We start from the raw sequence: 57,671 nt of genomic DNA, 5'->3' as shown, positions 1-57,671 counted from the left end.
AATGCCTTCCAGACCGACATCGACAATCTGATCAGCTACGAAGGAGTCGACTTCTCACCGATCAATATCGATCGCTCGCGCATCCGTGGCGTCGAGCTGAGCAGTGGCTGGCAAGGCGAGGCCCTGAGCGTGAACCTTGCCATGACCTGGCAGGACCCGGAGGACCGCGATACCGGTGAGCAATTGAAGCGCCGCGCCCAGCGCTTTGCGCGTCTGGACGCCGATTACGCACTCGACGACTGGAGCTTCGGCGCCACACTGCGTGGCAGCGCCAGCCGCAGCGATACTGACGCAGACACCTACACCGACACGCGCACTGCCGGCTATGGCATGGTCGATCTGCGCACCAGCTGGCAGGTGATGCCGAACGTCAAGCTGAGCGCCAAGCTGGATAACGTCTTCGATCGCGAATATCAGCTGGTCAATGGCTACAACACCCAGGGCCGTTATGTGGAGGGCGGCGTCACCTTCTTCTTCTGATCGGCTTTCCCGGGATGCCTCTTTTGAAGAGCCTCGGGCGACAACCAGCCACACATACCACAGCACCGATCACAGCACCGCCCCCGGGACGGTGCTGTGCCTTTGACTACGGAGCATACGCATGACGGATCGCAATACCCGCCACAAGGCCGCGATGGAAAAACTCAAGTCGCATGTCGATGACAAGGTGGCGCAGGCCACTGAGGAGCGCGGCCAGCTGCTGGTGTTCACCGGCAATGGCAAGGGCAAGACGACCGCCGCCTGGGGCACCATCACCCGCGCGCTGGGCTATGGCTACAAGGTTGGTGTCATCCAGTTCATCAAGGGGCTGTGGGAATGCGGCGAGCGCGAACGTCTCGCCGAGGATACCAATCTCGAAGTGCATGCCATGACCACCGGCTTCACCTGGGATACCCAGAATCGTGAGGCCGATACCGCCGCCTGTCAGGCCGTTTGGCAGCAAGCGCAGCGCCTGATGCGCGATGACAGCGTCTATCTGGTGGTGCTCGACGAGCTGACCTACATGGTCAAGTTCGGCTATCTGCCGCTGGAGGAAGTGATGACGGCACTCGAAAATCGCCCTGCGGAGCAGACCGTCGTCATCACCGGGCGCAATGCCAATCGTGAAATCGTTGCCTGTGCCGATACCGTCACCGAGATGACCGAGATTCGCCACGGCTTCAATCATGGCCTCAAGGCGCGGCGTGGCATCGATTTCTGAGCGTGCTGCTCGAAGCCGCCCTGACTCCGCCGCCCTCAGTTCGACGCGCTTACTCTGGCGCCCTCAGTCCGGCGCCTGCACCTTCGCGATGGCAGCGCAGACCTCTGCCATCGCCTCGACACTGCGCGGGCCGGGACGGCTGATCAGGTCAGGAGTCAGCCCCGCCAGTGCCACCTCGGAAAGTGGCCCTTCGTCCGTGCGCCAGGCGGCAATCCACTCCTCGCGCGCCGGCCCCTTCGCGACCGGATGCAGAATCAGGTGCGGTCTGGCCAGCCACAAGGCTTCCCGATTGATCTGCGGCACCACGGCGGGTGAGTCCGTCAGCAGCGGCTCACCGCCGCAGCGCCGAATCAGCTCATTGACCAGGTGATTGCCGCCCAGCGTCGTCATCGGGCTCTCCCCCAGCTGGAAGAAGACCGGCAAGGGGTCACTGTCTCGCGCGCGCTCCAGCTGCTCGATGCGCGCTGCGAGCGCTGCCACATGCGTATCCGCGATATCGCGGGTGCCCAGCAAGGTGCCAAGCCGGGCGATATTGGACAGCACATCATCGAGTGTGGCGGGCTCGCTGACGAAGACCGGCATCCCCAACGCCGTCAGACGCGCATGCATCTCATCGGAAAGCCCACTGCCCCATGCCACGATCAGATCAGGCCGTGCACTGAGCAGCGCCTCCAGGTTGGGGCCGTGATAGCTGGCCAGGCGCGGCAGCTCGCTGACCGCAGGGGGGAAATCACTGCCCTGGCTCACGCCGATCAAGGCAGGCAAGCCTCCCGCCGCCGCCACCAGCTCCGCCGCGTGCGGGGCCAGCGTGACCACCCGCTGCGCTGGCTGTGTCAGCGTCACGACATCGCCTGCATCGTCGATCACCTCACGCCCTGCGGCCAGGGCAGGCGACGCCATCAGCAATGTCATGACGAGCGCCAACACTACCTGTGCAGCGCCACGTATAGAGCGCAGTCTCTCGTGTATCTTCACGCATCGCCCTCATTGCTGATACTTTCAAGCCTATCGCGCCCGCATTCATGCCCCTCACCAAGCGCCAGGCAACAATGTTGCCACTTTACTCAAGGGATTTCCCATGCTGATGAACCACGCCACCAGAGGCCCCGCCCCCCTCGCCCAGCGCCTGCGTCGTACCGCCATGCTATGCGGCCTGGCGCTCTGCACCGCCAGCGCCACACACTTGGCCCGCGCCGACCAGACGCCCGCACCGGCTCTGGTGCATGTCAGCGCCAGCGCCAGCCTGGAGGCCGCGCCCGACAAGGCAACCATCCAGGCGCGCCTGTGGGAGAAGACGCCCGCGCGCAAGGTGGATGACAAGGCTCCGGACAGCAAGGCCGAGGGCCAGGCGGCCCGCAAGGCACGCGAGTCACTGGAATCACGCATGACGACCCTGATTCAGGCACTGGAGAAAGCGGGCATCGACAGCCGTCAGATCAGCGCCGGCAGCCTCAACCTGCGTCCTGAGCAGTACTACGAGCGCAACAATGGTCAGCAGCATCCACAGCAATGGCGCCGTACACACCTCGAACGCCCGATCAGCCTCACTCTCGATGACCTGGACAAGGTACCGGAAGTCATCGACCTGCTGCTGGGCGCTGGCGTCAACCAACTGGCCGGTGTGCAGTATCAGATCAGTGAACGGGATGCCCTGGAAGACCAGGTATTGAAGGAAGCCTTGACCAAGGCACGTCACAAGGCACAGCTGATGGCCGAGACCCTCGGCGCAACCCTGGGCAGCGTGCAGTCGATCAATGAGTCCTCACACAGCCCGCGCCCGCAGATGATGGCAATGCGTGCCGACATGGCAGAGGCCAAGAGCAGCGGCAGCGAATACCGCCCCGGCGAGCTGAGCCTCGAGAGCAGCGTTCAGGTCAGCTGGCATATCAAGTCTGCCGATTGAGGCAGTCGCGCAAAGCGTGAGCGAGTGATCAGCAGCAGTGATCACTGCCATGAAAAATACGCCAGCCGCAGAGTCTGCGACTGGCGTCTTTTTTTGCCCATGAGGCAGACAATCAGCCGATCAGGCGCCCAGCTCCTGCTCGATCAGCGCCAGCGCCGCCAGCGGATCCTCCGCCTGGGTGACAGGACGCCCGATTACCAGATGGGTGCTACCGGCCGCCATGGCTTCACCGGGCGTCATGGTGCGCCGCTGATCACCGGCCTGCGCGAAGCTCGGGCGAATACCCGGCGTCACCTTCAGGAACTCAGGGCCACACAGCGCCTTGAGGCTCGGGGTCTCACGTGCGGAGCACACCACACCGTGCATGCCGCTCTGCTGGGCGAGGGCCGCCAGCCGCTCGACCTGCGCAAGCGGCGTGACATCCAGACCGATACCCGCCAGATCAGCCTGTTCCATGCTGGTCAGCACCGTCACGGCGATCAGCTGGGTATCGAGGCCGCGAGTCGAAAGGGCTTCTGCGGCGGCCTGCATCATGCGCGCCCCACCAGAGGCGTGGACATTGGTCATCCACACGCCGTGCTCCGCTGCCGCCAGCACGGCCTGGGCGGTGGTGTTGGGGATGTCATGGAATTTGAGATCGAGAAAGACCTCGAAGCCGCGTTGATGCAATGCCTTGAGAATCTCGGGACCCACACGCGTGAACAGCTCCTTGCCCACCTTGACGCGACAGCGCGCAGGATCCAGCTGGTCTGCCATGGCAAGCGCAGCACTCATGTCCGGGTAGTCGAGGGCGATGATCAGGGGGGAAGTCGTGGCAGGCATCCGGGCTCCAGGCGATGTGGCAGGCGCAATGACAGGAGGTCATGGGCTCGGGGCAATATTATAGCGCTCGGCTCTGTCGTTGTATGCCCAGGGAAAGACGAATCGAATCAGCAGACTAACGCTCGTAGTGCTTTCTTGCGTTGAGCGCAGAAAGCCGCACAAGGATGAGAAATCGTTTAAACCTAAATGACTACAAATCTAATACCTGAGCCAGAGTATTTCTCGCGCAGGGCCTCGGGTGGTCGCCCCGCGCACTTCCCATCGACCGCCCTGATGTGAGCATAGGAAGCGACCATGAAAACCCTGCTAGGAACACTTCTCGTGACCAGCCTGCTGGTACTGTCACCGACCAGCCAGGCCGCAGACATGAACATCAACACCGCCACTGCCGCACAACTGACCGAGCTCAAGGGCATCGGTGGCAAGAAGGCCCAGGCCATCATCGAGTGGCGCAAGGCGAACGGGCCCTTCACCGACGTGGCACAGTTGACCGAAATCAAGGGAATCGGCCCCAATACGCTCAAGCGCATGAACACGACATTGACGCTGGGCGAGCCGGGCAAGACGACCTCGGCCATCAACACGAAGAGCCCGTCGGTCAAGCAAGACGGGGCTATCCAGAAGAGCCAGACTGTCAAGAAAAGTCAGGCTGTCAAGAAAAGCCAGAGCATCGACAAGACCACCACCGGGAAGGCCGTCGACTCCCACAAGGAAGTCGAGAGCCTCAAGACTGCCAGCAACAATAGTTGAACCGTCACGCCGGGCAGGCAACCTCGTGTCAGTTGCGGGGTTGCCTGTCCAGCGACTCTCTTCCTCTCAGAGAACTGGCAAGAACTGGCAAGAACTGGCAAAAGCTTTCAAGCAGCCCGCAGACAAGCCAGCGTCATGCAAACGCAGTTAGCCATTTCCCCACTGAACCCCACAACCAAAAAAGCCGACCCGAAGGTCGGCTAGCGGGGTTTCCCCCTCCCCTGACGGCGAATCGGCACCTGCAAAAAGCCCGATTCTGACAGCGGCCATCCTGGCCTGCCCCTTCCCCAAGGGGCTCCCTGAATGCCAGCCTCTGTCGGCAGCTGACACCTCTGCTTCTGACATCGATAGCTCTGATATCAATAGCTCCGACATCGATAGCTCTTCCGCCTGTGTCGGCCTGCTGCGGCCTCGACAAGGACACTCTACCCCGCCATGCCCCGCGCGAATCTGATCTGCATCAAGTCCTGAAGGCTTCACGGCTCGATCCTTGCGGCTGGCGCGCAGACGACTGATCCATATCAATTTTCTCCATCGCTACAGACCTCAACAACAGACAGCCCCGCTGCCGAGGATACCGGCAGCGGGGCTGTCTGTTGTTGAAGAGGGGCTGCAACGATGAGCTTGAGCGTCACACCCATCCGCAATGCCTACTTCAGCGACGCACCTTCTTGTCTTCGATCTCGGTATGGCTGACATCGAGACCGAGCGGATGACCGGCCGAGAGTTCGGCACGCGTGGCATCACGTACTTCCAGCACTTCGACTTCCCAGCTCAGCGCCTGACCTGCCAGCGGATGATTGGCGTCGACCTTGACCTGCTGCTCACCGACTTCCAGCACCGTGACCGACCGCTGGCCTTCCGGGGTTCGGGCCTGAAAGCGCATGCCGGCGTTGATCTCGCCCGGGCCGAAGGCATCACGCCCGAAGTACTGCACCAGGCCTTCATCCCGCTCACCGAAGCCTTCGGCTGGCGTCAGATTGACGACCTTGCGGTCGCCGACATCGCAGCCCTCAAGCGCGCTCTCGAGCGCTGCCAGAATATTGTCGTGGCCATGCAGGTAGTCCATCGGCTCACGCTCAAGGGAGCTATCCAGCACAGTGCCATCAGCGGTGCGCAGGGTGTAATGCAGGCTGACGACCTGCTGGGAAGTAATCGCCATGGGAACCACTCCAGAAGAAAGGTGCAATGCGGTCTCGCGGATCAAGTCGGATGAGACAGGTCGGCAGCTCAGCTTTCGCTACGCCGCAGCTGACGACTGGACAGCTCGACACGCTGTTGCTGATTGATCAGATTGAGCAGCACGATGACGCGCTCATCGCCCTTCGCGCTCTCGAAGACGCCACTGAGCGAACTCAAGGGGCCATCGATGATCTCGACCTGCTCGCCGGCCCGGAAATAGACATTCTCCGGCGGTTGCTCCTGGCGTTGCTCGCCGCTGGCGATCAGGGCTTCCACCAGAGGCGTCGGCACCGCCGTCGGCGTATTGCCGAAGCTGACCAGCTTGAGCACGCCACGGGTCGAGCGAATCGGACGCCAGTTGTCATCCATCTGATCAAGGCGTATGAACAGGTAATAGGGGAAGAGCGGCTCTTCGACCCAACGCAGCTTGCCGCCGCGCTTCTTTTCCACCTCCAACAGGGGGTGGAAGACGTGAAATCCCTGATTGGTGAGGTTCTCCGCCGCACGGAAGGATTCCCCGCCCTTGCACTGGATCAGATACCAATGCGCCTTGGCAGCTTCTCGGGCTTCACTCATGATGACCTCTCATTGCCTGCCTGCCCCACTCATGCGTGTCTCGACCTGCATCATGCCTGTCGGCTGACCGGCAGGACAATGCATGGCTCTTGCCCTCAGGCAGTGCGACAATCCGGCCATGAATGACGCAAGCGGCAGATAGCCGCTCACCGTGCGTGTGACACGCGCGGCCACACCCTCTGCATGGACAGGCAAGGCTTTGACTTCAAAGGATTTACGCTTACTCGTTGGCCGTCATGGTATCACGTTCCTGATGGGCTTCGCCTCCGGGCTGCCACTGCTGCTGACCGGTAGCGTGCTGCAGGCCTGGATGACGGATGCCGGTGTCTCACTGGACGCCGTGGGCCTGCTCGCGCTCGTCGGCCTGCCCTACACCCTCAAGTTTCTGTGGGCGCCATTGCTGGACCGCATCATGCCGCCGGTGCTCGGCCGGCGCCGTGGCTGGTTGATGATCGCCCAGCTGGCCCTGACCGCCCTCATCGCGCTGCTAGCCTTGCAGGACCCGCACATGTCGCCGCTGACCATGGGCGCCATCGCGCTGGCGGTCAGCTTCTTCAGCGCCACCCAGGACATCGTGATCGACGCCTATCGGCGCGAGCATCTGCCGGACAACGAGCTGGGGCTGGGCTCCAGCTTCTATGTCTATGGCTACCGCATCGGCATGCTGATGGCCTCGGCCGGTGGCCTGGTGCTGGCCGACATGATCGGCTTCCGCGTGACCTACCTGATCATGGCCGCGACCCTGGGCGCCTGCATGCTGGTGACCCTGCTGGCACCGGAGCCCGAGGCTCAGGCCGCGCCGCGCGCCCATCATCTGCATGAGATCCTGTGGGACCCCATCCGCCACTTCATGAAGCGCGATGGTGCCATCTGGCTGCTGCTGTTCATCCTGCTCTACAAGCTGGGCGATTCCGTGGCGGGCAATCTGACCACGCCCTTCTACAAGGACATCGGCTTCAGCAACTCGCAGATCGGCGCGACCGTGAAGCTGTTCGGCCTGTGGCCATTGCTGGCCGGCACCTTCTTCGGCGGCCTGATGATCATGCGCATCGGCATCTATCGGGCGCTCTGGTGGTTCGGCATCCTGCAGATGGTGTCGACTGCCGGCTTCGTCTGGCTGCATCACGTCGGTGATTCGCTGGCGTGGCTCGCGGCGGTGGTCGCCTTCGAGAACCTGGCGGCCGGCATGGGCAGCGCCGCCTTCATCGCCTTCATGGGCGCGCTGACCGACAAGCGCTTCACCGCCGGCCAGTACGCGATGCTCTCATCGATCATGGGCCTGCCGCGCGTGGTGATTGCCGCGCCCTCCGGCTATCTGGCCGATGCAGCCGGCTGGGACAGCTTCTTCTGGATCTGCACGCTGGCCGCCATACCGGGCCTGTTGCTGTTGCTACGCTTCCGCCACTGGGGCGCGATGCTGGCCACGCCACACAAGTCACCCGCCATGTCGGGCGAGTGACAACGCCGCGCAGGCAACCTGGAGAGCCCGAAAACAGCAGGGGAGCCCGAAAACAGCAGGTAGCACCACGAAACCCATCAAGAAGGAATGAGGCAAGTCAGTCGGCGTCGTTGACACTGTAACAGCAGGTAAACGATGCTTATGCGGCATAGTGCATAAAGATAACAAGCTGCACCGCACGCCCAGCTGGCGCCAGGCGGTGACATCAAGCACAGGGAGCCCGTCATGCCCATCACCACCCGGATTCACGAAGGCATCATGATCACGCCGCCTGCCCAGCTGACAGGCGAGCTCGCGCGCTATTTCCGCCAGGAGATGCTGGCGATGATTCCTGAGCACACCGGCACGCTGGCGGTGGACCTCAGCCATGTCGAGGCCATCGATGCCGATGGGCTCTCGGTGCTGGTCAGTCTGCATGATGCGCTGTCCCCGGCGGCGCTGGTGGTGGTCGAACCCTCGCCGGTCATGCAGACAGAGCTGGAGCGCGTGCGCCTGTTCGAGCTCTTCGATATCTACTATCAGCGCGACCCGCTGCTGGAGTCGAGCGGCGACACGCGGACAGGGCCTTCTCGTGAGGTAGTCTGATGAAACGCGACCTGACTCGGCCCAGCTCCCTTTTCCGCTCTCTTCGACGCCTGCTGGGCGTCGCGATCACGGCCGGCCTGATGGGCGGCTGTACACCGATCATGCTGGACGACACCCCCGCCGAAGATCACTGGCAACAGGCGACCTACTGGCCGCTGGAGCTGCCTGCCCCTCATGCCGATGATCGCTTCATGCAACTGCCCGCGGGGGATGACCAGCGGCTGGCGGCGGGCGATCGTCTGAGCGTCAGGGTCGCCGGCAGCGAACTCTTCGATGGCAGCTACGAGGTGGATCATGACGGACGCCTGCGCCTGCCGTGGCTCTCGCCGGTCGAGGCCTCCAACAAGACCATCGACGCCCTGGCGGATGAGATCACCCGGCGTCTGGTAGAGGAAGAGCTGATTCGCCCGGGTCTGGCGCATGTCAGCATCCGGCTCGAGGAATGGGCGCCGTTGGCCGTTGCGGTGTCCGGCGCGGTGTTCTTCCCGGGCGAGGCGGTCATCAATACCCGCCTGCCGGAAGAGCGCATGGTGCGCCGCGATTTCGCCGGCGGCGATGCCAGTCAACAGCGTCGTCTGTCGGCGGCCTTGACCACGGCTGGAGGCATCCGCCCCGACGCGGACCTGAGCCATATCGAGCTGATTCGCGACGGCCAGACACAGATTCTCGACATGCGCGGCCTGATCGACGGCGAATATGCCGCCAATCCCTGGCTGCGTGTGGGTGACCGCATCCACGTGCCCTCCAGCGGCGCCTTCCAGGCCGCACTGATGCGCCCCTCGCCGCTCACCGCGCCGGGCATCGTCATCTATGCCTCCAACCTGACCACCCCTGCCAACAACAACAACGTCAGCAATTACACGGTGTTGCGCTCGCAGGTGCCCTACGGCGTGCGCATGCTGCAGGGCGTGATCAATGCCAACTGCGTCGGCGGCATCCAGGCGACCTCCGGTTCGCGCCGCGCGGTGCTGATCAGTACCAACCCGATGACGCATCAGCCGGTCGTGGTCGATCGCGGTATCGATGCCCTGCTGGCCAATCCGGCGGATGTGGGCGTCAATCCCTATCTGATGCCCGAAGATGTGGTCGGCTGCTATGACTCCGGTGTCACCAACATCCGTGATATCGCCCGCACGCTGACTGACCTGCTGACGCCGGCCACTCTGCTGTAACCCATCGCCTGTCCGTTGATGGAATGCGACTGATCACTACCACGCGACAAGGATGTGCATGACAGAGTCCCGCTCACCCGACACACCACAAGATGCAGCCAAGCCCTCACTGGGGCGCCGACTCCTGGGAGTCCTGCTGGGCTGGGCGGCGCGTGGCTCCAGCATGCGCCCGCGCACCCGCCGCGCGGCCTACCTGTTGCTGGCGACCGCCATCCTGAGTGTCATCTGGGGGTTGACCATCGCCTTCATCGCCGTGGCACCTGTCACCTACACCACCAGCTGGACGATGATCCTGCCCGGCACCGGCTCCGGCCTGTCGGTGAACTTCGAGAGCATCGGCCAGGCCAGCACCAGCGCCAACTCTTCCTACTCCAGCTCCTCGCTGGACCCCAAGGTCAACTATCGCGCCATCGCCGAGAGTCCCGCCGTGCTTGAACGTGCCGCCAGCACGGTCGACATGCATCCCGACGATTACGGCAAGCCCAAGATCAAGCTGACCGACCAGACCGCGCTGATCGCCTTCCAGACCAGCGCGCCGAGCGCCAAGGCCGCGCTTGCACGTGCCAATGCGCACATCGATGCCTTCAATGAGGTGATCGAACAGCTGCGCAATGATGAGCAGGCGCGCCGCGAGGCCGTCATCCGCCGCTCGCTCGAGACCTACGATCGCACGCTCAAGGAAACCCAGCGCAAGCTGCTCGAGTTCCAGTCCACCTCCGGGCTGGTCTCGATGGAGCAGTTCAAGGAACTGACGCTGAGTGTCGAGGCGCTCAAGGACACACTCGAGACGCGGGATGGCGAGCTGTCGGCCCTCAACGCCCGGCTCGCCACCCTGTCCAGTCGCCTGGGACTGGACGCCGGCCAGGCCGGTGGCGTGATCGCCCTGCAGCGCGACGCCCGCTATCAGGCGCTGCTGACTCAAGCCGCGGAGCAGGCGGCCAGCCTCGATGAAGCGCGTGGCAAATGGGGCGAGCGCAATCCGGAAGTCATCAATCTGGCCGCGGGGCTTGATTCCCTTGAGCGCTCGCTGGCCTCACGCATGCGCCAGTTGCTGCCCCGCCAATCCTCGCGCAACCAGAATGCCCTGCGTGCCGCGTCCGGCCATGCCAATCAGGACATCCTGATCGGCGAGCTGATCACCCTGGATACCCAGCGGCGCGGCGTGATCAGCGAGCTTGCCACCGGGCGGGCCAATCTGGCGGCCCGCCAGCAGCGGCTGGACAACAGCGTCGCCAAGGCCGCCCAGCTGCAGGACCTGCTGCGCGAGCAACAGGTCGCCACGGCGGTCTACACCACGGCGCTGGCCAAGATCGACATCGGGCAGATCGACCCCTTCGCCAGCTACCCGATGCTGCAGATTCTCGATCCGCCGCCATTGCCCGAGAAGGCGGATTCGCTGGGCATCAAGCTGGCCATCGTCGGCGCGCTCGCCGCGAGTGTCTTCAGCATCATCGGCCTGATTCTCCTGTGGATCAGAAAACCCTACCTGCTGCGTCTGCAGCAAAGCGTGTGAGCCGCCGATGTTTTCCCTGAAGGCGGGGCCAGAGGCGGATGTCCGCCCCGAGACCCCGGAAGAACGCATCATCTGGTTCTCGATCACCGCGACCTATCTGTTCTATCTGGTCGGCGGCCTCTACGTGCTGGCACCGGTGCTGGCATGGTCACTGGTGATGCGTGCCGCCTGGCTGCACCTCAAGGGCCGCCAGCGTTTTCCGCGCCTGCCCTGGCCACTGTGGGTGTGGATCATCGGCATGATCGTGATGGAGTTCTCGCTGCTGGCCGGCCACCTGATCGAGAACCTCGGCACCGGCAAGCTGATCAAGTCCTCCATCGGCTGGGCCAAGGGCTGGGCGCTGCTGGCGGTCTTCCCGATCATCGGCTGTCTGGCGATCCGCCCGGCGGTGATCATCCGCGCGGCCATGCATGTCTGCCTGCACACCATGCTGTTGCTGCCGGTATTCGTCGGCGCCTGGCTGGCGGGGCTGCCCCAGGTGCCCTTCGTCTCGCCACTGCAGGCCATCGGTGGGCCGGGGCCGGAATTCTTCGCCGTCTCGCTCTATGAGATCGACCCCGGCAGCGGCATGCCGCGCTGGCGCCTGTTCACGCCTTGGGCACCGGCGGTGGGCTTCGTCGCCAGCATCTATTTCGCCTGCGCCCTGCTCGAGAAACACCCCTTGTGGAAGGCGATCGGCATCGGCGGCAGCGTGTTGATGATCCTGATGTCCGGCTCGCGCATGGCGCTGGTGTCGCTGGTGTTGATCAGCGCCGGGATGTTCCTGCTCAAGCGTCTGCACAAGCCATGGCTGTGGTTCAGCTTTTCCGGCGTCAGCCTGATCGGTGGCTTTCTCGGCGCGCCGATCCTGGAGGCCATCGACAACTTCATCGCCGCCTTCAAGGGCTCGCGGGCGGACTCGACCCGCGTGCGGGCCGCGCTGGGGCGCATCGCGGTGGATCGCTGGCGCAACGAGGCGCCGTGGTTCGGCCACGGCATCGTCGAACGCGGCCCGCACCTGGTGGAGTACATGCCGATCGGCTCGCACCACAGCTGGTATGGACTGCTGTTCGTCAAGGGCATCTTCGGCCTGTTCGCGCTGTTGGTGCCGATGCTGGTCAGCCTGCTGCATCTGCTGTGCTTCGTGGTCGGCCGCCCTGTCGTGCAGCTGGGCTTGATCATGGTCGGCCTGCTGTTCGTCTACTCCTTCGGCGAGAACCTGGAGATTCTGGCCTACCTGATCTGGCCGGGCCTGATCCTGATCGGCAAGGCGCACCAGCTGGCGGGCCTGCCCGCCAGCGAAGGGCATATCCACAACATGGGGCCGGTGGATGTGGAGAAGCCGCTTTCAAGGGCAGCACCCGCCTCCGCCGATGCCGGCAACAGCGACACGGCAACCTAGCCCGTTCACGGGATAGTGGAACAAGGCTGCGCCAGATCACGCCAATTCATCAGTACATTGCGCTAGAGTGGCTACACCAGCCGTTCAAAAGCATGACTGACAAGACCAGATGCCTGGAAAGGCACGACAAGCCAGGGAGCCAGGCGATGGGTGTGATCACGCGACTCAAGACACGTCTGACAGGTGGCGGAGACGGTGGCAATGGCCGTCTGATCCGCAATCTGGCCTGGATGGGCATGTCGCAAGGGGTGCACCGCATCGCTCGTCTGGGCGCGACCCTGGTGGCGGCGCGCATGATCGCGCCGGAGTCCTTCGGTATCGCCGCCATCGTGCTCACCGCGCACGAGATCATGCACGCCATCTCCAATGCCGCCGTGGTACCCGCCCTGGTGCAGGCCGGCCGCGAGGGATATGAACGCCTGTGCCGCGATGCCTACTGGTTCAATTGGGTGGTGTGTCTTGGCCTGATGGTGCTGCAGATGGCACTGGCCCCGCTGCTGGCCTACCTCTATGACGCTCCCGATCTGACCCTGCCGCTGATGGCGCTGGCGCTGATCTTCCCGATGCTGCCCCCCGCCGCCATCAACGCGGCGCGAATTCTGCGCAGCAACCGCCTGCACATCACGGCGCGCATCGAGATGGGCCAGAGCATCGGCGAGGCCGTCGGCGTGATGCTGCTGGCCGCCATGGGTGCCGGGTTCTGGGCCTTGATCCTGCCCAAGCTGATCGTGACGCCCATCTGGACCCTGACCTACCGCTGGTGCGAGTCATGGCGCATCGATGAGCGCCCCTCCACGCTGTGGTCGCGGCCACTGATGAGCTTCGCGCGCCCGATGATGGGCGTCGAGGTGGTCTCGGTGCTGCGTCAGCAGATGGATTACCTGCTGGTCGGCGCCCTGTTCGCCATGGACGTGCTCGGCGTCTACTTCTTTGCCTTCAATGCCGGGCTCGGCATCAGCCTTGGCCTCTTGCGCGCCTACTCCACCGCCATCTTCCCCCAGCTGTGCGGCGACATGACGTCTCGCGAACGACTGGCACGCATGCACCACGGCATGCGTCTGTTCGCGCTGGTCGCCGTGCCCGCCATCATCGCCCAGAGCCTGCTGGCGCCCTGGTATGTGCCGATCCTGTTCGGGGAGGCCTGGGTCGAGCGTGGCGCCCTGCCGATCCTGATCCTGATCTGCCTCTCCGCCCTGCCGCGCATCCTGCTCGACAGTTGCGGCCAGTTGCTGCGCGCCCAGGGCATGCCCGGGGCAGACCTCAAGCTGCAGATCTTCATGACGCTGATGCTCGGCGCCGGCATGTTCGCCGGCGTGCCCTTCGGCATCAACGGCGTCGCGGCCGGCATTCTGGTCGGCATCAGCCTGGCCGCCCTGCCCGGCTACCTGTGGACACGCCGGCTGATCCTCGCTCAGGACGGCTTGATGACACATACATCGACCCAGCCACCAGACACACCAGACGCACCTCACGCAGCATCCACCGCATCGCTTTCCCCAGACAGGGACGTCCAGGAGGCCAGACCATGACCCCGACCTTTTCGGTCATCATGCCGATCTACAACGTCGAACGTTTCGTCGCGGCCGCCATCGACAGCGTGCTGGCGCAGGAGGATGGCGACTTCGAACTGCTCATCATCGATGACTGCTCCCCCGATGGCAGCCGGGAGATCTGCGAGGCCTACGACGACCCGCGTCTCACGCTGATCACGCATCCGGTCAATCGCGGCCTGGCCGGGGCCCGCAACACGGGCGTGCGTGCCGCTCAGGGCCGCTATCTGGCCTTTCTGGACTCCGATGACATCTGGGAGCCCGCCAAGCTGGCGCGCCACCGCGAGCACCTCGAGGCACGCCCCGAGGTAGGCCTGTCCTTCTCGCGCTCGGCCTTCATCGATGCCGACGGCGAACCGCTGGACTACTACCAGATGCCGAGCCTGACCGACATCACGCCGGGGCTGCTGTTCTGTCGCAACCCGGTGGGCAATGGCTCGGCGCCGGTCATCCGCCGCGAGATTCTCGAGGCCATCGCCTTCGACTGTGAGGTCAAGGGGGGCGGCGTGCTGCCCTGTTATTTCGATGAGAGTCTGCGCCAGAGCGAAGACATCGAGTGCTGGACCCGCATCGCCCTCAAGACCGGCACCACGGTGGAAGGCATTCCCGAGCCGCTGACCCGCTACCGGCTCAATGAAGGCGGGCTTTCGGCACAACTGGAGCGCCAGTACCAGAGCTGGCTTGCGATCGTCGAGCTGACGCGCGCCTACGCGCCTGACTTCATCGAACAATGGTATCCCCGCGCCCAGGCCTACCAACTGCGCTACCTGTCGCGTCAGGCGATTCGCCTGCGTGACGGGGATGCTGCCTGGGCGTATTGCCGCCGCGCCGTCAAGGCATGGCCGGGCATCTGGAAGGCGGAATTCGGGCGCACCGCTGCCACGGCAGGGGCCGCCCTGATGTTGCGCGTGATGCCCAAGAGTCTCTATCTGCGCTGTGAAGGGCTCGCCCAGGGAGTCATCGGCAAGGCGCAGAAGAAGAAGATCGACAATGCGCCGCGCCCGCAGCCGGCCAGACCGAATCAACAGCAGGACGCTCATGAAGTGGAGTCGCCATGATGAGCCAGCCATTGGATCAAGCCCTCTTCACCACTGAGCGCGTCAAGACGCTGCCTCACGTCAAGGTGCTGGGGGTGCCCTTCGTCAACACCAGTCTCGACACCTGCCTGAGCCTGCTCAAGAGCTGGATCAGCGACCCGCAGCCGCGCACCGTCAATTTCATCAATGCACACTGCCTGAACGTGGCCCAGGTCGATCGCTATTACATGCAGGTACTGCATGACAGCGACCTGCTGCTGCCCGATGGCAGTGGCGTCAAGATGGCCTGCCGCATGCTCGGCCAGGAGCTTGAGGCCAACCTCAATGGCACCGATCTGCTGCCCCACCTGTGCGACATGCTGGTGGCGGAGAACAAGCGCCTGTTCCTGCTCGGCGCCGCGCCGGGCGTGGCCGACAGGATGGCCGCCAAGCTCCGCGAGCAATGGCCGACGCTCGAGATCAGTGGCGTGCATCACGGCTTCATCGGCCCGGAAATCATCGACGACGTGCTGGCGCAGATCAATCAGGGCACTGACCTGTTGCTGGTGGCGATGGGCGTGCCGGCCCAGGAGAAGTGGATCTCGACCTACCGTGAGCGACTCGAGGTGCCGGTGGTCATGGGCGTCGGCGGTCTGTTCGACTTCTATTCCCAGCGCATCCCGCGTGCGCCGGGCGTCGTGCGCAGACTGGGCATGGAATGGGCCTGGCGGCTGCTGATGGAGCCACGCCGCATGTTCAAGCGCTACGTGCTTGGCAACCCGAGCTTTCTGATGAGCGTGCGCAAGTATGGGGAAGAGGCGATTCCCGGCCGCGGCCTGTGGATGAAGTCACGCTCCAACTGGCGCCACTTTCGATGGCGAGTGAGCAACTGGCTGACCCCGCGCGCGCGCCGCGCCATGGATATCGTCGGTGCCAGCGGCGTGCTGCTGGTGCTGTCACCGCTGCTGCTGGGCACCGTGCTGGCCATCCGCCTGGAATCGCCAGGCCCGGTGCTGTTCGGCCAGGAGCGTATCGGGCGCCACGGCAAGCCGTTCAAGCTCTGGAAGTTCCGCTCCATGTACATCGACGCCGAAGAGCGTCTGCGCGAACTGCAGGCCGCCAACGAGAGCGAGGGTGGCGTGCTGTTCAAGATGAAGCAGGACCCGCGGATCACGCGCGTGGGCAGTATCATCCGCAAGCTGTCCATCGATGAATTGCCGCAGCTGTGGAACGTGCTGCGCGGCGAGATGGCGCTGGTCGGGCCGCGCCCCGCCCTCGCCCGCGAGGTGGCGCTCTACGAGGCGCGCGCGCGCATGCGTCTGGATGCCACCCCGGGGCTGACCGGGCTGTGGCAGGTGTCGGGCCGCTCGGACCTATCCTTCGAGCAACAGATCCATCTGGATCTCTTCTACCTGCATCGTCAGGGCATCAAGGAAGACATCAAGCTGCTGTTGCGCACGATTCCTGCCGTTCTGACCAGCCGGGGAGCCTACTGATGCGCGAGACTCCCTCTCTCATTCGTGCTGCGCTGCGCCAATATCACGACTCATGCCAAGGAGGTGTGCAATGCATGTGATCCTATTGGCGGACCGCCTCGGCCAGGAAGTCGCGCCGATTGACCGCCGTTACTCACCGGCGTTGCTGCCGATTGCCGGACGCAGCGTGCTGGAGCGCAACCTCGACCTGCTGGTCGGGCGAGGCGTGACGCATATCAGCCTGATCATCGCCCGTGACCCCGAGTGGTTCCGGGCGCGTATCGCCGATGGCTCACGCTGGGGCATCGATCTCGACATTCTGCCGATGCCCGGCGAGCGAGACCCGCGCGAGCAGATCAAGCGCCTCGGCGCCATGGCCGCCCTGCCCGCCCCGGTGCTGCGCGCCGATGTGCTGCTGATGCCGGAGTGGTTCAAGGATGACAGCCTCGCGATCAGCGAGCGGGCCATGGCGTCAGGCGCGCCGGTCTGCCATCCGGCCAGCGTGGCAGACCCGTCACTCGCTCGTCTGCACTGGCCGGAGCTGCGCGACAATCCCGGGCTTGGGCCGGCCCTGCTGGCCTCGCTGTCGCACTATCACGCTTTGGTGATGCAGGCACTCGATGCCGATGACTCAGGCCTGACACCGCATGGCGAACGCGGAGTATTGCCCGGCGAGCAGGACCTGCACCACGTCTACTACGCCGCCGGCGCGACGCGCCTGGATGAATCGCGCCTCACTGGCGGCTTCGCCGGCATCACCACCCATGTGGAGCCCGGCGTGCTGCTCAAGGGACACTGCTGCCTCGAACAGGGCAGCTACGTGGAAGAAGGCGCCATGCTCGAGGACTGCGTCATCCTGCCCTTCACCCGCGTGCACGGTGGCCAACAGGTCAACGCCGGCATCCTGTTCGAAGGCGAGGCGCTCGACAGGACGGCCCCGCACTGGCTCAAGGACCGCCGCCAGGCAGGCGCCGCCTCGCAACGCGGCGTCGCCTACCGCAACCCGGCACGCCCTGAATGGCAAGAGCGGATTCTGGCGGCCCTGATCACCCTGGCCACACGCCCCTTCGGCTCGCGTTACAAGGAGCTTCGCCATCGCCTGCGCCAGGTGCAGGACAGCCGCATGCGGCTTTTCGGGGCTCTGCCCGAGCGCTCGCCACCGCCACTGGACAGGGTCGGCATCAGCAGTGCAGGCGCCATCCAGCCCCCGGATTGGCGCGCCACACCGGATGCCTTCGCCGCAACGCTGGAGGCCATCCAGGTCGGCCAGACGCCGGGGCTACGCGGCGCGCTTCGAGAAGCCTGGCGTCTGCGTCAGCAAGGCAAGCAGCAGTGATCGCACCCGTTCACGCTTCCCCCTGAATTCGCCGCGCGATGCAAGGCAAGACACAAAAAAACCCCGCAGTGCCGTGGCACTGCGGGGTTTTTCATACGGGCCTCTCATACGAGCGCTTGCGATCACTCGTCAGGCAGCATGAGCGGCCTTTGACACCGGCTCAGCGATGCTTGGCCAGCCAGGCAAGCGCGCCTTCGCTGCGCTTCCACTGGTCCCGCATCAGGGTGCGGTACTGCCAGGCCTCACCACGCGTGCCGGGTTCCGGCGCTTCCACCGCCAGACTCACCGGCCGCGGATGCTCCGCCAGCAGCAGGCTGATCAGATGCGAATTGGCTTCCCGCACGATCTCGAGTGCCTGCTCGGCGTCCTTGTCGCGACCCAGTCGATAGAGCGCCAGGACCTGGCCCATCAGGATGCCCAACAGCGGCATTTCCTCATCGACGGCACGCCGCTCGATATCATGCTCGGCGAGGGTCACGGCCTCGTCGTTGCGGCCTTCGCGCAGTAGCTGATCCAGCACCAGCTCACGAAGGCCGAGGCTGTCTTCCTCGTCGAGCTTGAGCAGGCGCTCCGCCAGCTGGCGCGAACGCTCGCGCTCACCGCGTTCCATGCCGATCACCAGCCCCAGCCCACAGCGCAGCAACTGGGCGTTGTCGCCATCTTCCCAGCGCAACAGGCCGCCGGCCTGTTCGATCTGATCGAGCCAGCGATCGAAGCGCTGTGCCAGCGGCACGAAGAAGGTATCCGACATCCACGGCAGGCTACCGAAGCGACTGGCCAGTGCCAGGATCAGCCCCTGACACACCGCCGGAACGTCAAGCCATTCGGGGCTGGCGCACAGCTGCTGCAGCCACTCATTGGGGTCCTGGACATCCCAGGGATCGATATCCAGCGCCAGTGCCGCCTCTTCCTCGATGCGCGCCGGGAAGACCGCCTCCCAGAGCCCGAGTGTCACGGCCTGCTCCGCATTCTGACGGAACAGCAGACTGCCATCGTCCTGCGTTTCCAGCGCCAGACGCGGCGGATGCTCGATCACCTCGAACAGCGCCTGCAGGGCGGCCAGTGAATCCGACAGCGACTCATCGGAATTGACCATCTGCTCGGCGAGCGTGGCACGCGGGTTTTCGGCCAGATCCGCCAGGAATTCCAGCTGACCGGGCTCGATGTCCTTCTGCTTGGACAGGCGACGCCACCAGAAGCGCGCACGATCCTGCGCCTCTTCCGGCTGACCTTCGTGCAGCAGCAGCATGGCTTCGATATATGCCAGCGTCGGCGAATCGGGCAACGTCTGCTGGGCACGAATGAAGGCGGCGCGCGCCGAGCCCAGATCATCGCTGTCCAGATGCAGCAGACACTGATGCTCCAGGGCGACGCCGCGCAGGAAGGCAGGGCCACGCTCCAGCACCTCATCGAGCAGCAGCGCCTTCTTGCGGGTGAAGCCGCGCTCCTGATAGAGATCCAGCAGCAGCTCGAAGCCAGGCTCGGCCTGCTCGGGCAGACGCGACCAGTCGCTGGTATCGAACAGCGCCTCCATGATCTGCTGAGCCCGACCACGATTGCCGCTCTCGGCGCTGATCAGCCCCGCTTCGAGCAGCGCCTGCGCCGGCGCGAGACCAGAGGCCAGCGCCGCCTTGAGCTGTTCCCCCTTGAACTCGCGCAGCGACAGCATCCACATCAGGTGATCCGGAATCGCCGGCAGCTGCACCTTGTCGCAGCACTGCTTGTACTTGCGACCCGAGTCACACCAGCAAGGCTCGTTGCGTCCGGGCGGTGCCAACGACTCGCGCGCGAAGTCGAGTCGCACCAGCGGAGTCTGGCTCCACAGCACCGGCGCCAGCGCTACCGCCAGCGCTTCGTCGCCACCGCTGTAGTTCACGCCCTCCGAATGCGCCCACTGCATGAAGGCAGGAAAGGATTCATCGGCGCGGATGGCATCAAGTGCCCCACTGGCGTAACTCAAGAGCCGTTCGACCCACTCGGCAAGCATGGCATCTCCCTAAAAAAGCGTTTCACAGCCCTGCAGGCACCGCATCCCGGTCGTCGCCTCGGCGTTTCCTCAGGCGCGATGCCCGTCAGAACCTGCGAATCAAGGGGCGAAGTCTATCACGAGGAAGCCTCGCCCCTCATCGTTCACTCACTCAAGCGGCTGACGCAGCGATAACCTGCTGACCTGAGCTGTTCGGCCAGGCAGGCGATATGCGCCGGGCCCACTTCGCAGCAACCACCGACGATACGAATGCCGGCATTGACCCACCCCAGCGCATGCGCCGCGTACTGTTCCGGCCCCAGGTCTTCGCGCGCCTTGAGGTCCTTGACGGTGCCGCCGGGGTTGAGCTCCGCGATGGAGGTGAAGCCATTGGCATAGGCACCGGTCGGCAGCGGGCTAGCCAGCAGATTTTCCAGACTACCCTGAATGGCTTCCGGCGCGCTGCAATTGATCAGGATCGCGTCCACGCCCATCGCTTGCAGCATGCTGATCGCGTCGGCCAGCGGCTCACCGCTGCGCAGGGTCGCGGTCAGGTCATCCTTCACCGTCAGCGAGACCCACACCGGCAAGCCGCTCTCGAGTGCGGCGGTGGCAGCGGCGCGAGCCTCGACGCAGGAAGACAGCGCCTCACACAGCAGGACATCGACCAGCGGTGCCTGCAATTCCACCAGCCGGCGATAGCTGGCCAGGGATTCGTCAGCACTCGGCGCGACATCGGGGCGATAGGTGGCGACCAGCGGCGGCAGGCAGCCCGCCACGCGCACATCCGCCTCGCCACTCAGGGCGATGGCATCCCGCGCGGCCTTGCCAGCGGCGGCATGAATGGCCGCAATCGACTCGCCGACACCCGCCAGGCCCAGACGCTGCGGCGTGGCCGTGTAGGTATTGAGCGTGATGACGCGCGCGCCGGCACGAATGAAATCGAGGTGCAGGTCACGCACCAGCTCAGGCTGATCCAGCATCACCTGAGACGACCACAGCGGCGTCGGCTCACGACCGCTACGACGCACCAGTTCCTGGCCCATGCCGCCGTCCAGCAGCACGACTTCAGCCCCGTCACCTGCACCCTTTCCTGCTTCCAAGTCTCGTTCCACACAACCTCCAGAGCTTTTTGATGTCCTAGCGTGAGCCTGACGACCTGGCGAGACCCGCTGGCCAGTCAGTGGCGGGCGAAATTCTACCACGCTCGACCCGCTTGCGGCCCTTGCTCACTGGAGCCAAAAGGCTGCCCAATGCTACTGTTGACGACACCCTTTGCCCCGCGCTGCGCTCGAGGCTCGTGCTCACGAACCTCTCGGCAGCCCAAGTCGTGCCAGAAGCCCCACCCCGTTCAATCAAGGAAGCCTGCCTTGCTGTTGCCGAGCCCCTTTCGTCCCCGAGCCAACACTGTCAATGACGCGCCCCAGGTGCGTCTGGAGCGTGAGGGCCGCGACGAGATTCGCCGCATTACCCAGGCCGTGGAGCGTGTGCCCTGGTCGGTGAGCCTGATGCAGATCCTGTGGACCGCAGGCCCGGTGACGCTGATCGGCGCCTGGGGCGGCTATCTGCTCGGTTACGGCAAGGAACCGACCTTCGAGAACTACATCTTCTTCATCTCCTACACCGTCATCACCGGTGTCGCGGGCATCGTGGCCAATATCGCCCACAACCTGACCAGCTCACGGCGCTATGACCGCACCGAAGCCAAGATCGAGCGCGTCATCGACACCGTGCCGGAGCTGATCCTCGCCACGCGCAACCTGATCGTCGAGAGCCTGGAAGGCGATGCCCGCCGGCGTGAAGCGGCGGCCATGCTGCTGCGCAAGCAGGATCTCGCGCCAGAGGGGGTCGAGCTGGCAGCGCTGGAGCTGCTCGATGACCGTGATGCCGCGCGCATCATCAGTCAGATCGACGTCTACCGTCGCGTGGGCCTGCATGCGCGTATCCGCGACATGAACAGCCTCAACCGCGAATGGCTCGAGCCCCAGTTCAATGAGCTGGCCGAGCTGGCCCCCGAGGCCATCGGCCTGCTGCGTGAGCGCTTCGAAGGGCGCGCGCCCGACCTGCACAGCGGCGTGCCGCGTGACGAGAACTTCATCGAGCGTGTGCTGGCGGCCATCGAGCAGGACAACGACCTGCTGATGACCCTGCAGGACGTGGAGGAGATGCTGATTCTGGCCTTCGAGCTGATCAGCGGGCGCAAGATTCCGCTGCTGACCTTCGAATACCGTGGCCGCTGGAAGCTGGCGCGCGCGCTGGACAACCTAGAGCATGCCCGCTCGCGCTATCGCATACGTCAGGCCACCGGCCTGTCTCGCCTCAAGGCGCTGACGGTCTATCTGGCCGAGCAGTCCGGCACCCTGGTGGAGGATGCCGCCTCCGGCCTGCGCGCCGAGGTACTGCTGGAGCGCTCCACCCAGGCGATGGACGCCCTTGCCGAGCAGGTGACGCACCTGGCGATCGCGGTCAATGAGGGCGATCGTGAACACCGCGCCGCGCTGCGCTCGCGTGCCGACATCCTCACCAACGCCATCCGCCTCTACAAGACGGTGACCAATGCCTACGAGCAGGTCGGGCGCAGCCACGCCGTCTTCCTCAAGATGTCCAAGCGCTGGGAAAACATCGCCTCGCAGATGTCCGATGACGCCACCCGCCTGCGGGTCGGTCCGGGCCGTCGCGGTCTGCGCATCCAGGAAAAGACCATCGCGCTGGACGATGAAGCCAAGGCGGAGGTGTGCAAGCATCTGGCCGATCACTTGAACGAGAGCCGCATCAAGCGCGTCGACAGCGAGATTGCCTATCAGGCGCGCGAGACGGTGCTGCGCGTCGGTGTCGACAAGGCCAAGGCGATGGCGGTCGAGATCGCCCTCGCGCTGGAGCCCCACATACACCTGTCACGCCCGGCCGTGCAGCGCGCCATCAATGGCTCCAATGCCGCCTATTTCGGCCAGCTGGAGCCCAATCAGTCCGCGGCGGCCAAGGCGGCCCTGGGCAGCGCCATGGTGCGCGAGATCGATGATGACCTGTCGCGCACCGCCGAATCACTGGCCATCGCGCTGGTGCGCCACTACCGCGTCGAGCTGGAGCCGCTGGCCATCGAGTTCCTGCGCGATACCTTCGGCGCCCGTGAAGCGACGCTCAACATGCTCAGCAACTATCAGCCCGCCGACCACCACCCGGTCAGCTATCTGTCCAATCGCCCCCCGCTGATCCAGACCGCCAACCGCGACTGGTACCGTGCCCTCGTCCAGGCGCGTCGCGCGCTCGACGACGATTGATCCCCGCCTCGGGCCAACGGCATACTGTATGGATCATCATATCGACAGCCTTTGACCGCAGGATGCCCGATGCGCCTGATCATCGCCGAAAAGCCCAGCCTCGCCCGCGCCATTGCCGAGGCGCTGCCCGGACGCTCAAGCAAGCGCGACGGCTATATCGATGCCGGTGACACCCGTGTCACCTGGTGCATCGGCCACCTGCTGGAGCAGGCCCCGCCGGATGACTACGACGAGCGCTTCAAGCGCTGGTCGCTGGACCACCTGCCGATCATTCCCGAGCAATGGAAGCTCAAGCCACGCAGCCAGGCGCGCGGTCAGCTCAAGACCATCCGCGAGCAGCTCAAGCTGGCCGATGAGGTCGTGCATGCCGGCGACCCCGACCGTGAAGGCCAGTTGTTGGTGCAGGAAGTGTTGGAGCACATGCGCTGGCGCGGGCCGGTCAAACGCCTGCTGATCAGTGACATGAACCGCCCTGCCGTCAGCCGTGCCCTCAACAAGCTGGACGACAATCAGCGCTGGCAGCCGCTCTATGAAGCCGCGCTGGCGCGCCAGCGCGCCGACTGGCTGTATGGCATGAATCTGACCCGCGCCTGGACATTGACCGGGCGCCAGGCCGGCCACGACGGCGTATTGTCGGTGGGGCGTGTGCAGACGCCGCTGCTGGGGCTGGTCGTGCGCCGTGACGAGGAAATCGAGGCCTTCGAGCCTCGCGCCTTCTTCCCGCTGTGGATAGAGGCTGGCGTGGCGGCGGGCAGCTTCAAGGCCTGGTGGCATGCGCCCAGCTCGCCCTGGCTGCAACGCCTGGCGGACAAGGGCACCCCGCTGCCACTGGATGACAAGGGGCGCCTGCTGGTTAGCCGTCCCGCCGAGCGCCTCGCCCGACATCTCGCGACCTTGACCACCCTCGGCGATGGCCATGTCGAAAGTGTCGAGGCCAGCGACAAGTCACAGCCCGCGCCGCTGCCCTATTCGCTCTCGGCGCTGCAGGTCGATGCCGCGCGCCGTTTTCGCCTGCCCGCCCAGAAGGTACTCGACACCTGTCAGGCGCTTTACGAGCGTCATCAGCTGATCACCTATCCGCGCTCCGACTGTCGCTACCTGCCGCGCGAACATCACGCCGGCATGGCCAATCTGATGATCAGCGCCTGCGCGGGTGACCGCGAGCTTGAACGCTTCAGTGGCGGCGCTGATTTCAGCCTGCGCTCGCGCGCCTTCAATGACAGCAAGGTCAGCGCGCACCACGCCTTGGCGCCGACCGGGCGCGAGCCGGACTATGCGCGCCTGTCGCGCGATGAAGCCAACCTCTACCGCATGATCACGCGCAACGTGCTGGCACAGTTCTATCCCGCCTATCGCTATCGCGAGGTCAAGGTCGAGCTGCGCTTCGCCAAGGAGCCCTTCCGCGCCAGTGGCCGCAGCGTCATCGACGAGGGTTGGAAGGTGCTGTTCCAACGCGCTGCGGGGGCCGGGGAGACAGCAGATAAGCAAGACTCTGACAAGAAGGCCTCTGACAAGAACGCAGCCGCCGATGACAAGACCCCACCGCCACTGCCCGCCCTGACGGAAGGCGAACCGGCCTGCGTGCTCGACTGTGGTATCGAGGAGAAAGAGACCCGCCCGCCGGAACCCTTCAACGACGCCAGCCTGATTCAGGCGATGATGAACATCGCACGTTACGTCGAGGATGAAGCGGTAAGGCGCACGCTGCGCGATGTGGATGGCCTGGGCACCGAGGCGACACGCGCCGGCATGCTCGAGACGCTGATCAATCGCGGCTATCTGGTGCGCGAAGGCCAGGCGATGCGCTCCACGCGTATCGGTCGCGCGCTGATTCATGCACTGCCGCCCGCTGTATCGCGCCCGGAGCGCACCGCGCAGTGGGAGCAACGCCTGAGCATGATCCACGAACAAGGCGACCCGGCGGCGCCCTTCTTGAGCGAGCTGATCGTGGATCTGCGTGCGCTGCTCGCCGATAGCTCCACCAGCCGTCTGAGCACGGCATTGGCCAGCGTCGGCGGTGCGACACCCGCGCCGCGCAAGGGCGGCGGCAAGGGCGGCTCGCGTCGCAAGGCCACGTCCTACAAGAAGCGCGCGTCTGGCAGCTCTTCTGGCAAGACCGCTTCTGGCAGCACTACTGACGGCGCTTCTCGTAAAAGTGCTTCCACCAGGAGTCCCCGCAAGCGAGCGGCTACGTCACGGCGCAAGACCGACAGCTGACAGCAGGTCAGGTGAAGTACAACCGGCCTTTCCCGCGCTCACGCACTGCTATGCTCTCCCATGACAAGATGACAAATATGCATTCAATGACTGATCCGAAAGATAACTGGCTGTGGATCATTGGTCCGGGGGCCATCGGGCGCCTGTTGGCGGCTTCGCTGATGGCAGCGCGCCAGCGAGAGCTGCGTGAGCAGGGAGTATCCGCGCTACCACGTGTCTTGCTGCTGGGGCGTCAGGCAATGGCGGGGCAAGCGGTCGTGCTCAACATGACCACGCCGGAATCGCTCATTGTTAGCGCAAGGATAAATCATTCAACAATTTCCACACTGCAAGGCTCGTCATCCAGAAAGCCTTCTGCCATCTGGCTGACGACCAAGGCCCACGGCGTACCCGCCGTCTGGCAGCAACTGGCACCACATATCACGCCCGAGACTCCCGTGATCTGCTGGCAGAATGGCCTGAGCGCTCAGCCGTGGCTGGCCGAACGCCACGCCAACCTGCTATGCGCCAGCACCACCGAAGGCGCCTGGCTGCCCCCCGAGCCTGGTGCAAACACGACGCCTGACGCTGGTTCAACAGCGGATGACCTCCAGCACCTTGGTGTGCAACACGCCGGGCGCGGCCACACCTGGCTGGGCGCATGGCAGAGTGGCGGTGACGGCGAGCCCGACAGCCAGACCCACCAGGCCGCTCTCGTACAATGTGACTGGCTCAAGGCTGCAGGGTTTGCGTGCGAGCAGACACCGGACATCCAGACTCGCCTGTGGCACAAGCTGGCGATCAATGCGGCGATCAATCCCCTGGTGGCACGCTATCGCATTCGCAATGGCCAGCTGCGCGACCGGCCATTTGCCCCGATGGTGCGCCAGGCGGTCGAGGAGATCAGCACGGTACTGGATAGCGAAGGCATCTCTGCCCCAAGGGAAGGCTGGCAGGCGCTGGTCGAGCAGGTCATCCGTGCGACCGCCAACAATCGCGCCTCGATGCTGCAGGATGTGCTCGCCGGTCGCCCTACCGAGGTCGAGGCGATCCTTGGCCCATTGCGCAACACCGCCGCCCGACATGGGCTGGCCCTGCCCTTGCTGGATGACCTCTACTGTCAGCTGAGCACGCCGCAGCGCTGAAACCGGCAACACAACCATCCCAGCGACTCCAGCCAGACAAGTTAGCCTCGCCTCTCTCCCCAGATGACGCGCACAAAAAAGACCCGCCTCGCGAGAGACGGGTCACAAGCAACAGCCAAGCTGTCGAGAGAGAGCAGTACTGGCAACCTGTCAGCCTCAAGCACGACGGCGTGCAGGACGTTGGCAGGCAACCGCTGGATCAGTGGCCAGCACTCATCCAGATATCAGGCTTCAGCGGTGGAAACGCTCTGAGGCTTCACGCGCCAGCTCGCGGATACCATCCCAGTCGCCCGCATCGATCAGTTTCTGCGGCGCGACCCAGCTACCACCGACACACATCACGTTCTTGAGCGCGAGGTAGTCAGCGGCGTTACTCAGGGAAATGCCGCCAGTCGGGCAGAAGCGAGCTTCACTGATCGGGCCACCGAAGGACTTGATCGCATTGACGCCGCCCGCGGCTTCCGCCGGGAAGAACTTGAAGCGACGGTAACCGTACTGCCAGCCCGTCATCAGCTCCGAGACGGTCGCGACACCCGGCAGCATCGGTACGCTACTGGTCACGCCGTACTGGTACAGCGCTTCGGTGGTGCCCGGCGTGACGATGAAGTCGACGCCCAGCTCTTCCACCTGGCGATACTGTTCCGGCGTCAGCACGGTGCCGGCACCGATGCTGGCGTTGGGCAACGCTTCACGCATCAGGCGGATGGCTTCCAGCGCGCAGTCGGTACGCAGCGTGACTTCCAGTACGGTCAGGCCACCTTCGTAAAGGGCCTTGCCCAGCGGTACGGCGTCCTCGATGCGCTCGACGGCGATCACGGGCAGCACGGAGGCTTTCTGGCAGATGCTGTCGATCTCGGTGGTACGAGTCGACGGAAGCTGTTTTTCAAAGCTCATGGCGTTCTCCTTGTGCCGCGGCCAGCCTCCCTTGTGGCTGGCCGCGGCCGATGTGATCAGGGGGCCCAGTAAAGCGCCAACGGCGCGGACAGGAAGGCACGAATCGGCAGTTCACTGACCGCCTCGACATCGCTCAGCGCGCGCGACAGCACGGCCTGCTTGTCGGTCCCCGTGAGATGAAGCACGGTACGACGCGTCTGGCGCAGACGCTCGAGAGACAGCGTGATACGCGCCTGCGGCACGCTGGGTGCACGCATCGGCACACAGCAATCCGCACTAGTCAGCGCTTCCTGCAGACGGTCACCATCCGGGAACAGCGAGGCCGTATGGCCATCGCCGCCCATGCCGAGAATCAGTGCGGAGGCCGGCCAGGGGAGCGCCGCGATGCGAGCACTCACTTCTTCGCAACCGTCCTCCGGCTCTGCCTCGGCGTTGGTCAGCGGATGGAAGGTGGCGGCACTGGCCGCACCGCTCAGCAGGTGCTCACGCACGAAGCGTGCATTGCTGTCATCGGCGTTTTCGCTCACCCAACGCTCATCGGCGAGGGTGATATCGACCCGCGACCAGTCCAGCGGCTTGTCGCGCAGCGCGGCAAACAGCGGCTTGGGCGTGGAGCCGCCGGAAACCACCAGCAGCGCACGCGCTGACGGATCAACGTCGAGATCAGCACGCAAGGTAGCGGCCAGATACTCGGCGAGAGAGTGTGCGGTCTGTACGCGCGGGTCCTGCTCAGTCACGGTGGCGCTCATCTCAATACTCCTCATACCAGCTGCGACCGTCGCGCGTGATCATCGCGATCGAGGAGACGGGCCCCCAGGAGCCGGCCGGATAACGGCGCGGCGTGGCGGCGCGGGATTCCCAGCCATCGATGAGGGTATCGACCCAGCGCCAGGCGTGTTCGATCTCGTCGCGACGCACGAACAGATACTGCTGGCCCTTGATGACCTCCAACAGCAGACGTTCGTAAGCTTCCGGAATACGGCGCTTGGGGAAGGCGCTGTTGAAGTCGAGATCCAGCGGGCCCGGACGCAGACGCATGCCCTTGTCGAGACCGGAGTCCTTGGTCAGCACCTGCAGGGAGATGCCCTCGGACGGCTGAAGACGAATGATCAGCTTGTTGGCCGCCAGCGAGCGCTGGTCCGGATCGAAGATGTAGTGCGGCTGCTGACGGAAGTGGATCACGATCTGTGACAGCTTCTCCGGCATGCGCTTGCCGGTCCGCAGGTAGAACGGCACACCGGCCCAGCGCCAGTTGGAGACTTCGGTCTTGAAGGCCACGAAGGTCTCGGTCTGGGATTCGGTGTTGGCACCCTCTTCCTCGAGGTAGCCCGGCACGTGCTGGCCGTCGACGGCGCCCGCGATGTACTGACCACGCACCAGATCCGTATTGAGACGCTCGCCGGTGATCGGGCGCAACGCCTTGAGCACCTTGACCTTTTCGTCACGAATGGCGTCCGCATCCAGGTTGGACGGCGGGTCCATCGCGATCAGACACAGCAGCTGCAGCAGGTGGTTCTGCACCATGTCACGCAGCTGACCGGCCTGATCGAAGTAGCCCCAGCGCCCTTCGATGCCGACCTTCTCCGCCACGGTGATCTCGACGTGGGAAATCTGGTTCTGATTCCACTGGTTGCCGAACATCGGGTTGGCGAAGCGCAGCGCGATCAGGTTCTGGACGGTTTCCTTGCCCAGATAGTGATCGATACGATAGATCTGGGATTCGTGGAAGACGGCGCCGATCGCGTCATTGACGACGCGCGAGCTCTCCAGATCAGAGCCGATCGGCTTCTCGACCACGACACGCGAGTGCTCGTCGAGGCAGCCAGCCGCCTGCAGATTGCTGCTGATGTCGCCGTAGATACGCGACGGTACGGACAGATAGATCATCAGCGGGCGCGGCGACGGCTTGCCCTTGGCATCCACACGCCAATCGGCGATCGCGGAATAGCCTTCCACGGTGCTGAAGTCCAGCGCCGCGTAGCTGATGCGAGAGAGGAAGCGCTCGATGCATTCCTTCTCGAGGTGTTCCGGCTTGACGCGCTCCTTGAGCGCCGCCTGCACGGTGTCCTTGAAGGATTCGAGGCTGACATCCTGACGCGCCAGACCGATCAGGCGGGTTGCCTTCTCGAGCAGACCGTCACGGTCGAGGTGATAGAGGGCTGGATATAGCTTGCGCTTGGCGAGGTCGCCCAAGGCGCCGAACAGGGCAATATCCACGCCCGGAATGATGTCGGAACTCATGCCGCCGATTTCTCCCGTCGAAACTGCCCTGTATGCCGAAATGACCGACAAGGTGGGCGACTTCGAACCCGCCTCCTGGAAGGCTGCGCAGGCTGGCGCGGCGAGGAGAGGCTCGAATGACACACGGCACCGGGAAGGCGTTGGCGATACATGGCTGGTTATATTAACAACAAATGTAGCGATAACGCCGCTGTCACTCAAGACAATTCGCCCCACAAATAGGTAAACTTACCTAAAAGTGGTAGTCAGCGGCGCTTTCGCTTTCACCTCGTCCTTCGCGCCCCTGGATCAGCAAGTGACCCAAAGAGATGCTTGGCCTACCAGACGAGTGAGGCTAGGATGCCCAGATTACGTAGTTATTTCACTACACAATGGCAGGGTAACAGGCGAATGGCAGTACACGACCTCATCAATCGCATCCGTGAACGTCTCGACGAGCTCAATCGCTCCGAGCGCAAGGTCGCCGACGTCATTCTGGCGGACCCGGCTGCGGCCACCGGCATGAGCATCGCGGCGCTCGCTCAGGCCTCGCTGGTCAGTGAGCCGACCGTCAACCGCTTCTGTCGCAACTTCGATGCCAAGGGCTTCCCCGACTTCAAGATCAAGCTGGCCCAGAGCCTGGCCGGTGGCACGCCCTATGTGTCACGCAGTGTCGATCAGAACGATGATGCCGCCGCCTATGGCGACAAGATTCTCGGTGCCACCGTGGCCGCGCTCGACGATGCCCGCCGCGCACTGGACCCCAGACGCATCGAGCGCGCCGTCGATTACCTGAGCCAGGCCAAGCAGATCTGCTTCTTCGGCCTTGGCGCCTCAGGCCCGGTCGCGGCGGATGCTCAGCACAAGTTCTTCCGCTTCAACCTGCCGGTCATGGCCTATGAAGATGTGCTCATGCAGCGCATGGTGGCCGCCGCCTGCCATACCGGCGACGTGATCGTGATCATCTCCTACACCGGGCGCACCCGCGAGCTGGTCGATATCGCCAAGCTCGCACGCAGCAATGGCGCCGCGGTACTGGGCATCACCGCACCGGACTCTCCGCTGGCGCGCGAGTGCACCGAAGTGCTGGAAGTCATGGCGCCGGAAGACACCGATATCTATATGCCGATGACCTCACGCATGATCCACCTGGCCCTGATCGACGTGCTGGCCACCGGCGTGACGCTGCGCCGCGGAGAAGACTTCCAGCAGCATCTCAAGAAGATCAAGGACAGCTTGAAGGACACCCGTTTCCCACCGGAGTCTTGAGCACTCGTCACCAAGTCATCAGCCCCAGCCACGGCAAATGAGCTCTTCCTGCGCAGCCATTCAACGCGCTACTGACTCTTCAGCGTCACTTGAGCGATCCTTCAGGCATGGCGCGGGGCTTGCACCCGCGTGATCAAGACACAACAATACGCGCCATACCCCCTGACATGCGGTGCTCGCCGCATGATGTCTCATGTCGTGAATGCTGAGGATGCTTCCCATGCGCTGGCTGGCCACTGCTGCTCTGACCCTGATTTCCGCCCTTCCCGTGACCATGAGTCTGGCTCAGGCCGAGACCTTCAAGTTCACGGCAATTCCAGATGAAGACGAGTCACGCCTGGTCGAGCGTTTCGACAAGGTCGCCGACTATCTGGAAGAGAAGCTGGGCGTCGATGTCGAGTATGTACCGGTCAAATCCTACAGCGCCGCCGTCAGCGCCTTCCGCAATGATCAGATCCAGATGGCCTGGTTCGGCGGCCTGACTGGTGTTCAGGCGCGTCAGATGGTGCCGGGCTCCGTCGCCATCGCCCAGGGCGTGGAAGACGCTGCCTTCCGCAGCTACTTCATCGCGCGTCGCGACCTCAAGCTGGCCGGCGATGCCGCCGAGCCGCTGGACGCCCTGCCCGACTCCCTCGAAGGCCACTCCTTCACCTTCGGCGCCAAGACCTCCACTTCAGGCCGCCTGATGCCGGAATACTATCTGCGCGAGCAGTTCCAGCAGGCGCCGGACGCCTTGTTCAGCCGCGTCGGTTTCTCCGGCGACCACTCACGCACCATCGCACTGGTCGCGGCCGGCACCTATGACGTGGGCGCGGTGAACTTCGCGGTGTGGGAAGCGGCCGTCAAGGACGGCAAGGTCGACCCGAGCAAGGTGCAGGTGCTGTGGCAGACGCCGGCCTACCCGGATTATCAGTGGACCATTCGTGGCGATGCCGACAGCCACTTCGGCGCGGACTTCACCGCCCACGTCACCACGGCCCTGCTGGACATGAAGGACCCGGACCTGCTCGAGAGCTTCCCGCGCTCCGGCTTCATTCCGGCCAGCAACGATGACTACGCGCCGATCAAGACCGTCGGTGAACAGCTCGGTCTGCTGCGCTGAGCTCATGACCCAGGAAACACCCTCTCCACTGCTGCACCTTTCGCAGGACCACCTCGGCCATGGCGCCGAGGTGGTCCTGCGTGATCTGGATATTCGCCTCCTGCCGGGCGAGCGCATCGCCCTGCTCGGTGCCAGTGGCGCAGGCAAGTCCACGCTGCTGGAAGCCCTGCGCGCCGCGCTGCAACAGCGCGACGTAGCGGCCGCCTGGTGCCCTCAACGCCAGGGACTGGTGCCGCAATTGTCGGTCTACCACAACATCTTCATGGGCCGGTTGGACCAGCACTCACGGCTGACCAACCTGCTCAATCTGCTGCGCCCGAAACCGGCTCACTGGCAGGCGGTCGCCACGCTGTGCGAACCGCTGGGTATCGCCGGCCTGATGGAGCGCTCCGTCGAGGCGCTTTCCGGCGGTCAGCGCCAGCGTGTCGCCATCGCACGCGCGCTCTATCAGGGCCATGATCTGTTCCTCGGTGACGAGCCCGTCGCAAGCGTGGACCCGCATCAGGCCAGTCAGTTGATCCAGCTGATACATGCCCGTCACGTCACCAGTGTGGTGGCGCTTCATCAGCGTGAGTTGGCGCTTACTCACTTCACGCGCGTGATTGGGCTTGGCAAGCAGGCTGACGGCCAGGGGCACGTGCTGCTGGATGTCGCGACCGACGGACTGACGCCTGGCGACCTGGACTTCCTGTACCCCGCTGCGGCGACCCGCGAGTCATCCGATGTCAGCTGACCCCTCCACCATGACGGCAGAGCTGCGCCATCCGCCTCGCTGGTGGCAGGCACGCAGTGATGGCGCGCGCCTGTTGCGCCTCGGTGGTGGTCTGGTCATCGCCATGCTGGTATTGGTGCCCTTCGCCGATCTCTCCGTTACCTCGCGCGACCCATGGCAGGAACTAGGCCGCATGCTGGCGGGTCTGGCGTCGCCGGCTCCCGGCGCGCTGGAATCCCCGCTGCACGCTCTGATCCTGACCATCGCTTTTGCGCTGTGGGGCACCCTGCTGGGTGCGCTGATCGGGCTGCCATTGGCATTGGTCTATTCTCGCTCGCGTCTGCTACGGGGTGTCTGCGCCGGGCTGCGTGCGGTGCATGAGCTGTTCTGGGCGCTGCTGTTACTGCAGGTGTTCGGGCTATCGGCCGCCACGGCGCTGGCGGCGATCACGATTCCCTATGCCGCGACCTTCGCCAAGGTCTATGCCGAGATTCTCGAACAACTGCCGCAGGCGCCACTCAAGGCATTGCCCTGTGCCAGCTCGCGCGCGATGCGCTTTGTATATGCAGAGCTGCCGATGGCGTGGCGGCGCATGGCCAGCTATACCCGCTATCGCTTCGAATGCGGACTGCGCGCCAGTGTCCTGCTCGGTTTCGTCGGTTTGCCCACGCTGGGCTTCTATCTGGAAAGCGCCTTTCGCGAGGGCCGTTACGCCGAGGCGGGCGCTCTGCTGTGGATCTTCTATCTACTGATCGCCACGCTCCCATGGTGGGGGCACCGTCGAGCATTGCCGGTACTGGCCATCGCCAGCCTCTGGTGGCTGGGGCCATGGCCCGATGTCAGCCCGACCCTGCTGTGGCGCTTCATCAGTCATGACATCTGGCCGGCGCCGCTGGTCAATGCATCATTCGAGTCACTGACCTCGGGCGAGCTCGCGACAGACCTGCTGCAGTGGGCAAGCCACCTGCCCGATCTGCTGCCCGCCATCGGCAATACCTTGCTGCTCGGCCTGCTGGGCACCGCCGGTAGTCTGCTGATCGCCATGCTGCTGTGGCCGCTGGCCAGCCGCCATGTGGGCAACCGCCTCTCACAGCACTCGACCAACGGCCTGCTGATCTTCCTGCGCACCACGCCGGAGCTGATTCTGGCCTTTATCCTGCTGTTGCTGCTGGGGCCTTCCCTGCTGCCCGCCTGGCTGGCGCTGGCGCTGCACAACGGCGCGATCATCGCCTTCCTGTGTGCTCGCCATGCCAACCAGATTCAGCTGCCGCCCAGTCGCCCGCAGGGCAAGTTCGAATGCTGGCTCTATGAGCTCAACCCGCGTGTCGCTCCCGGCATGTTCGCGCTGCTGCTCTACCGCGCAGAGACCATCATTCGCGAGACGGCCATTCTCGGCATGCTGGGGGTGGTGACGCTGGGCTTCCATATCGACTCGAGCTTCGAATACCTGATGTTTGATCAGGCATTTGCCTTGCTGGTGCTCACCGCCATACTCAATATCGGCGTTGACAGCCTCGCGCGGCGCCTGCGCCCCAGCGGCGAGATCTCTGAAGACAGCTGCGTGCGCTGACTCCTGCCCGGCCTGCGCAGAAGTAGGCGCTGACTTCATGACGCCCCCGACTTCCCTTTGAGCGAGCCTCCCCATGCCTCAATCGTCGCCCGCAGATGCCGCCAGCACGGCAAGCGCCAAGCGTGAAGCACAGCGCATCACCTTGATCGGCGCGGCGCTGGATGGCGTGCTGGGTGTCGCGAAGCTTGTCATCGGCAAGCTGGTCGGCTCGCAGGCGCTGATCGCCGATGGCATCCACTCCCTGTCAGACCTCGTGACGGATGCCTTCGTGTTGGTGGCGACTCACTACGGCCGCCAGGCACCGGATCGCTCACATCCGTGGGGGCATGAGCGCATAGAGACGCTCGGCACTCTCGTACTCGGCAGTCTGCTGCTGGCCGTGGCGGGCGCCATTGGCTGGGAAGGTATCCTGCGCAGCTGGGAGCTGATGTTCGGCTCACTGACCATTCCGCTACCCGGTGCGCTGGGTATCGGCATCGCGATCATCTCTCTGCTCGGCAAGGAAGGTATCTTTCGCGCCACACTGAAGGTCGCGCGCAAGCAGAAATCCAAGCTGCTGGAGGCCAATGCCTGGCACTCGCGCAGTGATGCGCTCTCCACCGTAGCGGTGCTGATAGGCCTGATCGGTACCCAGCTGGGGGCCAGCTGGCTGGATGGCATCGCGGCGGTCGTCGTTGGGGTCATGGTGGGCAAGATCGGCGCCTCATTGGCCTGGGAGGCCTCACGCGAACTGATCGACACCGCCCTGCCACGCGAACAGCAACACGCCATGCGTGAGTGCTTGCTGTCACTGCCGGAGGTGCGTGGCGCCCATGACCTGCGCAGCCGCACGCTGGCCGGCCGTATCGTGCTGGAAGTCCACCTGCTGGTCGCGCCACGCATCAGCGTCTCGGAAGGCCATGCCATCGGCCACCACGCAGTGGCTCGCCTCAAAGCCGAATTCCCTCAGCTCAGTGATGTGCTCTATCACATCGACCCTGAAGACGACTCGCATCTCGGCCAGGCAAGCCTGGCGCAGCCCACGCTGAAGCAGCCCCTACCCCTGCGTAGTGACATCATCGCCACACTCGATGAATACTGGCAGCAGTCACCCCTCTGGCAGGCGCGCAGCGGCCTCACACTGCATTACGTCAATCATGCCACCACATCTGCTGACACCGACTCGCCAGCCCCGCATGTGGATATCCTGCTGGAGCTGCCAGGTTGTGCTACGCAAGCCGCCTCGGAAACGGCTCAGCAATGTAACCACGACGCCGACTCACGCAACGCATCAATCGCCGAGATGGAACGCCTCGCAGCGGGTCTTGAGTGGTTTGGCAAGCTGGAGATCGGCGTGATGTCACATATCCACCAGCACTGACGTGTGGGTTACACTGCAGGCAAAGGCAGGCATGGTTTCATGAATTTCAGAGACAGGCTTGGGCTGGCCCTCATTGCCCAAGAGCGCTCAAAGGCGTTCCAGGCATCGTCATCAAGACCAGAATTCACCCTCGAACAAAGACAGACATCCAATAGACAAGGAGCACGCCATGAGCAACGCATCCGGCGAAATGCACAAGACACGTATCATCAGTGAGCTGAAAGGCTTCATCCGCAAGCTGCTGCAAGACCCGAAGATTCTCGAGCAGTCACTGGTCGTGGCGCGAGCGCGCCTCAAGGAAGGCGCAGAACAAGGAAAGAATGAGCAAGCGGTGCTGGCTATCATCGCCAACGAAATTTCTGACACTACCAGCATCCATATACCGGAAGATCCGGCAGAACACTCCGATGCGGACAAGCTTTTCCTAGAGCTGCTGAAGGATGTGGTGGAAGAGGAAGAAGCTCTTTATTGATAACATCAGGCTACCGGAAGGTAGCCTGACTTAGCTAACGAGTGAAAAGCTCAGTGAATGTCTCTATAACTTTGCTTTTCACTTTTGACACTCATTATCCCATGTACGGTTTTGTACCCTTTTGTGCGTATCAATTCTTCTTCGAATTCAGCTCTAAGGATTACTTTCCCTTCCTTTACAGTATAGGCAGCTATTCCTTGTTCCATAATCTTAGATAGATCTGGAGTCTTTTTTAACATTTCTTTTACTGTGAAACCAGACTCAATAGTCAAGCTACGCGCTAAAGAAGTTCCACACAACCGCAATAGGTTGCAGCCATCACTAACTATAGTCTTATCGAAATGCCAGTCGATCAACGTAGGGAGTATATCCAGACTGGTTATAAAACTATCGCCGGAATACACCAACTCATCATTAATTATATTTGAGAAGGAAATGAATATATTGTACTGCTCCAATATTTCAGCTGAAGTACCATGTCCACCAACGTTGCTACAGCAAAACAAGTCATTTTCATGTGAGCTATGCTGTGTGAATGACTCACCATGATCAGACCATATAACCCCTTCAAAACTATTGCTATCAATTCTTGAAAGAACATCAGTAAAGATATCTAATGCACGGCCAGCATCCTCCACCATCACTTCATACTTTCGATTATCACTGGCTTGAGAAAGGTGACTCCAACGATGAGTCCAGGGCATGTGAGGAAGGGTGAAATGAAATACCAACAAGTTATCTCCAGCCATAACTTTACTCTTTGCTTTTATAGCATAATATTTTGCAGCCAGGTATGGATCGTAAGTAACAGCATTAGCTCTATTATGAATATGGAACGGAAGAATCTCTTTGAAAACAAAATCGTATTCAGACAATAGATTATAATATGGCATATCTAACAAAGGGGACGCTGCAACAAAATCCAATGCTTGTGTAGATGAGCCAAGATTATTCTCAAGTGAACATTTTTCTCCAATATGATTAAATCTTTTTTCATCTGACCCATAAATTATATTCCACTCATGATCTTCAAAAATGTTAAACATCGTACATTTAGGTTCAACGCTCGATAAATTGAATCTTACTCTGTTATTCTCAGGAGCCAGCCCTGTCGTCAATACATTCCAAGAAGCATATGTTCTTCCTACAGGTGACCAAGCATTATTGAAAGAAGACAAATGCTTAGAAGCTAAAAAGGTAGAATTATTAGCCAGTAGAGAATGTGCATCTGCTCTAACTGAGTCAACACCTAGAACATAGGTTATATTATTCACATCTTTCTTCGTATAACCATCGTTCCACTTATAAAGAGAAAAGTTAACAACCAGAAGTACTGATGGCATAAGCAGAAGCGATATCAATGCAAAATGCCGTCTACAGGAATCACTAAAAAACACTATAAAAAGTGATAGAAACAAACTTAAAATCGTACCTATATACTTCATCCAAAATTCATTGACGCTTAAATCTAAAATTTTGAATTGCGAATTCGGAAATTTGACTCCATTCACTACATCAAGCACCAAGAACAGAATGAAAGCGACTAGAACATTAATAAATATGGGTCTTACTCGCTGCCTTGAAATACTAAGAATCCATCGCGAGGCTAGAAGAGTAATGAATAAAACCCATAGACAGAAGACCGAATAGACCAATAGGTATACTCCGGTAATATAGAAGTCATACCTAGAGAAGTCATGCACAGAAAAATCTAAATTAAAGAATTTTTGGGGCATATTTTCACTAGGTATACGCTGCCCTAGCTGCATTAACGGATAAAATAGTAAAATGGCAAAAAAAGCTGTAACCCTATACATTTAGATCCCTCATATCAATAAAAAGGGACTGCACGTCAGTGCAGCCCCTTTTAACATCATAGATTGATATTATGAACCAGAACGACAGTCTGCAGGCACCCATGCATCATCCATGGTTGCATTTTTACCACAACTCCAAGTAATACTGCCACCAGTTGCAGAAGCCGTGGGTGTAAGCGTCAGTTCAGCATTATCATCTACGGTACCATTATAATTGACCGTGATAACACCGTTTGCGCCAACAGTAACAGAGTCAACCGCATTTCCGTTAATAGTGCTGGCCTCCTGGAGTCCGGCAGCTGCATTAGTTGCAGGAAATGAACTTGAGGTCGAGTAAACTTCAGTAACTGCTGTTTTTGCTGCTGCTGCCAACTGTAAACCTTCAGAGACATTAGCACGCTTAGTATAATCCTGGTAACGCGGGATTGCTATAGCAGCCAAAATACCAATGATGGCAATAACGATCATCAGCTCGATAAGTGTAAAACCAGCTTGTTGCTTGCGTGTCATGGTGTGACTCCCTTGCATTTGCGTAGTGAGATCAGGTCGTACGTCCTGAAACCCCGGTTACCTTCCCTGACCAGCAGGATGTTACAGAAGAATGTCAGTGTGGGCGCTTGATTCTAATGTTCCCAATAACATCTTCACCAGCATAACATCTTGATATCACGGGGTGTCGACCGGACGGGACGAGTGATACCACAGCCACAGTTCAGGTGCCATTGCCATGTCGCAAGACGCTTTCTTGGCGGCGCTGACGGCTGCTTGGTTGTTACAATAGATTACACTCAGTGACATTGCAAGCAACGAACACAAAAAGTCTGTGATCGAGATTCAGGATCTCTTCAACGTTACTCCCGCCCCACCAGCGTTTGGCTAGCTCCCCTCCACAAGCCCTATCCTCCTTTCATGTCATGAATGCGCCATTCCTAGTGCTGGGCAATCCAGCTACACTCTTCTGCAAGACGATGTTTGTTATACGATGGCTTACCGCACCAGAGTTTGCGCACAGCGCATCAGCGCATGCTTCACGTTTGAAGCAGTCAGAGTAGGTCCATCGGCAACTGCAACAGGAAGAGTGTCATGCCCCAGTCAGAACACACGCTAAAAGGATTTGCCGCCCGACTGGTCGACTCTGGCCTGCTCGAACCACAGGCAGCACAGCTGGCTGAACAGGAAGCCAATGAGGCCGGGGAAAGCCTGTTGCTGCACATCATTGCGCATGGTCTGGTGACAGCACGTGACGCGACATTGGCGGCCGCCTGGGAATATGGCCTGCCGTATGTGGATCTCGATGCCCTTCGTATCGACTCGCTGCCTTCCATTGATGAACTGCCCGAGAAGGTCCTGCGCAAGTTGGGTGTACTGCCACTCTATCGCCGTGAGCATCGGCTGACCGTCGGCGTGCCCTCCCCATCAACACTTACGCATCTAGATGAGCTGCAATTTGCCACTGGCTTGTCGATCGAGAGTGTCCTGGTCGCCGCCGACCAGCTGACGCCGGCATTGGAGCAGTACCTGGAAGCCGGCGAAGAAAGCGCCATGGACATGCTGAGCGAAGATGGCGAAGCACTCGATGGGCTGGATTTTGAAGGCGAAGAAGATAACAACAACGATCTGGCTATTACTGCCAACAGTGATGATGCGCCAGTGGTGCGCTTCGTTCACAAGGTACTGCTGGATGCCATCAAGCGTGGTGCATCGGATATCCACTTCGAGCCCTACGAATCCACCTATCGCATTCGTTTTCGTATCGATGGCATGTTGGTCGAGAATACCCGTCCACCCTTCAATATGCGTAACCGGATCTCGGCACGCCTGAAGGTCATGTCGCGCATGGATATTTCCGAGCGCCGTTTACCGCAGGACGGCGCGATCAAACTGCGCCTCTCCAAGTCACGCTCCATCGACTTCCGCGTCAATACACTTCCCACTGTGTACGGCGAGAAACTGGTGCTGCGTATCCTGGACCCCAGCTCGGCCAAGATGGGCATCGAGGCGCTAGGCTTCGAACCCGAACAGCGTGCCATGTTCGAGAAGACGCTGGATCAGCCCCAGGGCATGATTCTGGTCACTGGCCCGACCGGTAGCGGCAAGACCGTAACGCTCTACACTGGACTGAATATCCTCAATACTCCGGAGCGCAATATCTCGACGGCGGAAGACCCGGTCGAGCTCAAGGTAGAAGGCGTCAACCAGGTCAACGTGCTGCCCAAGATCGGCCTGGACTTCGCCTCGGCCCTGCGCGCCTTCCTGCGCCAGGATCCCGATGTAGTGATGGTGGGGGAAATTCGTGACAAGGAGACCGCCGAGATCGCCGTCAAGGCTGCACAGACCGGCCACCTGGTGCTTTCTACCTTGCACACCAACTCAGCACCTGAAACGCTGACACGTCTGAGCAACATGGGGATTGCCCCTTTCAACATCGCGAGTTCTGTCTCGTTGATCATCGCTCAGCGCCTTGCGCGCCGCCTGTGCACCCACTGCCGTCAGCCCGCGGAGATTCCACCTGAGGCAATGGCCTCGATGGGCTTCAGTGAAGACAATGGCTTCAGCGCAGCAGAACTCGAGGCGGCGACCATATTCCGCCCCGTCGGTTGCAGTCAGTGCACGCTGGGTTACAAGGGGCGCGTCGGCATCTATGAAGTCATGCCGATCTCGGATGAGATGAGCCGCTTGATCATGCGTGAGGGCACCGCCATCGAGCTGGCAGACCAGGCGCGCAAGGAAGGGCTTTCAGACCTGAGGCGTAGCGGCTTGCGCAAGGTGATGTCGGGCATGACCTCGCTGGAAGAAGTCAATCGCATCACCAAGGACTGAGCCACTGCAACTGACAGAGCATGTAATGGCTGTCCATGCTGGCGACTGCGATCAATACGCCAGATAGCTGACTTTTGCTCAGTCATCAGGCACATTGAAGACAAGATGACCCAGGCATTGATCATGGCTCGACCTTCAATGCCTGCTCCCCATTTATCAGGGAACGATAACTGACATGGCAACTCCCAGAACTGCCAAGAAAGACAAGAAAAAAGCGGGCATTGAAACTTGGCAATGGTCGGGCAAGAACTCGCGCGGTGAAAACGTCAAGGGCGAGCTGATGTCGGCCAACGTCGATCAGGTCAAGAACACGCTGGTCAGCCAGGGGATCGTGGTCAAGCGCCTGCGTAAGAAGTCCTCCCTGTTTGGCGGCAGCAAGAAGGTCAGTGGCAAGGATGTCACCATGTTCGCCCGTCAGATGGCAACCATGATCCGTGCTGGCGTACCGGTACTTCAGGCATTTGGCATCGTGGCTGAAAGCATGAAGAGTCCAGGCATGCGTCATCTGGTCGAAGACATGATGAATCAGGTGGGAGCAGGCGCCAGCTTTTCGGAAGCCTTGCGCAAACACCCTCAGCATTTTGATAACCTGTTTGCCAATCTTGTTGAAGCCGGCGAACAAGCTGGCGCCTTGGACAAGATGCTCGACCGTGTCGCAACTTATAAAGAAAAGATTGATTCACTCAAGGCGCGCGTCAAGAAAGCCCTTTATTACCCTATCGCCGTGATCGGCGTCGGGATCGGGGTAACAGCTATTCTGTTGATCAAGGTAGTCCCACAATTTGAAACTCTTTTTCAAGGCTTCGGCGCAGAACTCCCAGCATTTACTCAATTGACTATTAATCTGTCTGAGTACGCTCAAAACTACTGGTATGTAGCCCTTGGCATAGTAGTGCTTACTGGAATGCTTATTGCTCAAGGCATGAAACGATCTGAAAAATTTGCTTATGGCTGTCACCGCTTCATGCTCAAGGTACCCGTGCTCGGCGATATTCTGGATAAATCGTCTGTCGCTCGTTATTCACGCACATTGGCTACGACCTTCCAGGCAGGTGTGCCGTTAGTGGAATCACTTGATACTGCCGCCGGCGCCTCAGGCAACAAGGTCTACGAGCGCGCCATTGCCCAGATCAAGGAAGATGTCTCTACTGGCCAGCAGCTGAACTTTGCCATGCGCAATACCCAGTTATTCCCGACACTTGCGGTGCAGATGGTGGCGATTGGCGAAGAGTCGGGCTCACTGGATGCCATGCTCAACAAGGTTGCGGATTTCTACGAAGAAGATGTCGACAACAAGGTAGATGCCCTGACCTCACTGCTGGAGCCCTTGATCATCGTGGTACTAGGCACCCTGGTGGGCGGGCTTGTAGTCTCGATGTATCTTCCCATCTTCGAGCTGGGCAACGCGATCTAGAACGCCGCCTGTATCTCGAAAGAAGCTTTCATGCCAAGCGGCCGCGCCACCAAAAGGACGCGGCCGTGTCATTTACTGACAAGGACGACTCGTGGAATCACTCGCCCAACTCTCCCCCACACTGCAAGCCTGCCTGGCCGGTATATTCGGTTTGCTGGTCGGCAGCTTTCTAAATGTCGTCATCACTCGCCTGCCCGTGATGATGATGCGCCAATGGCGCGCCGAGGCCCGCGAGGCATTGGAGCTGGAAGCCGAAGACACACCGCGCTTCAATCTGCTGGTGCCCGCATCACGCTGCCCGGGCTGTGACACGCCGATCAAGTGGCACGACAACCTCCCCATCCTCGGCTGGCTGAAACGGCGTGGTCGCTGCGCCAGCTGCAATACGCGTATCAGCGCGCAGTACCCGCTGGTGGAGCTGGCCGGAGGCGTGCTCGGCGCTTGCATCGCGTTGATCTACGGCCTGGAGGCACAGAGCCTGTGGATCTTCGGCGCCTGTCTAACCCTGCTGGTGCTGTCAGTCATCGACTTCCGCACCCAGCTGCTGCCAGATGCCATTACCCTGCCCCTGCTGTGGGCAGGCCTCGCCTATCAGTTGCTGTTCCAGCCTCTGATGCTGCCCAGTGCCGTGATCGGCGCGATGGCGGGCTATCTGGTGCTGTGGAGCTTCTACTGGCTATTCAAGCTGGTCACCGGCAAGGAAGGCATGGGCTACGGTGACTTCAAGCTGCTTGCCGCTCTCGGTGCCTGGCTCGGCTGGCAGTGGTTGCCGCTGCTGCTGATTCTGTCCGCCGGCCTCGGGGCCGTTCTGGGCATCCTGCTACAACTGCTGGTACCGCGTCTGCGCGGCGCACCGATGCCCTTCGGACCTTACCTGGCGGTTGCCGGCTGGATCGCCCTGCTGTTTGGCACGCCCTTGATGAGCCTCTACCTGAGCGTGATCGGCGCATGACGACGTCTTCTTTCCCCCAAGGCCCCATCATCGGTGTCACCGGCGGCATCGGCAGCGGCAAATCGAGCGTCGCGCGGCTGTTCGGCGAGCTGGGCATCCAGTGGGTGGATGCCGATGATGTCTCGCGCGAAATCGTGCGCCCCGGCGAGACCGCACTGGCCGAGATCATCGCCCACTTCGGCGAGTCGATCGTCACGGCGCAGGGCGAGCTTGATCGCGCTGCACTGCGCGAGCGTATCTTTGCTGCCCCTGAGGAGCGCCAGTGGCTGGAGCGCTGCACCCACCCGCGTATCAGGGAGCGGATCGTGCAGCACCTGGCGGCCATGACCAGTCCCTATCGCCTACTGGTCTCTCCGCTGTTGTTCGAGTCCGGCCAGGACAGTCTCGTCTCACGCACCCTGGTGGTGGATGTCAGCCAGGATGTTCAGCTGGCGCGCACGCTGAGCCGCGATGGTGTCAGCGAAGCGCAGGTGCGCGCCATCCTCGCGGCCCAGCTGCCACGTGAGACACGACTGGCCAAGGCCGACGATGTCATCGACAATGACGGAAGCCAGGCGCATCTTCGTGAACAGGTAGTGGCCATGGATGCCTACTATCGATCACTGAGCGCCCCCCACACACCGTTTCAGGACACCCCTCATGTCTGATGCCACCGCTCCCCACAATGGCAAGACACCATTGACCGTCGCTTGCCCGCAATGCCGTACCGACGTGGTATGGAGTGCCGCCAGCGAGTTTCGCCCCTTCTGCAGCAAGCGCTGCCAACTGCTGGACCTCGGCGCCTGGGCTGACGAATCCCACAGCATCGCCGGTGAGCCCGCCATGGATGAGACCAGCATCGACGAGATGGTGGCGCGCATGGAGCGCGACATGCATCAGCAGTAGCGCTCGAGAGAAACCTGCTGGTTCAGGCTGATACAAAGCTCGGTACTCAAGACGCTCGACAGCCAAGATGCTCGGCAACAAAAGTGCTCGGCAACAAAAGTGCTCGGCAACAAAAAAGACCCTCGAGGCTAGCCTCGAGGGTCTTTTTTCGTTCAGGCAACTGCCATCAACGCGCGATCATCACTTCCAGAAATCACGGATCGATGCGATACCCTGGGCACCGACGGCGCGTGCATGATCGCTGTCATAGCGGGACATGCCGCCCAGCGCATAGACCGGCATGCATGCCTGCTCGACCAGCCCCTGGAAGTCATGCCAGCCCAGCGGCGGACGCTCCGGGTGCGACGGCGTCACACGCAGCGGCGACAGTGACACGAAGTCACACGCCACACGGCCGGCCTGATCCAGCTGCTGCTGATCATGGGTGGAGGCAGACAGCCACTTGTTGGCGGCGATCGGACGCTCGCCCTTTTCCGCCAGCTCCGCCAGACGCACGCTGGTCAGGTGGATACCATCCGCATCGACCTTGCCGAGCATGGACGGTTCAGCGTTGAGCAGCAGACGGGCGCCACGCGCATGACAGATCGCCAGCGCCTTCTCGGCACGCGCGATATAGGCCGCCTCATCCAGCTCCTTGGCGCGCAGCTGGACCAGACGCACGCCGTCCTCATCCAATGCACGCGTCAGACGCGTCTCGAAGACGTCCTCATCGGCCTCTTCCGGCGTGATCAGATACTCGCGCGGCAGCGAGACCGCCCGCAGAATCGGCAGATTCGCCGCCGGGAAGGCGTACTTGTAAAGATCCTCGATCTCGACCCAGCGCACTGCCTGCCCTTCACGGCCAAAGGGCTCGCCAGTGAACTGACGCGTTTCCCACACATCCAGCAGGATGTGCTTGTCCGGGTATTCGTGATGAATACGGATCAGCGGCTGAGCACGAATGATCTCGATGCCCAGCTCTTCGCACAGCTCACGCTTGAGCGCTTCCAGACCGGTTTCGTAAGGCGCCAGCTTGCCACCCGGAAACTCCCACAAGCCGCCCTGATCCACCGTCGAGGGACGACGTGCAATCAGGACCTGGCCCTGTTCGTTTAAGATGGCGGCAGCCGCCACGTGAACCCTTCGCTTCGGCATGATGCCTGTACCTTTGACTCGCGTTGTACATCCGACTCCGCCTCGAGAGGCGAAGCCTGCGGGAGATATTGCATTACCGTTTCAGCGTAAGCCTTCGCTCTGGGGCGTCAGCTACGATAATCAGCGTTGATCGAGACGTAATCGTGGGACAGATCCGATGTCCAGATGCGAGCTTCCTGCTGTCCACGTCCCAGGCGGATGCCGATCACCAGCTCTTCCTCGGCCATGGCGGCACTGCCGGCGGCTTCGGTGTAACTGTCGGCACGGCCGCCCTGTTCGACGATGGTGACGCCATTGAGCGTGATCGCGACACCCGTGACGTCCAGCTCTTCCAGCGGCGCACGTCCAACGGCCGCCAGAATGCGACCCCAGTTGGCGTCGCTGGCATAGAGCGCTGTCTTGACCAGCGGCGAGTGCGCGACGGTAAAGCCGACGGCACGCGCCTCTTCCTGTGAACGCGCCTCGCTGACCTCGATGGTGACGAACTTGGTCGCCCCCTCGCCATCGCGAATGATGGCCTGAGCCAGCTCGAGCATGACCTCCGCCAGGGCGGCCTCGAACGCGATCAGGTCTTCACCCTCGACACGCCCGGCCTGCCCCGTGACAGCCAGCATGCAGGCGTCATTGGTGGAAGTATCGGAATCGACGGTGATGCTGTTGAAGCTCTTGACCACCACCCGGCGCAGCATGGCGTCGAGAGCCGCCTGATCGATGGCGAGATCAGCATCGGTGGCCACGAAACCCAGCATGGTCGCCATGTTCGGGCAGATCATGCCGGAGCCCTTGGAGACACCGGCCAGCGTCACGCTCTCGCCATTGCTCAGCGTCAGTGTCCGCCAGCTGCCCTTGGGCCGCGTATCGGTGGTCATGATGCCATGCGCCGCGGCAGACCAGTCGCCCTCGCCCAGGTCGGCAAAGGCTGTCGGCAACGCCGCCGTCAGGCGATCCATCGGCAGCGGTTCACCGATCACGCCGGTCGAGAACGGCAATACTGCCTTTGCATCACAGCCGGCGATCTCCGCCAATGCCTGGCAGGTCGCGCGAGCATCGGTCATGCCCTGCTCGCCAGTCCCCGCATTGGCATTGCCGGTGTTGATCACCAGATAACGCGGCCCGTCGACGCCTGCCGTGAGGTGCTCACGTGCGACATGGACCGGTGCCGCACAGAAGGCGTTGCGGGTAAAAGTGCCTGCAAGACGCGACCCTGCCTCGAGGGCCATGATCACCAGATCACGACGACCCGGCTTCTTGATACCGGCTTCAGCAACCCCGATCTGAAAGCCGGCAATCGCCGGCATGTCAGCGGGAAAAGTGGAAGGCCCTACCGCCATCGCTCACGTCTCCAATCATGGTGTTCTGTGACAACTGCTCCCTGCGAGCCGAATCGACGTGACGCGCAGGGAGGCTGTTTGGCGCAGTGTCAGCTCAGCTTGCCGTGGCACTGCTTGTATTTCTTGCCGGAACCGCACGGGCACGGGTCGTTGCGACCGACCTTGGGCACATCGCGGCGCATCGGCTCGCCATCGCCCTGGGCCTGAGGCTGCGCACCGTACTGTGCCTCGACGACCTCTTCGGCCGCCTGGACACCGTCTTCACTGACCGCATCTTCATCGATACGGCGCGTTTCGGCGCTGGCCTGCTCGCGCTCGAGGTTGGCACGACGCTCTTCTTCCAGCGTGTCGACCTCTTCCTGGCGACGCACCTGCACATGGCTGAGAATCCGCACCACGTCGGACTTGATGTTGACCAGCAGCGTCTGGAACTGCTCGAACGCTTCGCGCTTGTATTCCTGCTTCGGGTTCTTCTGGGCATAACCGCGCAGGTGGATACCACGACGCAGGTTGTCCATCGCCTGCAGGTGCTCCTTCCAGCGCGTATCCAGCACCTGAAGCATGACCTGCTTCTCGAAGCGGCGCATCAGCTCAGGGCCAACGGCCTCGACCTTGTCGGCATAAAGCGCTTCATGGGCAGCCTGCAGACGTTCACGCAGCGTTTCCTCATGGAAGTGCTCGTCCTCTTCCGCCCACTGCACCAGCGGCAGGTCGAGGTTAAAGTCGGTCTTGAGGTCGTTCTCGAGGCTCGGCAGGTCCCACTGTTCCGGCAGGCTCTGCGGCGGCACACGCAGGGAGATGGCGTCATCGAGCACCTCGCGACGGATGCCGGCGATGTTCTCGGCGATCTCGTCGGCTTCGAGGATGTCGTTGCGCTGCTCATAGATCACGCTGCGCTGGTCGTTGGCGACATCATCGTACTCGAGCAGCTGCTTGCGCACGTCGAAGTTGCGACCCTCGACCTTCTTCTGCGCGCGCTCGACGGCATTGGAGACCATCTTGTGCTCGATGGCTTCGCCCTTCTCGAGCCCCAGCGCGCCCATCAGACGCTGCACGCGGTCAGAACCGAACAAACGCATCAGGCTATCTTCCAGCGACAGGAAGAAGCGCGTGGAGCCCGGGTCACCCTGGCGACCGGCACGACCGCGCAGCTGGTTGTCGATACGGCGTGATTCGTGACGCTCGGAGCCGATCACGTGCAGACCGCCCGCGGCCAGCACGGCTTCGTGACGCTCCTGCCAGCCATGCTTGATCTCGTTGATCTGCTCTTCGGTCGGCGCTTCCAGCTCGGCAAGCTCGGCTTCCCAGTTGCCGCCCAGCATGATGTCGGTACCACGACCGGCCATGTTGGTGGCGATGGTCACGGCGCCCGGACGACCCGCCTGGGCGATGATGGCGGCCTCGCTGACGTGCTGCTTGGCGTTCAGGACGTGATGCTTGACGCCTGCCTTGTGCATCATCTGCGACAGCAGCTCGGAGGTCTCGACCGAGGCGGTACCCACCAGCACCGGGCGACCTTCCGCGACCTTCTCGCGGGCGTCCTCGATGATGGCGTTGAACTTCTCTTCCGCGGTCAGATAGACCAGATCATTCATGTCCTTGCGCGCGATGGGCTTGTTGGTCGGGATGACCATCACGTCGAGGTTGTAGATCTGACGGAATTCGAAGGCCTCGGTATCGGCCGTACCGGTCATGCCGGACAGCTTGTCGTAGAGACGGAAGTAATTCTGGAAGGTCGTGGATGCCAGCGTCTGGCTTTCCTTCTGGATGGCAACGCCTTCCTTGGCCTCGACCGCCTGGTGCAGGCCTTCAGACCAGCGACGACCGACCATGGTACGCCCGGTGTGCTCATCGACGATGACCACTTCGCCGTTGTTGACGATGTAATCCACGTCACGCACGAACAGGTTCTGGGCACGCAGCGCAGAGTGCACGTGGTGCAGCAGGCTCAGGTTCTGGGCCGCATACAGGGAATCCTCTTCCCCGAGCAGCTCCTGGGCACGCAGCAGCGCCTCGACCTTCTGGTGACCGAACTCGGTCAGCTCGACCTGCTTCTGCTTCTCATCGAGGGTGAAGTCGCCGCTTTCCGGATCTTCCTCATCGCTGCACTGCTCGAGCTCGCGCGCCATGCGATCGATGATCTTGTAGAGGTCGGTATTCTCTTCCACCGGACCGGAGATGATCAGCGGCGTGCGCGCCTCATCGATCAGGATGGAGTCGACCTCATCGATGATGGCGAAGTGCAGCTTGCGCTGGACCTTGTCTTCCAGCGAGAAGGCCATGTTGTCGCGCAGGTAATCGAAACCGTATTCGTTGTTGGTGCCGTAGGTGATATCGGCCTGATAGGCGGCGCGCTTGTCTTCATTGGGCTGGCCGGAGTAGATGACACCGACACTCAGGCCGAGGAATTCATACAGCGGACGCATCCAGTTGGCATCACGGGTGGCCAGATAGTCGTTGACCGTCACCACGTGGACGCCTTCGCCGGTCAGTGCGTTCAGATAGACCGCAAGCGTCCCCACCAGCGTCTTGCCCTCACCGGTCTTCATCTCGGCGATGCGACCTTCGTGCAGCGCCATGCCGCCGACCATCTGGGTATCGAAGTGACGCATGCCCATGATGCGCTTGCTGGCCTCACGCACGGTCGCGAAGGCTTCCGGCAGCAGCTTGTCGAGGTGTTCCCCTTGCGCGAGACGCTCGCGGAATTCCGCGGTCTTGGCTGTCAGCGCCTCATCGGAGAGCGGTTCAAGCTCGCTCTCGAGCGCATTGATCGCGTTGACCCGCTTGCGCAGGCGCTTCACTTCGCGATCATTCTTGGAACCCACTACCTTGGTCAGGAATTTACCCAGCATATTCTGTCCTTGTACGTGACCCGGGGTCGGGTCACGCCTTCACATATCATGACACTCAAGCGCTGCCGCCAAACGCGATGACAGGGCAGCTCGATGTGGCCCGGGGCCCATCAGGCATTACGCTCGAAAGAGAAAACGAACCTCATCATCCGCGGCGCGAACGATGAACGGGGTGTCAGGACAGAATGGGCGGCGCACGCGGCGCGATGGCATTGACGAGGCCACGCAGCAGGACGCGGGTGCAAGAAACGAAGGAGCGCTGGCGCGGGAGGTTGGGGCTGGCCTGGGGCGCACGACGCACCCGCTTGCGCAGGCAGCGCAGCCCCTGACGGCGACTCTCGGCACGAATCACCGCGGGTGCCAGCAATTGGATGCTGGCCAGCGTCAGATTGACGCGCTCGACCTGCGCTGCGCTCAGTCCAGCGGGGAACAGACAGCTAAGCAGCAGGCCTGCCAGCAGCCAGCGCGGCGCCGTGCGTACCGACCAGCGACGCGAAGCGCCGCTACCGGAATCCGGTAACGCACGAGGGCGTGCTGTGGCATCGACAGGGCTCATGCTGTTGCCGGACTCCCGCTCATGATAGATTGCCGGAAATCACTGAACCGGCATGCAAGCCCATGAGTATAAAGGCTAAGCGTTTCCGCGCCCAGCCCGCGGCGCGCCTGTTGAACGGCAAGGGGCAACTTGGCAGCGTCATGCGCCAGGCGCGCATGCTCGAGCAGGCCCAGCTGCACCTGCGTGCCGCACTGCCCAAGGACATGCAGGAACAGGTCTTCGTCGGCGGCTATCACGATGACACCTTGACGTTGATCACCAGCCGCGCCTCCTGGCTGACCTGGCTGCGCTATGAGCAGCGCCGCCTGATCAGTGTGCTGCGCGAGCTGCCAGAACTCGCCACCCTCGCCCGCCTGGCCTTCAAGGTCCGCCCGATTCGTCCGGCCTTCGTGCCCGCGCGCCAACCACGCCACCTGCCAGAGGCTGCCGCAGAACACCTGCTGGATTGCGCTTCCCATACCCGGGACGAGCGGCTGCGCCTCGCCCTGGAGCGACTGGCGGCCCACGCATCGGATCCGGGCGACGACGCCGAGACGCCCTGAGCCAACTCAAGCATTTCTTGTCTTGCATGCAAACAGCCGCGCCGCCCAGAAGGGCGGCGCGGCTGTTGTCGTTTCCATCTCCGGCTGGCTAAGGCCGGAGCAGGGCTGTCAGGCTGGACGGGCTAGGTCACAGTGTTCTGCTCGTACTGTCTCTCTGAGTGCTTTTCGTCTGAAACACCTCGTCTTGCAGCTTTCGCAGATGTCATTGACCTCGACTCAGACGGCAAGCGCCGGAGAGGCATAGGAAATCGGCATCGCATCGGAGTTCTCGAAGGTGACGATCTCGTAGCTGTCGGCATTTTCCAGCAGCGCGCGGCACAGCATGTTGTTGAGGCCATGACCGGACTTGTAGCCACGGAACTCACCGATGATGCTGTGGCCCAGCTGGTAGAGGTCACCGATGGCGTCCAGCACCTTGTGCTTGACGAACTCATCGTCGTAACGCAGGCCTTCATCGTTGAGGATGCGATAGTCATCGACGACGATGGCGTTGTCGAGGCTTCCGCCCAGCGCGAGGTTCTGGGAGCGCAGGAATTCGAGATCACGCATGAAACCGAAGGTACGCGCGCGAGACACTTCCTTGACGAAGGAGGTGGTAGAGAAGTCGACCGTGGTGGTCTGCTTCTGCTGCTCGAACACCGGGTGATCGAAGTCGATGGCGAAGGACACCTTGAAGCCGTTGTGCGGCAGGAAGGTCGCGACCTTGTCACCATCACGCACTTCGATCTCGCGCTTGATGCGGATGAACTTCTTGAGCGACGACTGCTCCTGGATACCAGCGGACTGGATCAGGAAGACGAACGGACCCGCGCTGCCGTCCATGATCGGCACTTCCGGCGCGGAGAGCTCGACGAAGCAGTTGTCGATGCCCAGGCCTGCAAAGGCGGACATCAGGTGCTCGACGGTCGTCACCTTGGCTTCACCGTTGGAGACGGCGGTGCACATGGTGGTGTCACGGACGCTCATCGCATCGGCACGGATATGAGCCTGCGGCTCGAGATCGGTACGGATGAAGACGATGCCGGTGTTGACCGGAGCGGGACGCAGCGTCAGGTAAACCTTGTCACCTGAGTGCAGACCAACGCCTGTGGCGCGGATCGTATTCTGGAGTGTTTTTTGTCGAATCATAGGGAGATAGCCAGTCAGCCTGAATTTGGAAACAGTGTTCATGATAACAGCAATGCAGGAATTCAACAAATTGTCACCTGCCGCTGTTAGGGAAATTCAACATTGCCTTTCGAGCACCATTGAGGCTGACCCGCGCGCCTGCTGGCCTCGTGCTGAGTATGAACACGCAATCACCAAACAGTTCTCACTCGCACTGCCATAAAACGATAATCAATGTGCAAGACAGCTTGAAGTCCTCCCTTCCTTACGCGCCCACGGCACTGGCGGATGCACCCGTGACGCACAGGCAGCGCCCCGCGCCGGCGGCAAAAGCCCCTTTTGTCTGCCCCGGAAACGACTTCACCCACCCGGGAAGCCCCGGATGGGTGAAGTCAGACTCATGATGAGCCGTGTCATCTCAGCCTCATGCCGACTGGCACATGAGCGTCAATGACGTGTCAGTCAGTGCGCATCAGTCAGCCTGGCGACGCAGGAAGGCCGGGATATCGAGATAGTCATCCATATCACGCGACTTGCGCGGCTCCGACTTCTTGGCTGCCGCTTCCTGCTCTTCCTTGGCCTGACGGGTGACCGTCGGCGTCTGCAGGCTGCGGTAATCCGCCGGCTTCTCGACGGTACGCTTGGCCGGTGCCGTTTCACGCGCCGCCGGCTTCTCGACGCGACCGTCGAGACCTGCCGCCACGACAGTGACACGCAGCTCGTCGGTCATGTCCATGTCGATGGACGTCCCGACCACGATGGTGGCGTCCGGAGAAGCGAACTCCTGCACGGTGGCACCCACATCGTTGAATTCACCGATGGAGAGGTCCGGGCCCGCCGTGATGTTGACCAGGATACCGCGCGCGCCGTGCAGATCGATGTCTTCGAGCAGCGGGCTGCGAATGGCCTTCTCGGCGGCTTCACGAGCACGGTTCTCGCCGATGGCGTCACCGGTCCCCATCATCGCCATGCCCATCTCGGACATGACAGTGCGCACGTCGGCGAAATCGACGTTGATGATGCCCGGGCTGGTGATCAGCTCCGCGATCCCCTGCACGGCACCCAGCAACACGTCGTTGGCGGCGCTGAAGGCGCTCAGCAGGCTGGCGCTCTTGCCCAGCACTGACAGCAGCTTCTCGTTGGGGATGGTGATCAGGGAGTCGACGTGCTCGGAGAGCTCCTTCATGCCCTGCTCTGCCGCCTTCTGACGACGCGGCCCTTCGAACGGGAACGGACGCGTGACGACGGCCACGGTCAGGATACCCAGTTCCTTGGCGACCTGCGCCACGACAGGAGCACCGCCGGTACCGGTACCACCCCCCATGCCAGCGGTGATAAAGACCATGTCGGCGCCTTGCAGCAGCTCGACGATACGCTCACGGTCTTCCATCGCCGCCTGGCGGCCCACTTCCGGGTTGGCGCCAGCGCCAAGCCCCTTGGTGATTTCACTGCCCAGCTGCAGGACAGTCTTGGCGGCCACGCGCTTGAGCGCCTGAGCATCGGTGTTGGCGCAGATGAACTCGACGCCTTCGATGTTGCTCTCGACCATGTGATTGACGGCGTTACCACCGCCGCCGCCAACACCGATCACCTTGATGACCGCGCTGCTGGAGGGTGCGTTATCTACCAGTTCGAACATATGCCCTGTCTCCTGGATCACAGTCTTTCTGTAATCCCTGTCAGAAATTTCCCTTGAACCAGCCCTTGATCCGCTCCAGCGTGGAGGTGTCGTGCTCTTGGCCGTGAACGCGTCGCGCGGCAGATTCCTCTCTGCGCACCGCGACGGTCGTCGACGATGGCGTGTGCCGCTCCTGTTTCATCCCATAATGTAGCAAACCCACACCCGTGGAATAAATCGGATTGCGGACCACATCCGCCAGTCCACGCACATTTTGCGGGCAAGCGATGCGAACCGGCATGTGGAAGATCTCCTCCGCCAGCTCAACGACACCTTCCATGCGTGACGTTCCACCCGTCAGAACCACGCCCGCAGCCACGAGATCTTCATAGCCACTGCGACGCAATTCATCGCGGACCAGGGTGAACAGTTCCTCATACCTGGGCTCGACCACTTCGGCCAACGCTTGACGGGACAGATCACGTGCCGGTCGGTCACCGACACTCGGCACCTTGATCGTCTCGTCGCTGGAGGCCAGCTGGGTCAGAGCACAGGCATACTTGACCTTGATTTCTTCTGCATATTGCGTCGGTGTGCGCAGCGCCATGGCGATGTCATTCGTGACCTGATCACCCGCGATGGGGATCACAGCCGTATGACGAATGGCACCTTCGGTGAAGACGGCGATATCCGTGGTACCACCGCCGATATCCACCATGCACACACCCAATTCACGCTCATCCTCGGTCAGAACCGCATGACTCGAGGCGAGCTGCTCGAGAATGATGTCGTCGACTTCGAGCCCGCAGCGACGCACGCACTTCTCGATATTCTGCACGGCATTCAGTGCAGCAGTGACCAGGTGAACGCGCGCCTCAAGACGCACCCCGGACATGCCCAACGGCTCGCGAATACCTTCCTGACGGTCAATGGCATATTCCTGCGGCAGCACGTGAAGAATGCGCTGACCTTCAGAAATCGCTCGAGCGCGCGCCGAGTCGATCACGCGTTCGATATCAGACGGCGTCACTTCGCGATCCTTGATCGCCACGACACCATCGGAATTCATCGAACTGATATGACTGCCGGCGATGCCCACATATACCGAGTGGATATCGCAGCCGGCCATCAACTCAGCCTCCTCCACTGCGCGCTGAATCGACTGTACGGTCGATTCGATGTTGATCACCACACCCTTCTTCATGCCACGTGAAGGGTGGGAGCCAATTCCCGCAATTTCGATACCGCCATCATCGGTCGGCTGACCCACGATCGCGACTACCTTGGAGGTTCCGATGTCCAGCCCGACCACCATATCCTGTGATTTGGAATGTCCTGCCATAGGTCGGGCCAGCTCCTTGATTCTGGTTCATCATGAAAATAATTGCGCGCTTTGACAGACAACATGTCTGCCGCACCACCCAAAACGGGTTTACGTTCCGTTTAACCCGTACAGAGGGATTTGACTTCCCAGTATAGGAGCAGCCACTTGGGGCATACCAGCCTAAAATACCGAGGGGCGCAAATCCCCGCTAGAATAGGCGGGATTGACGACAAATGAAACTGGCGATATCGCCATTTTGCTAATACTCACACGCAAATGAAGCATGTAGTGAGTGTCGCCATTTGCCTCAACTGTCCTTGCCTTCTTCGGGTGCCGTCGTCTCCCCATGCCACGCCACTGCCACTCCGTTGGGGTAGCGCAGATCAATGTAGCGGATCTGCGACGCCTCATCACCCAGACGCCGCTGCCAGGCCGCCATGAAACGCGCCAGACGTGCCTCTCGATCATTGCGACCCAGCATCACCCACACCGAATCATTGACCTGAAAGCGCCAGGCGCCGCGTGGCTCCAATCGCAACTGGGAGACATTGAGCCCCAGCCCGCCCAACTGGCTCTGCAGCGCGTCAAGCTCGGCCAGCACTTCGGATCCACTGCCCTTGGGCCCCGCCAGATTGGGCAGATTGCCCAGCTGTGTGACCGGGCCCGCCTGGAAGGCATCACCGCGCACGTTGAGCAATTCGCCATCATTCCAATAGGCCACCGGCTGCTGTTCAAACAGCTCGAATTCGAGTGTATCCGGCCAGCGACGCGAGATGCTGACCTCACTCAGCCAATCGATCGCCAACGCGCGACGCCGAACCTCGCCCAATGGGACAGAGAGCCAGCTCTGGCCACGAATCAACGGCGCGATATGACGCTGAAGGTAGGCAGCACTGACATGATCGAAGTCACCCTTGATGGTGACCCGCTCAATGGGACGATCAAGCCAGGTCCACAATGCCTGTCCGCCCGCGACCAGCAGCGCAAGACCGAGAACGAGGCCGAAGATTGCGCCGGTAGTGCTACGCGCCGCCATCGATCAATGACCACTCTGCTGAGCGACTGACGCGTCGTTTGCGTCCCGCTCGGCGAGAGTCGTGTCGAGAATGCGCAGCACCAGGGTGGCGAAATCGAGCCCGACATGCGCCGCGGACTGCGGCACCAGGCTGTGATCGGTCATGCCCGGCGAGGTGTTGACTTCCAGCAGCCAGAAGGCGCCGTCCGCATCTTCCATCACATCGACACGACCCCAACCCTCGCAGCCCAGCACGTTGAATGCCTTGAGCGAGATATCGGCCAATTCCGCCTCGCGCGCAGCGCTCAGACCACAAGGCAGCAGATAGCGCGTGGTATTGGCGATGTATTTGGCATCGTAATCATAGAACCCGCTATCGGCTTCGATGCGAATGGCCGGCAGAACTTCGCCGTCCAATACCGACACCGTGTATTCCGGGCCCTTGATGAAACGCTCGGCCATCACCACCGCATCGAAGCGGCTGGCATCCGTCCAGGCATCCTGGAGCGCCTGGGCGTCCTCGACGATATGGATGCCGAGTGTCGAGCCCTCATGCACCGGCTTGACCACCACCGGCGTACCGAGCGTCTCGAGCACCGACTGCCAGTCCGTGTCCGCCGCCAGGCGACAGGAACGCGGCGTCGGCAAGCCCTCGATATCCCAGAGCTTCTTGGTGCGCAGCTTGTCCATGCCCAGTGCAGAGGCCAGCACGCCGCTGCCGGTGTAGGGGATGCCCAGCAATTCCAGCGCCCCCTGCAAGGTGCCATCTTCGCCGCCGCGACCATGCATGGCGATGAAGACACGGTCGGGGCGCAATGCCTCGAGACCGGCCAGCCCATGCGCCATGTCATAGCCCTGCACATCGACACCTGCGCCCTGCAGGGCCGCCAGTACCGCCGCGCCGCTCTTGAGCGACACCTCGCGCTCGGCGCTCAGGCCACCGAACAGCACCACGACACGTCCATAGCGCGTGGCCAGCTCAGGATTCACGCCTGTCGATCCATACGAGGAGGAAGAGACGGTCATAGCGTCACCTCGTCAAGCTTGAGGTCGGCCCCCGCCAGTGCCAGCGCAATGCCACCGACATCGCCCGCCCCCTGGGTAATCAGGATATCGCCCGGACGCAGCACGTTCTTGAGCAGGTCCGGCAAGGCACGCTTGTGCTCGACGAACAGCGGGTCCACCTGACCGCGCTGACGGATCGAGCCCGCCAGCGAGCGGCCATCGGCGCCCGGAATCATCGCTTCCCCGGCGCTGTAGACATCCAGCAGCAACAACGTGTCGACTTCGGACAGCACACGCACGAAGTCTTCATAGAGATCATGGGTGCGTGAATAACGGTGCGGCTGGTATGCCATCACCAGACGGCGCTGCGGCCAGCCGGCGCGCACGGCGCGAATCACCATCTCCACTTCGCGCGGATGGTGGCCATAATCGTCCACCAGCATCACGCTCTGCTCACCATTGGGTGCCGCGAATTCTCCGTGCACCTGGAAGCGACGACCGACACCGGCAAAGCTTGCCAGTGCGCGGGCGATGGCCTCATCGCTGACACCGACATCGGTGGCGATCGCGATCGCCGCCAGGGCGTTGAGCGCATTGTGCTCACCCGGCATCGCCAGGGTGATCTCGAGCGGTGCATGGCCTTCCGGACGCAGCGCCGTGAAGCTGAGCTGACCGCCACCCTGGCGGAAATCGCTGATGCGGTAATCGGCATCGTCGCTGAAGCCGTAGGTCACGAACTGACGCTGAACACGCGGCAGCAGCTCACGCACGTTGGCATCATCGATACACAGCACCGCCAGACCGTAGAACGGCAGGTTGTGCAGGAATTCGATGAAGGTGTCCTTGAGGCGATTGAAGTCGCCCTCATAGGTGGCCATGTGATCGGCATCGACGTTGGTCACCACCGAGATCAACGGCTGCAGATGCAGGAAGGAGGCATCGGACTCATCCGCCTCGGCGACCAGATACTCGCCCTCGCCCAGACGGGCATTGGTGCCCGCGCTGGTCAGCTTGCCGCCGATGACGAAGGTCGGATCCATGCCACCTTCCGCGAGCAGGGTCGCGGTCAGGCTGGTGGTGGTGGTCTTGCCGTGGGTGCCGGCAATCGCGATGCCCTGGCGGAAGCGCATCAGCTCGGCAAGCATCTCGGCGCGACGCACGACGGGGATGCGATGCTCCCGCGCCCAGGCCACT

The 57,671-nt window shown here is 62.0% G+C and carries 49 protein-coding genes (2 of these 49 cut by a window edge); 28 read left to right on the top strand and 21 right to left on the bottom strand.

What is annotated here, in order from left to right:
* Together QD280_RS09650 and cobO are read left to right on the top strand one after the other, a co-directional pair.
* Positions 1 to 480, top strand: partial view of a TonB-dependent receptor gene (locus tag QD280_RS09650; RefSeq protein WP_279839077.1) — the 3' portion only. Its footprint begins 1,404 nt before the window's first position; 480 of the gene's 1,884 nt are visible here — the last part of the coding sequence; its start codon lies off the left edge, out of view; it ends in the stop codon at positions 478 to 480.
* Between the two features lie 121 nt (positions 481 to 601).
* Positions 602 to 1,201: a cob(I)yrinic acid a,c-diamide adenosyltransferase gene (cobO, locus tag QD280_RS09645; protein WP_279839076.1), complete on the top strand. Its 600-nt coding sequence runs from the start codon at positions 602 to 604 to the stop codon at positions 1,199 to 1,201.
* Between the two features lie 63 nt (positions 1,202 to 1,264).
* Here cobO and QD280_RS09640 read toward each other — a convergent pair whose 3' ends face one another.
* A complete protein-coding gene (locus QD280_RS09640) occupies positions 1,265 to 2,101 on the bottom strand; it encodes a helical backbone metal receptor (RefSeq protein WP_279839075.1) in 837 nt (278 codons plus the stop codon).
* A gap of 178 nt (positions 2,102 to 2,279) precedes the next feature.
* Between QD280_RS09640 and QD280_RS09635 the strand changes: the two genes are divergently transcribed.
* Positions 2,280 to 3,104: an SIMPL domain-containing protein gene (locus tag QD280_RS09635; RefSeq protein ID WP_279839074.1), complete on the top strand. Its 825-nt coding sequence runs from the start codon at positions 2,280 to 2,282 to the stop codon at positions 3,102 to 3,104.
* A gap of 120 nt (positions 3,105 to 3,224) precedes the next feature.
* Here the strand turns inward: QD280_RS09635 and pyrF are convergent, their stop codons facing one another.
* Positions 3,225 to 3,926, bottom strand: coding sequence for an orotidine-5'-phosphate decarboxylase (pyrF, locus tag QD280_RS09630; RefSeq protein ID WP_153635206.1), 702 nt, complete (start codon positions 3,924 to 3,926; stop codon positions 3,225 to 3,227).
* A 294-nt stretch (positions 3,927 to 4,220) separates the two neighbouring features.
* Between pyrF and QD280_RS09625 the strand changes: the two genes are divergently transcribed.
* Positions 4,221 to 4,676: a helix-hairpin-helix domain-containing protein gene (locus tag QD280_RS09625; RefSeq protein WP_084589297.1), complete on the top strand. Its 456-nt coding sequence runs from the start codon at positions 4,221 to 4,223 to the stop codon at positions 4,674 to 4,676.
* A gap of 655 nt (positions 4,677 to 5,331) precedes the next feature.
* On the opposite strand, the gene QD280_RS09620 is transcribed toward QD280_RS09625, so the two are convergent.
* Both QD280_RS09620 and rfaH read right to left on the bottom strand, forming a co-directional pair.
* Positions 5,332 to 5,838 carry a peptidylprolyl isomerase gene (locus tag QD280_RS09620; RefSeq protein WP_043332448.1) on the bottom strand — a complete coding sequence of 169 codons (507 nt, stop codon included), beginning with the start codon at positions 5,836 to 5,838 and terminating at the stop codon, positions 5,332 to 5,334.
* A gap of 68 nt (positions 5,839 to 5,906) precedes the next feature.
* The gene (gene rfaH, locus QD280_RS09615; protein WP_176676340.1) at positions 5,907 to 6,434 is read right to left on the bottom strand and encodes a transcription/translation regulatory transformer protein RfaH; all 528 of its coding nucleotides are present in this window, start codon (positions 6,432 to 6,434) and stop codon (positions 5,907 to 5,909) included.
* A 253-nt stretch (positions 6,435 to 6,687) separates the two neighbouring features.
* Here rfaH and QD280_RS09610 point away from each other — a divergent pair, with 253 nt between their 5' ends.
* The 9 genes from QD280_RS09610 to QD280_RS09570 all read left to right on the top strand — a co-directional run bounded on the left by QD280_RS09610 (position 6,688) and on the right by QD280_RS09570 (position 17,921).
* A complete protein-coding gene (locus tag QD280_RS09610) occupies positions 6,688 to 7,893 on the top strand; it encodes an AmpG family muropeptide MFS transporter (protein ID WP_082388128.1) in 1,206 nt (401 codons plus the stop codon).
* A 225-nt stretch (positions 7,894 to 8,118) separates the two neighbouring features.
* Positions 8,119 to 8,478 carry an STAS domain-containing protein gene (locus QD280_RS09605; protein ID WP_279839073.1) on the top strand — a complete coding sequence of 120 codons (360 nt, stop codon included), beginning with the start codon at positions 8,119 to 8,121 and terminating at the stop codon, positions 8,476 to 8,478.
* On the top strand, positions 8,478 to 9,650 hold the full coding sequence (locus tag QD280_RS09600) for a polysaccharide biosynthesis/export family protein (RefSeq protein WP_279831625.1): 1,173 nt from the start codon (positions 8,478 to 8,480) through the stop codon (positions 9,648 to 9,650). Before QD280_RS09605 ends, QD280_RS09600 begins: the two co-directional genes overlap by 1 nt.
* Positions 9,651 to 9,708: 58 nt before the next feature.
* The gene (locus QD280_RS09595; RefSeq protein ID WP_279839072.1) at positions 9,709 to 11,163 is read left to right on the top strand and encodes a hypothetical protein; all 1,455 of its coding nucleotides are present in this window, start codon (positions 9,709 to 9,711) and stop codon (positions 11,161 to 11,163) included.
* A 7-nt stretch (positions 11,164 to 11,170) separates the two neighbouring features.
* On the top strand, positions 11,171 to 12,544 hold the full coding sequence (locus QD280_RS09590) for an O-antigen ligase domain-containing protein (protein WP_279839071.1): 1,374 nt from the start codon (positions 11,171 to 11,173) through the stop codon (positions 12,542 to 12,544).
* A 146-nt stretch (positions 12,545 to 12,690) separates the two neighbouring features.
* Positions 12,691 to 14,073, top strand: coding sequence for an oligosaccharide flippase family protein (locus QD280_RS09585; RefSeq protein WP_279839069.1), 1,383 nt, complete (start codon positions 12,691 to 12,693; stop codon positions 14,071 to 14,073).
* Positions 14,070 to 15,152 (top strand): glycosyltransferase family 2 protein, encoded by a 1,083-nt coding sequence (locus QD280_RS09580; RefSeq protein WP_279839067.1) that lies wholly within the window; start codon positions 14,070 to 14,072, stop codon positions 15,150 to 15,152. Before QD280_RS09585 ends, QD280_RS09580 begins: the two co-directional genes overlap by 4 nt.
* Positions 15,152 to 16,606 carry a WecB/TagA/CpsF family glycosyltransferase gene (locus QD280_RS09575; RefSeq protein ID WP_279839065.1) on the top strand — a complete coding sequence of 485 codons (1,455 nt, stop codon included), beginning with the start codon at positions 15,152 to 15,154 and terminating at the stop codon, positions 16,604 to 16,606. Before QD280_RS09580 ends, QD280_RS09575 begins: the two co-directional genes overlap by 1 nt.
* Before the next feature lie 70 nt (positions 16,607 to 16,676).
* Complete coding sequence (locus QD280_RS09570; protein WP_279839064.1) at positions 16,677 to 17,921, top strand: hypothetical protein; 1,245 nt, start codon at positions 16,677 to 16,679, stop codon at positions 17,919 to 17,921.
* 160 nt (positions 17,922 to 18,081) lie between these two features.
* Here QD280_RS09570 and QD280_RS09565 read toward each other — a convergent pair whose 3' ends face one another.
* Together QD280_RS09565 and QD280_RS09560 are read right to left on the bottom strand one after the other, a co-directional pair.
* Positions 18,082 to 19,908, bottom strand: a complete 1,827-nt coding sequence (locus QD280_RS09565) for an SEC-C domain-containing protein (protein ID WP_054555069.1) — start codon at positions 19,906 to 19,908, stop codon at positions 18,082 to 18,084.
* 143 nt (positions 19,909 to 20,051) lie between these two features.
* On the bottom strand, positions 20,052 to 20,990 hold the full coding sequence (locus QD280_RS09560; protein WP_279831637.1) for a homocysteine S-methyltransferase family protein: 939 nt from the start codon (positions 20,988 to 20,990) through the stop codon (positions 20,052 to 20,054).
* Positions 20,991 to 21,257: 267 nt separating this feature from the next.
* Here QD280_RS09560 and QD280_RS09555 point away from each other — a divergent pair, with 267 nt between their 5' ends.
* From QD280_RS09555 to QD280_RS09545, 3 genes are all read left to right on the top strand, one after another.
* Positions 21,258 to 23,165 (top strand): hypothetical protein, encoded by a 1,908-nt coding sequence (locus tag QD280_RS09555; RefSeq protein ID WP_279839062.1) that lies wholly within the window; start codon positions 21,258 to 21,260, stop codon positions 23,163 to 23,165.
* A 69-nt stretch (positions 23,166 to 23,234) separates the two neighbouring features.
* Complete coding sequence (locus QD280_RS09550; RefSeq protein WP_279839060.1) at positions 23,235 to 25,382, top strand: DNA topoisomerase III; 2,148 nt, start codon at positions 23,235 to 23,237, stop codon at positions 25,380 to 25,382.
* A 77-nt stretch (positions 25,383 to 25,459) separates the two neighbouring features.
* The gene (locus QD280_RS09545) at positions 25,460 to 26,506 is read left to right on the top strand and encodes a 2-dehydropantoate 2-reductase (protein ID WP_279839059.1); all 1,047 of its coding nucleotides are present in this window, start codon (positions 25,460 to 25,462) and stop codon (positions 26,504 to 26,506) included.
* A gap of 231 nt (positions 26,507 to 26,737) precedes the next feature.
* Here QD280_RS09545 and QD280_RS09540 read toward each other — a convergent pair whose 3' ends face one another.
* Genes QD280_RS09540 through zwf form a run of 3 tightly spaced genes read right to left on the bottom strand, consistent with a single transcriptional unit; the run spans position 26,738 to position 29,641 of the window.
* A complete protein-coding gene (locus tag QD280_RS09540; protein ID WP_043332465.1) occupies positions 26,738 to 27,400 on the bottom strand; it encodes a bifunctional 4-hydroxy-2-oxoglutarate aldolase/2-dehydro-3-deoxy-phosphogluconate aldolase in 663 nt (220 codons plus the stop codon).
* 56 nt (positions 27,401 to 27,456) lie between these two features.
* Complete coding sequence (gene pgl / locus QD280_RS09535) at positions 27,457 to 28,149, bottom strand: 6-phosphogluconolactonase (RefSeq protein WP_279839058.1); 693 nt, start codon at positions 28,147 to 28,149, stop codon at positions 27,457 to 27,459.
* 1 nt (position 28,150) lies between these two features.
* The gene (gene zwf / locus QD280_RS09530) at positions 28,151 to 29,641 is read right to left on the bottom strand and encodes a glucose-6-phosphate dehydrogenase (protein WP_043332469.1); all 1,491 of its coding nucleotides are present in this window, start codon (positions 29,639 to 29,641) and stop codon (positions 28,151 to 28,153) included.
* 390 nt (positions 29,642 to 30,031) lie between these two features.
* On the opposite strand from zwf, the gene QD280_RS09525 reads away from it, so the two are divergent.
* From QD280_RS09525 to QD280_RS09500, 6 genes are all read left to right on the top strand, one after another.
* Positions 30,032 to 30,889: a MurR/RpiR family transcriptional regulator gene (locus QD280_RS09525; protein ID WP_043332471.1), complete on the top strand. Its 858-nt coding sequence runs from the start codon at positions 30,032 to 30,034 to the stop codon at positions 30,887 to 30,889.
* Positions 30,890 to 31,109: 220 nt separating this feature from the next.
* On the top strand, positions 31,110 to 31,991 hold the full coding sequence (locus tag QD280_RS09520) for a putative selenate ABC transporter substrate-binding protein (protein ID WP_279839057.1): 882 nt from the start codon (positions 31,110 to 31,112) through the stop codon (positions 31,989 to 31,991).
* A gap of 4 nt (positions 31,992 to 31,995) precedes the next feature.
* Entirely contained in the window at positions 31,996 to 32,724 is a 729-nt protein-coding gene (locus QD280_RS09515; protein WP_279839056.1) for an ATP-binding cassette domain-containing protein, read from the top strand.
* A complete protein-coding gene (locus tag QD280_RS09510; RefSeq protein WP_279839055.1) occupies positions 32,714 to 34,273 on the top strand; it encodes an ABC transporter permease in 1,560 nt (519 codons plus the stop codon). The genes QD280_RS09515 and QD280_RS09510 overlap by 11 nt, the downstream gene beginning before the upstream one ends.
* Before the next feature lie 73 nt (positions 34,274 to 34,346).
* A complete protein-coding gene (locus QD280_RS09505) occupies positions 34,347 to 35,633 on the top strand; it encodes a cation diffusion facilitator family transporter (RefSeq protein ID WP_279839053.1) in 1,287 nt (428 codons plus the stop codon).
* A gap of 169 nt (positions 35,634 to 35,802) precedes the next feature.
* The gene (locus QD280_RS09500) at positions 35,803 to 36,105 is read left to right on the top strand and encodes a hypothetical protein (protein ID WP_043332474.1); all 303 of its coding nucleotides are present in this window, start codon (positions 35,803 to 35,805) and stop codon (positions 36,103 to 36,105) included.
* Between the two features lie 50 nt (positions 36,106 to 36,155).
* Here the strand turns inward: QD280_RS09500 and QD280_RS09495 are convergent, their stop codons facing one another.
* Together QD280_RS09495 and QD280_RS09490 are read right to left on the bottom strand one after the other, a co-directional pair.
* Positions 36,156 to 37,550: a hypothetical protein gene (locus tag QD280_RS09495; protein ID WP_279839051.1), complete on the bottom strand. Its 1,395-nt coding sequence runs from the start codon at positions 37,548 to 37,550 to the stop codon at positions 36,156 to 36,158.
* Positions 37,551 to 37,991: 441 nt separating this feature from the next.
* Positions 37,992 to 38,432 carry a pilin gene (locus QD280_RS09490; protein ID WP_215823931.1) on the bottom strand — a complete coding sequence of 147 codons (441 nt, stop codon included), beginning with the start codon at positions 38,430 to 38,432 and terminating at the stop codon, positions 37,992 to 37,994.
* Positions 38,433 to 39,005: 573 nt separating this feature from the next.
* Here QD280_RS09490 and pilB point away from each other — a divergent pair.
* The 5 genes from pilB (at position 39,006) to yacG (ending at position 43,993) form a co-directional block, all read left to right on the top strand.
* A complete protein-coding gene (gene pilB, locus QD280_RS09485; RefSeq protein ID WP_279839048.1) occupies positions 39,006 to 40,742 on the top strand; it encodes a type IV-A pilus assembly ATPase PilB in 1,737 nt (578 codons plus the stop codon).
* Between the two features lie 175 nt (positions 40,743 to 40,917).
* Positions 40,918 to 42,156, top strand: a complete 1,239-nt coding sequence (locus QD280_RS09480; protein WP_279839046.1) for a type II secretion system F family protein — start codon at positions 40,918 to 40,920, stop codon at positions 42,154 to 42,156.
* Positions 42,157 to 42,247: 91 nt separating this feature from the next.
* Positions 42,248 to 43,108, top strand: a complete 861-nt coding sequence (locus QD280_RS09475) for an A24 family peptidase (RefSeq protein WP_279839043.1) — start codon at positions 42,248 to 42,250, stop codon at positions 43,106 to 43,108.
* Positions 43,105 to 43,755 carry a dephospho-CoA kinase gene (gene coaE / locus QD280_RS09470; RefSeq protein WP_279839040.1) on the top strand — a complete coding sequence of 217 codons (651 nt, stop codon included), beginning with the start codon at positions 43,105 to 43,107 and terminating at the stop codon, positions 43,753 to 43,755. Before QD280_RS09475 ends, coaE begins: the two co-directional genes overlap by 4 nt.
* The gene (yacG, locus tag QD280_RS09465; RefSeq protein ID WP_153635187.1) at positions 43,748 to 43,993 is read left to right on the top strand and encodes a DNA gyrase inhibitor YacG; all 246 of its coding nucleotides are present in this window, start codon (positions 43,748 to 43,750) and stop codon (positions 43,991 to 43,993) included. The genes coaE and yacG overlap by 8 nt, the downstream gene beginning before the upstream one ends.
* 180 nt (positions 43,994 to 44,173) lie before the next feature.
* Here yacG and QD280_RS09460 read toward each other — a convergent pair whose 3' ends face one another.
* The 4 genes from QD280_RS09460 to QD280_RS09445 form a co-directional block, all read right to left on the bottom strand.
* Positions 44,174 to 45,127 carry a Nudix family hydrolase gene (locus QD280_RS09460; RefSeq protein WP_043332483.1) on the bottom strand — a complete coding sequence of 318 codons (954 nt, stop codon included), beginning with the start codon at positions 45,125 to 45,127 and terminating at the stop codon, positions 44,174 to 44,176.
* Between the two features lie 107 nt (positions 45,128 to 45,234).
* Positions 45,235 to 46,458 (bottom strand): bifunctional glutamate N-acetyltransferase/amino-acid acetyltransferase ArgJ, encoded by a 1,224-nt coding sequence (gene argJ / locus QD280_RS09455; RefSeq protein WP_279839037.1) that lies wholly within the window; start codon positions 46,456 to 46,458, stop codon positions 45,235 to 45,237.
* A gap of 89 nt (positions 46,459 to 46,547) precedes the next feature.
* Positions 46,548 to 49,310, bottom strand: coding sequence for a preprotein translocase subunit SecA (secA, locus tag QD280_RS09450; protein ID WP_279839035.1), 2,763 nt, complete (start codon positions 49,308 to 49,310; stop codon positions 46,548 to 46,550).
* Positions 49,311 to 49,485: 175 nt separating this feature from the next.
* Positions 49,486 to 49,866: a hypothetical protein gene (locus QD280_RS09445; RefSeq protein ID WP_043332488.1), complete on the bottom strand. Its 381-nt coding sequence runs from the start codon at positions 49,864 to 49,866 to the stop codon at positions 49,486 to 49,488.
* Positions 49,867 to 49,928: 62 nt separating this feature from the next.
* On the opposite strand from QD280_RS09445, the gene QD280_RS09440 reads away from it, so the two are divergent.
* Positions 49,929 to 50,408 (top strand): DciA family protein, encoded by a 480-nt coding sequence (locus tag QD280_RS09440; protein ID WP_279839033.1) that lies wholly within the window; start codon positions 49,929 to 49,931, stop codon positions 50,406 to 50,408.
* A 216-nt stretch (positions 50,409 to 50,624) separates the two neighbouring features.
* Here QD280_RS09440 and lpxC read toward each other — a convergent pair whose 3' ends face one another.
* The 6 genes from lpxC to murC all read right to left on the bottom strand — a co-directional run.
* A complete protein-coding gene (gene lpxC, locus QD280_RS09435; RefSeq protein ID WP_054555085.1) occupies positions 50,625 to 51,536 on the bottom strand; it encodes a UDP-3-O-acyl-N-acetylglucosamine deacetylase in 912 nt (303 codons plus the stop codon).
* A gap of 451 nt (positions 51,537 to 51,987) precedes the next feature.
* The gene (gene ftsZ, locus QD280_RS09430; protein WP_043332494.1) at positions 51,988 to 53,154 is read right to left on the bottom strand and encodes a cell division protein FtsZ; all 1,167 of its coding nucleotides are present in this window, start codon (positions 53,152 to 53,154) and stop codon (positions 51,988 to 51,990) included.
* A gap of 40 nt (positions 53,155 to 53,194) precedes the next feature.
* Positions 53,195 to 54,475 (bottom strand): cell division protein FtsA, encoded by a 1,281-nt coding sequence (ftsA, locus tag QD280_RS09425; protein ID WP_043332496.1) that lies wholly within the window; start codon positions 54,473 to 54,475, stop codon positions 53,195 to 53,197.
* Between the two features lie 289 nt (positions 54,476 to 54,764).
* Positions 54,765 to 55,493 carry a cell division protein FtsQ/DivIB gene (locus QD280_RS09420; RefSeq protein WP_043332498.1) on the bottom strand — a complete coding sequence of 243 codons (729 nt, stop codon included), beginning with the start codon at positions 55,491 to 55,493 and terminating at the stop codon, positions 54,765 to 54,767.
* 3 nt (positions 55,494 to 55,496) lie between these two features.
* Complete coding sequence (locus tag QD280_RS09415) at positions 55,497 to 56,498, bottom strand: D-alanine--D-alanine ligase (RefSeq protein ID WP_279839031.1); 1,002 nt, start codon at positions 56,496 to 56,498, stop codon at positions 55,497 to 55,499.
* Positions 56,495 to 57,671 carry the 3' portion of a UDP-N-acetylmuramate--L-alanine ligase gene (gene murC / locus QD280_RS09410; RefSeq protein ID WP_216059803.1) on the bottom strand. It continues 236 nt past the right edge of the window, so 1,177 of the gene's 1,413 nt are visible here — the last part of the coding sequence; the start codon falls outside the window, past its right edge; it ends in the stop codon at positions 56,495 to 56,497. The genes QD280_RS09415 and murC overlap by 4 nt, the downstream gene beginning before the upstream one ends.

The organism is Cobetia sp. 1AS1, from assembly GCF_029846435.1.
GTDB classification, from domain to species: domain Bacteria; phylum Pseudomonadota; class Gammaproteobacteria; order Pseudomonadales; family Halomonadaceae; genus Cobetia; species Cobetia amphilecti.
Note: the sequence above shows the minus strand (reverse complement) of the source record. Positions and strands in the feature narration are given on the sequence as shown.

What these genes read in the sequence shown, in the direction of transcription:
- cobO (WP_279839076.1), top strand. Translation starts at nt 602, where the DNA reads ATGACGGATCGCAATACCCGCCACAAGGCCGCGATGGAAAAACTCAAG.
- QD280_RS09640 (WP_279839075.1), bottom strand. Translation starts at nt 2,101, where the DNA reads ATGGCGTCGCCTGCCCTGGCCGCAGGGCGTGAGGTGATCGACGATGCA.
- QD280_RS09635 (WP_279839074.1), top strand. Translation starts at nt 2,280, where the DNA reads ATGCTGATGAACCACGCCACCAGAGGCCCCGCCCCCCTCGCCCAGCGC.
- pyrF (WP_153635206.1), bottom strand. Translation starts at nt 3,926, where the DNA reads ATGCCTGCCACGACTTCCCCCCTGATCATCGCCCTCGACTACCCGGAC.
- QD280_RS09625 (WP_084589297.1), top strand. Translation starts at nt 4,221, where the DNA reads ATGAAAACCCTGCTAGGAACACTTCTCGTGACCAGCCTGCTGGTACTG.
- QD280_RS09620 (WP_043332448.1), bottom strand. Translation starts at nt 5,838, where the DNA reads ATGGCGATTACTTCCCAGCAGGTCGTCAGCCTGCATTACACCCTGCGC.
- rfaH (WP_176676340.1), bottom strand. Translation starts at nt 6,434, where the DNA reads ATGAGTGAAGCCCGAGAAGCTGCCAAGGCGCATTGGTATCTGATCCAG.
- QD280_RS09610 (WP_082388128.1), top strand. Translation starts at nt 6,688, where the DNA reads ATGGGCTTCGCCTCCGGGCTGCCACTGCTGCTGACCGGTAGCGTGCTG.
- QD280_RS09605 (WP_279839073.1), top strand. Translation starts at nt 8,119, where the DNA reads ATGCCCATCACCACCCGGATTCACGAAGGCATCATGATCACGCCGCCT.
- QD280_RS09600 (WP_279831625.1), top strand. Translation starts at nt 8,478, where the DNA reads ATGAAACGCGACCTGACTCGGCCCAGCTCCCTTTTCCGCTCTCTTCGA.
- QD280_RS09595 (WP_279839072.1), top strand. Translation starts at nt 9,709, where the DNA reads ATGACAGAGTCCCGCTCACCCGACACACCACAAGATGCAGCCAAGCCC.
- QD280_RS09590 (WP_279839071.1), top strand. Translation starts at nt 11,171, where the DNA reads ATGTTTTCCCTGAAGGCGGGGCCAGAGGCGGATGTCCGCCCCGAGACC.
- QD280_RS09585 (WP_279839069.1), top strand. Translation starts at nt 12,691, where the DNA reads ATGGGTGTGATCACGCGACTCAAGACACGTCTGACAGGTGGCGGAGAC.
- QD280_RS09580 (WP_279839067.1), top strand. Translation starts at nt 14,070, where the DNA reads ATGACCCCGACCTTTTCGGTCATCATGCCGATCTACAACGTCGAACGT.
- QD280_RS09575 (WP_279839065.1), top strand. Translation starts at nt 15,152, where the DNA reads ATGAGCCAGCCATTGGATCAAGCCCTCTTCACCACTGAGCGCGTCAAG.
- QD280_RS09570 (WP_279839064.1), top strand. Translation starts at nt 16,677, where the DNA reads ATGCATGTGATCCTATTGGCGGACCGCCTCGGCCAGGAAGTCGCGCCG.
- QD280_RS09565 (WP_054555069.1), bottom strand. Translation starts at nt 19,908, where the DNA reads ATGCTTGCCGAGTGGGTCGAACGGCTCTTGAGTTACGCCAGTGGGGCA.
- QD280_RS09550 (WP_279839060.1), top strand. Translation starts at nt 23,235, where the DNA reads ATGCGCCTGATCATCGCCGAAAAGCCCAGCCTCGCCCGCGCCATTGCC.
- QD280_RS09545 (WP_279839059.1), top strand. Translation starts at nt 25,460, where the DNA reads ATGCATTCAATGACTGATCCGAAAGATAACTGGCTGTGGATCATTGGT.
- QD280_RS09540 (WP_043332465.1), bottom strand. Translation starts at nt 27,400, where the DNA reads ATGAGCTTTGAAAAACAGCTTCCGTCGACTCGTACCACCGAGATCGAC.
- pgl (WP_279839058.1), bottom strand. Translation starts at nt 28,149, where the DNA reads ATGAGCGCCACCGTGACTGAGCAGGACCCGCGCGTACAGACCGCACAC.
- zwf (WP_043332469.1), bottom strand. Translation starts at nt 29,641, where the DNA reads ATGAGTTCCGACATCATTCCGGGCGTGGATATTGCCCTGTTCGGCGCC.
- QD280_RS09525 (WP_043332471.1), top strand. Translation starts at nt 30,032, where the DNA reads ATGGCAGTACACGACCTCATCAATCGCATCCGTGAACGTCTCGACGAG.
- QD280_RS09520 (WP_279839057.1), top strand. Translation starts at nt 31,110, where the DNA reads ATGCGCTGGCTGGCCACTGCTGCTCTGACCCTGATTTCCGCCCTTCCC.
- QD280_RS09515 (WP_279839056.1), top strand. Translation starts at nt 31,996, where the DNA reads ATGACCCAGGAAACACCCTCTCCACTGCTGCACCTTTCGCAGGACCAC.
- QD280_RS09510 (WP_279839055.1), top strand. Translation starts at nt 32,714, where the DNA reads ATGTCAGCTGACCCCTCCACCATGACGGCAGAGCTGCGCCATCCGCCT.
- QD280_RS09505 (WP_279839053.1), top strand. Translation starts at nt 34,347, where the DNA reads ATGCCTCAATCGTCGCCCGCAGATGCCGCCAGCACGGCAAGCGCCAAG.
- QD280_RS09500 (WP_043332474.1), top strand. Translation starts at nt 35,803, where the DNA reads ATGAGCAACGCATCCGGCGAAATGCACAAGACACGTATCATCAGTGAG.
- QD280_RS09495 (WP_279839051.1), bottom strand. Translation starts at nt 37,550, where the DNA reads ATGAAGTATATAGGTACGATTTTAAGTTTGTTTCTATCACTTTTTATA.
- QD280_RS09490 (WP_215823931.1), bottom strand. Translation starts at nt 38,432, where the DNA reads ATGACACGCAAGCAACAAGCTGGTTTTACACTTATCGAGCTGATGATC.
- pilB (WP_279839048.1), top strand. Translation starts at nt 39,006, where the DNA reads ATGCCCCAGTCAGAACACACGCTAAAAGGATTTGCCGCCCGACTGGTC.
- QD280_RS09480 (WP_279839046.1), top strand. Translation starts at nt 40,918, where the DNA reads ATGGCAACTCCCAGAACTGCCAAGAAAGACAAGAAAAAAGCGGGCATT.
- coaE (WP_279839040.1), top strand. Translation starts at nt 43,105, where the DNA reads ATGACGACGTCTTCTTTCCCCCAAGGCCCCATCATCGGTGTCACCGGC.
- yacG (WP_153635187.1), top strand. Translation starts at nt 43,748, where the DNA reads ATGTCTGATGCCACCGCTCCCCACAATGGCAAGACACCATTGACCGTC.
- QD280_RS09460 (WP_043332483.1), bottom strand. Translation starts at nt 45,127, where the DNA reads ATGCCGAAGCGAAGGGTTCACGTGGCGGCTGCCGCCATCTTAAACGAA.
- argJ (WP_279839037.1), bottom strand. Translation starts at nt 46,458, where the DNA reads ATGGCGGTAGGGCCTTCCACTTTTCCCGCTGACATGCCGGCGATTGCC.
- secA (WP_279839035.1), bottom strand. Translation starts at nt 49,310, where the DNA reads ATGCTGGGTAAATTCCTGACCAAGGTAGTGGGTTCCAAGAATGATCGC.
- QD280_RS09445 (WP_043332488.1), bottom strand. Translation starts at nt 49,866, where the DNA reads ATGAGCCCTGTCGATGCCACAGCACGCCCTCGTGCGTTACCGGATTCC.
- QD280_RS09440 (WP_279839033.1), top strand. Translation starts at nt 49,929, where the DNA reads ATGAGTATAAAGGCTAAGCGTTTCCGCGCCCAGCCCGCGGCGCGCCTG.
- lpxC (WP_054555085.1), bottom strand. Translation starts at nt 51,536, where the DNA reads ATGATTCGACAAAAAACACTCCAGAATACGATCCGCGCCACAGGCGTT.
- ftsZ (WP_043332494.1), bottom strand. Translation starts at nt 53,154, where the DNA reads ATGTTCGAACTGGTAGATAACGCACCCTCCAGCAGCGCGGTCATCAAG.
- ftsA (WP_043332496.1), bottom strand. Translation starts at nt 54,475, where the DNA reads ATGGCAGGACATTCCAAATCACAGGATATGGTGGTCGGGCTGGACATC.
- QD280_RS09420 (WP_043332498.1), bottom strand. Translation starts at nt 55,493, where the DNA reads ATGGCGGCGCGTAGCACTACCGGCGCAATCTTCGGCCTCGTTCTCGGT.
- QD280_RS09415 (WP_279839031.1), bottom strand. Translation starts at nt 56,498, where the DNA reads ATGACCGTCTCTTCCTCCTCGTATGGATCGACAGGCGTGAATCCTGAG.